45 protein-coding genes and 1 tRNA gene are annotated in these 57,671 nt (G+C 72.5%); 32 read left to right on the forward strand and 14 right to left on the reverse strand.

What is annotated here, in order from left to right:
* The coding region (locus AB0I49_RS05050) for an IS256 family transposase (protein WP_363225444.1) at nt 1–1,081 on the forward strand (1,081 nt) is incomplete at its 5' end.
* A gap of 216 nt (nt 1,082–1,297) precedes the next feature.
* On the opposite strand, the gene AB0I49_RS05055 is transcribed toward AB0I49_RS05050, so the two are convergent.
* Complete coding sequence (locus tag AB0I49_RS05055) at nt 1,298–1,480, reverse strand: hydrophobic protein (RefSeq protein ID WP_363225445.1); 183 nt, start codon at nt 1,478–1,480, stop codon at nt 1,298–1,300.
* Between the two features lie 706 nt (nt 1,481–2,186).
* Here AB0I49_RS05055 and AB0I49_RS05060 point away from each other — a divergent pair.
* The 4 genes from AB0I49_RS05060 to AB0I49_RS05075 all read left to right on the forward strand — a co-directional run bounded on the left by AB0I49_RS05060 (nt 2,187) and on the right by AB0I49_RS05075 (nt 3,699).
* A complete protein-coding gene (locus tag AB0I49_RS05060) occupies nt 2,187–2,465 on the forward strand; it encodes a hypothetical protein (RefSeq protein WP_363225446.1) in 279 nt (92 codons plus the stop codon).
* Between the two features lie 78 nt (nt 2,466–2,543).
* Nucleotides 2,544–2,903, forward strand: a complete 360-nt coding sequence (locus AB0I49_RS05065; RefSeq protein WP_363225447.1) for an ANTAR domain-containing protein — start codon at nt 2,544–2,546, stop codon at nt 2,901–2,903.
* A gap of 40 nt (nt 2,904–2,943) precedes the next feature.
* Nucleotides 2,944–3,300: a PRC-barrel domain-containing protein gene (locus tag AB0I49_RS05070; protein WP_363225448.1), complete on the forward strand. Its 357-nt coding sequence runs from the start codon at nt 2,944–2,946 to the stop codon at nt 3,298–3,300.
* A 66-nt stretch (nt 3,301–3,366) separates the two neighbouring features.
* The gene (locus AB0I49_RS05075; protein WP_363225449.1) at nt 3,367–3,699 is read left to right on the forward strand and encodes an ANTAR domain-containing protein; all 333 of its coding nucleotides are present in this window, start codon (nt 3,367–3,369) and stop codon (nt 3,697–3,699) included.
* 171 nt (nt 3,700–3,870) lie between these two features.
* Here the strand turns inward: AB0I49_RS05075 and AB0I49_RS05080 are convergent, their stop codons facing one another.
* Nucleotides 3,871–4,524, reverse strand: coding sequence for a hypothetical protein (locus tag AB0I49_RS05080; protein WP_363225450.1), 654 nt, complete (start codon nt 4,522–4,524; stop codon nt 3,871–3,873).
* Between the two features lie 139 nt (nt 4,525–4,663).
* Nucleotides 4,664–6,007 (reverse strand): diacylglycerol kinase family protein, encoded by a 1,344-nt coding sequence (locus AB0I49_RS05085; protein WP_363225451.1) that lies wholly within the window; start codon nt 6,005–6,007, stop codon nt 4,664–4,666.
* Between the two features lie 124 nt (nt 6,008–6,131).
* Here AB0I49_RS05085 and AB0I49_RS05090 point away from each other — a divergent pair, with 124 nt between their 5' ends.
* Complete coding sequence (locus AB0I49_RS05090; protein WP_363225452.1) at nt 6,132–6,965, forward strand: DUF1206 domain-containing protein; 834 nt, start codon at nt 6,132–6,134, stop codon at nt 6,963–6,965.
* A 540-nt stretch (nt 6,966–7,505) separates the two neighbouring features.
* Here AB0I49_RS05090 and AB0I49_RS05095 read toward each other — a convergent pair.
* The 4 genes from AB0I49_RS05095 to AB0I49_RS05110 all read right to left on the reverse strand — a co-directional run bounded on the left by AB0I49_RS05095 (nt 7,506) and on the right by AB0I49_RS05110 (nt 10,431).
* Nucleotides 7,506–7,991 (reverse strand): hypothetical protein, encoded by a 486-nt coding sequence (locus AB0I49_RS05095; RefSeq protein WP_363225453.1) that lies wholly within the window; start codon nt 7,989–7,991, stop codon nt 7,506–7,508.
* Nucleotides 7,988–8,542: a hypothetical protein gene (locus AB0I49_RS05100; RefSeq protein WP_363225454.1), complete on the reverse strand. Its 555-nt coding sequence runs from the start codon at nt 8,540–8,542 to the stop codon at nt 7,988–7,990. The genes AB0I49_RS05095 and AB0I49_RS05100 overlap by 4 nt, the downstream gene beginning before the upstream one ends.
* Nucleotides 8,539–9,018, reverse strand: coding sequence for a hypothetical protein (locus tag AB0I49_RS05105; RefSeq protein ID WP_363225455.1), 480 nt, complete (start codon nt 9,016–9,018; stop codon nt 8,539–8,541). The genes AB0I49_RS05100 and AB0I49_RS05105 overlap by 4 nt, the downstream gene beginning before the upstream one ends.
* 228 nt (nt 9,019–9,246) lie before the next feature.
* Nucleotides 9,247–10,431: a helix-turn-helix transcriptional regulator gene (locus AB0I49_RS05110; RefSeq protein ID WP_363225456.1), complete on the reverse strand. Its 1,185-nt coding sequence runs from the start codon at nt 10,429–10,431 to the stop codon at nt 9,247–9,249.
* A gap of 115 nt (nt 10,432–10,546) precedes the next feature.
* Between AB0I49_RS05110 and AB0I49_RS05115 the strand changes: the two genes are divergently transcribed.
* Nucleotides 10,547–11,173, forward strand: a complete 627-nt coding sequence (locus tag AB0I49_RS05115) for a flavoprotein (protein WP_363225457.1) — start codon at nt 10,547–10,549, stop codon at nt 11,171–11,173.
* A 162-nt stretch (nt 11,174–11,335) separates the two neighbouring features.
* Here AB0I49_RS05115 and AB0I49_RS05120 read toward each other — a convergent pair whose 3' ends face one another.
* Complete coding sequence (locus AB0I49_RS05120) at nt 11,336–11,839, reverse strand: hypothetical protein (RefSeq protein WP_363225458.1); 504 nt, start codon at nt 11,837–11,839, stop codon at nt 11,336–11,338.
* A gap of 171 nt (nt 11,840–12,010) precedes the next feature.
* Between AB0I49_RS05120 and AB0I49_RS05125 the strand changes: the two genes are divergently transcribed.
* The 4 genes from AB0I49_RS05125 to AB0I49_RS05140 are packed head-to-tail and all read left to right on the forward strand — an operon-like array spanning nt 12,011 to nt 15,466.
* Nucleotides 12,011–13,000, forward strand: a complete 990-nt coding sequence (locus tag AB0I49_RS05125) for an ABC transporter ATP-binding protein (protein WP_363225459.1) — start codon at nt 12,011–12,013, stop codon at nt 12,998–13,000.
* On the forward strand, nt 12,997–13,743 hold the full coding sequence (locus AB0I49_RS05130) for an ABC transporter permease (protein WP_363225460.1): 747 nt from the start codon (nt 12,997–12,999) through the stop codon (nt 13,741–13,743). The genes AB0I49_RS05125 and AB0I49_RS05130 overlap by 4 nt, the downstream gene beginning before the upstream one ends.
* Nucleotides 13,740–14,867 carry a sensor histidine kinase gene (locus tag AB0I49_RS05135; RefSeq protein ID WP_363225461.1) on the forward strand — a complete coding sequence of 376 codons (1,128 nt, stop codon included), beginning with the start codon at nt 13,740–13,742 and terminating at the stop codon, nt 14,865–14,867. Before AB0I49_RS05130 ends, AB0I49_RS05135 begins: the two co-directional genes overlap by 4 nt.
* Nucleotides 14,864–15,466 carry a response regulator transcription factor gene (locus AB0I49_RS05140; protein ID WP_363225462.1) on the forward strand — a complete coding sequence of 201 codons (603 nt, stop codon included), beginning with the start codon at nt 14,864–14,866 and terminating at the stop codon, nt 15,464–15,466. Before AB0I49_RS05135 ends, AB0I49_RS05140 begins: the two co-directional genes overlap by 4 nt.
* Nucleotides 15,467–15,532: 66 nt before the next feature.
* Here AB0I49_RS05140 and AB0I49_RS05145 read toward each other — a convergent pair whose 3' ends face one another.
* Nucleotides 15,533–17,647, reverse strand: coding sequence for a radical SAM protein (locus AB0I49_RS05145; RefSeq protein ID WP_363225463.1), 2,115 nt, complete (start codon nt 17,645–17,647; stop codon nt 15,533–15,535).
* Between the two features lie 402 nt (nt 17,648–18,049).
* Here AB0I49_RS05145 and AB0I49_RS05150 point away from each other — a divergent pair, with 402 nt between their 5' ends.
* The 14 genes from AB0I49_RS05150 to AB0I49_RS05215 all read left to right on the forward strand — a co-directional run bounded on the left by AB0I49_RS05150 (nt 18,050) and on the right by AB0I49_RS05215 (nt 38,867).
* Nucleotides 18,050–19,114 (forward strand): LLM class flavin-dependent oxidoreductase, encoded by a 1,065-nt coding sequence (locus AB0I49_RS05150; protein ID WP_363225464.1) that lies wholly within the window; start codon nt 18,050–18,052, stop codon nt 19,112–19,114.
* A gap of 21 nt (nt 19,115–19,135) precedes the next feature.
* Nucleotides 19,136–19,303: a thiomuracin/GE37468 family thiazolyl RiPP peptide gene (locus AB0I49_RS05155; protein ID WP_106980492.1), complete on the forward strand. Its 168-nt coding sequence runs from the start codon at nt 19,136–19,138 to the stop codon at nt 19,301–19,303.
* 119 nt (nt 19,304–19,422) lie between these two features.
* Complete coding sequence (locus AB0I49_RS05160) at nt 19,423–21,438, forward strand: hypothetical protein (protein ID WP_363225465.1); 2,016 nt, start codon at nt 19,423–19,425, stop codon at nt 21,436–21,438.
* The gene (locus AB0I49_RS05165) at nt 21,431–23,182 is read left to right on the forward strand and encodes a TOMM precursor leader peptide-binding protein (protein WP_363225466.1); all 1,752 of its coding nucleotides are present in this window, start codon (nt 21,431–21,433) and stop codon (nt 23,180–23,182) included. Before AB0I49_RS05160 ends, AB0I49_RS05165 begins: the two co-directional genes overlap by 8 nt.
* A complete protein-coding gene (locus AB0I49_RS05170; protein ID WP_363225467.1) occupies nt 23,179–24,753 on the forward strand; it encodes a SagB family peptide dehydrogenase in 1,575 nt (524 codons plus the stop codon). Before AB0I49_RS05165 ends, AB0I49_RS05170 begins: the two co-directional genes overlap by 4 nt.
* A complete protein-coding gene (locus AB0I49_RS05175) occupies nt 24,753–27,638 on the forward strand; it encodes a lantibiotic dehydratase (protein ID WP_363225468.1) in 2,886 nt (961 codons plus the stop codon). Before AB0I49_RS05170 ends, AB0I49_RS05175 begins: the two co-directional genes overlap by 1 nt.
* A complete protein-coding gene (locus tag AB0I49_RS05180) occupies nt 27,631–28,620 on the forward strand; it encodes a lantibiotic dehydratase C-terminal domain-containing protein (protein WP_363225469.1) in 990 nt (329 codons plus the stop codon). The genes AB0I49_RS05175 and AB0I49_RS05180 overlap by 8 nt, the downstream gene beginning before the upstream one ends.
* 3 nt (nt 28,621–28,623) lie before the next feature.
* A complete protein-coding gene (locus AB0I49_RS05185) occupies nt 28,624–30,159 on the forward strand; it encodes a nitroreductase family protein (protein ID WP_363225470.1) in 1,536 nt (511 codons plus the stop codon).
* A gap of 28 nt (nt 30,160–30,187) precedes the next feature.
* Nucleotides 30,188–32,131: a TOMM precursor leader peptide-binding protein gene (locus AB0I49_RS05190; protein ID WP_363225471.1), complete on the forward strand. Its 1,944-nt coding sequence runs from the start codon at nt 30,188–30,190 to the stop codon at nt 32,129–32,131.
* Entirely contained in the window at nt 32,128–34,641 is a 2,514-nt protein-coding gene (locus AB0I49_RS05195; protein WP_363225472.1) for a lantibiotic dehydratase, read from the forward strand. The genes AB0I49_RS05190 and AB0I49_RS05195 overlap by 4 nt, the downstream gene beginning before the upstream one ends.
* The gene (locus tag AB0I49_RS05200) at nt 34,638–35,744 is read left to right on the forward strand and encodes a thiopeptide maturation pyridine synthase (RefSeq protein ID WP_363225473.1); all 1,107 of its coding nucleotides are present in this window, start codon (nt 34,638–34,640) and stop codon (nt 35,742–35,744) included. The genes AB0I49_RS05195 and AB0I49_RS05200 overlap by 4 nt, the downstream gene beginning before the upstream one ends.
* 322 nt (nt 35,745–36,066) lie before the next feature.
* A complete protein-coding gene (locus AB0I49_RS05205; RefSeq protein ID WP_363225474.1) occupies nt 36,067–36,501 on the forward strand; it encodes a helix-turn-helix domain-containing protein in 435 nt (144 codons plus the stop codon).
* Nucleotides 36,479–36,561: transfer RNA gene (locus AB0I49_RS05210), tRNA-OTHER, on the forward strand. Before AB0I49_RS05205 ends, AB0I49_RS05210 begins: the two co-directional genes overlap by 23 nt.
* Before the next feature lie 173 nt (nt 36,562–36,734).
* The gene (locus AB0I49_RS05215; RefSeq protein WP_363225475.1) at nt 36,735–38,867 is read left to right on the forward strand and encodes a restriction endonuclease; all 2,133 of its coding nucleotides are present in this window, start codon (nt 36,735–36,737) and stop codon (nt 38,865–38,867) included.
* Nucleotides 38,868–38,898: 31 nt separating this feature from the next.
* On the opposite strand, the gene AB0I49_RS05220 is transcribed toward AB0I49_RS05215, so the two are convergent.
* Together AB0I49_RS05220 and AB0I49_RS05225 are read right to left on the reverse strand one after the other, a co-directional pair.
* Nucleotides 38,899–39,501 carry a GNAT family N-acetyltransferase gene (locus AB0I49_RS05220; protein ID WP_363225476.1) on the reverse strand — a complete coding sequence of 201 codons (603 nt, stop codon included), beginning with the start codon at nt 39,499–39,501 and terminating at the stop codon, nt 38,899–38,901.
* Nucleotides 39,502–39,624: 123 nt separating this feature from the next.
* Nucleotides 39,625–39,963 carry a hypothetical protein gene (locus tag AB0I49_RS05225; protein WP_363225477.1) on the reverse strand — a complete coding sequence of 113 codons (339 nt, stop codon included), beginning with the start codon at nt 39,961–39,963 and terminating at the stop codon, nt 39,625–39,627.
* Nucleotides 39,964–40,123: 160 nt separating this feature from the next.
* Here AB0I49_RS05225 and recQ point away from each other — a divergent pair, with 160 nt between their 5' ends.
* Nucleotides 40,124–42,220, forward strand: a complete 2,097-nt coding sequence (gene recQ / locus AB0I49_RS05230) for a DNA helicase RecQ (RefSeq protein WP_363225478.1) — start codon at nt 40,124–40,126, stop codon at nt 42,218–42,220.
* Nucleotides 42,221–42,324: 104 nt separating this feature from the next.
* Here recQ and AB0I49_RS05235 read toward each other — a convergent pair whose 3' ends face one another.
* A complete protein-coding gene (locus tag AB0I49_RS05235; RefSeq protein ID WP_363225479.1) occupies nt 42,325–43,464 on the reverse strand; it encodes a class I SAM-dependent methyltransferase in 1,140 nt (379 codons plus the stop codon).
* A 388-nt stretch (nt 43,465–43,852) separates the two neighbouring features.
* Here AB0I49_RS05235 and AB0I49_RS05240 point away from each other — a divergent pair, with 388 nt between their 5' ends.
* From AB0I49_RS05240 to AB0I49_RS05265, 6 genes are all read left to right on the forward strand, one after another.
* On the forward strand, nt 43,853–44,503 hold the full coding sequence (locus AB0I49_RS05240) for a C39 family peptidase (protein ID WP_363225480.1): 651 nt from the start codon (nt 43,853–43,855) through the stop codon (nt 44,501–44,503).
* A 92-nt stretch (nt 44,504–44,595) separates the two neighbouring features.
* Nucleotides 44,596–46,752, forward strand: a complete 2,157-nt coding sequence (locus tag AB0I49_RS05245; RefSeq protein WP_363225481.1) for a trypsin-like peptidase domain-containing protein — start codon at nt 44,596–44,598, stop codon at nt 46,750–46,752.
* Nucleotides 46,749–49,259 (forward strand): tetratricopeptide repeat protein, encoded by a 2,511-nt coding sequence (locus AB0I49_RS05250; protein ID WP_363225482.1) that lies wholly within the window; start codon nt 46,749–46,751, stop codon nt 49,257–49,259. The genes AB0I49_RS05245 and AB0I49_RS05250 overlap by 4 nt, the downstream gene beginning before the upstream one ends.
* Nucleotides 49,260–49,281: 22 nt before the next feature.
* Nucleotides 49,282–50,709 carry a VWA domain-containing protein gene (locus AB0I49_RS05255; RefSeq protein WP_363225483.1) on the forward strand — a complete coding sequence of 476 codons (1,428 nt, stop codon included), beginning with the start codon at nt 49,282–49,284 and terminating at the stop codon, nt 50,707–50,709.
* On the forward strand, nt 50,673–51,638 hold the full coding sequence (locus tag AB0I49_RS05260) for a hypothetical protein (RefSeq protein ID WP_363225484.1): 966 nt from the start codon (nt 50,673–50,675) through the stop codon (nt 51,636–51,638). Before AB0I49_RS05255 ends, AB0I49_RS05260 begins: the two co-directional genes overlap by 37 nt.
* Nucleotides 51,635–52,909 (forward strand): ABC transporter substrate-binding protein, encoded by a 1,275-nt coding sequence (locus AB0I49_RS05265; RefSeq protein ID WP_363225485.1) that lies wholly within the window; start codon nt 51,635–51,637, stop codon nt 52,907–52,909. Before AB0I49_RS05260 ends, AB0I49_RS05265 begins: the two co-directional genes overlap by 4 nt.
* Before the next feature lie 17 nt (nt 52,910–52,926).
* Here the strand turns inward: AB0I49_RS05265 and AB0I49_RS05270 are convergent, their stop codons facing one another.
* On the reverse strand, nt 52,927–54,879 hold the full coding sequence (locus AB0I49_RS05270; protein WP_363225486.1) for an MFS transporter: 1,953 nt from the start codon (nt 54,877–54,879) through the stop codon (nt 52,927–52,929).
* A 184-nt stretch (nt 54,880–55,063) separates the two neighbouring features.
* Nucleotides 55,064–57,529 carry a D-alanyl-D-alanine carboxypeptidase gene (locus AB0I49_RS05275; RefSeq protein ID WP_363225487.1) on the reverse strand — a complete coding sequence of 822 codons (2,466 nt, stop codon included), beginning with the start codon at nt 57,527–57,529 and terminating at the stop codon, nt 55,064–55,066.
* Nucleotides 57,530–57,671: the final 142 nt, after the last annotated feature.

Genomic DNA, 57,671 nt, shown 5'->3' on the forward strand with positions numbered 1-57,671 from the left:
GCGCACGACCTGGCGCAACGGGCACCGCGAGCGGGTGCTGACGTCGCAGGCCGGCGACCTGGATCTGAAGATTCCCAAGGTGCGGACCGGCTCCTTCTTTCCCTCACTGCTGGAACGCCGGCGCCGGATCGACCGGGCCCTGTTCGCCGTGGTGATGGAGGCATACGTGCACGGCGTCTCCACCCGCAGCGTGGATGACCTGGTCAAAGCGCTCGGCGCGAATTCCGGGATCTCCAAGTCCGAGGTCTCGCGGATCTGCGGCGAACTCGATGAAGAACTACTCGCGTTCAAGGAACGGCCGCTGGATCACACCGTCTTCCCCTACGTCTTCCTGGACGCGACCTACTGCAAGGCAAGGGTGAATCACCGGATCGCCTCGCAGGCCGTGGTCATCGCGACCGGTATCTCGGCCACCGGGCATCGCGAGATTCTCGGTGTGATGGTCGGCGACAGTGAGTCGAAGCCGTTCTGGACGACGTTCTTGCGCAGTCTGCGGGCCCGTGGCCTGGAGAACGTGCAGCTGGTGATCTCCGATTCGCACAGCGGTCTGGTGGCCGCGATCCGCACCGTGTTCCTCGGCTCGGCCTGGCAGAGGTGCCGGGTTCACTTTGTGCGCGGCGTCTTCTCGGTGATCGAAAAGGGGTCCGCGGAGATGGTGGCCGCGACCATCCGCACGATCTTCGCGCAGACCACCGCCGAGCAGGTCCGCACCCAGCTGGACGTCGTCGCGGACATGCTCGGACGGCAATTCCCGCAGGTCAAAGAAATGCTGCTGGAGGCTGCCGGAGACATCACGGCGTTCGCGGACTTCCCACCGGCGCACTGGAAGAAGATCTGGTCCACGAACCCGCTGGAACGGCTGAACCGGGAGATCAAACGACGGGCCGACGTCGTCCAGGTCTTTCCCAACCCCGCCGCTCTGGACCGGCTCGCCGCCGCGGACCTGGCCGAACTCCACGACGAATGGCAGGTCTTCGCCCGCCGCTACCTCTCCGAAGGCTCCATGGCCGGACTCTTCACCGACCAGCCGGCCCCACCACGAGGGCTTCCCGCACAAACGGAATCCCACGAGCTGGACTGACTACACCACTTCTCGGGACACCATCTCAGTGCCCACGGCGCGTGGCTGCGGCCGTCGGGAAAGTCCCGGTCCCTGGCCAGGTGTGACAGCAGCGCGTCGGCTTCGATGACGGCCTTCTGCGGGGATTCGAAGAACTGCTCCTGAACAGACGCCCATTGAGACACGTAGTCCCGCGGGCCTCAGGCGAAAGCGGCCCTGCCCTGCCTCCGGGGCGGGTCAGCCGTGGCTGCGTCCGAACCGGCGCCTGCCACCGCCGCCACCGCCGCCGCGTCCGCGCATCGCGAAGCCGACGATCCAGAGGATCAGAAGCGCGGCCGCGACGTACCACAGGATCTGCAGGGTAAAGCCGAACCCGAAGACCACCAGGACCAGCAGCAGGAGAAGAATCCACACCATCATCGCCGGGCCTCCAGACCGCGGGAGTATTCCTGGCTTCCGCGGGGTCCGGGCGAAACGGGAAGGAGGAATGCCACGCCCGAACGATCCGGAGCGGCATGGCCCTGCGCCGTGCTGTCAGTCAACGCCCGGTGACTTCCCCTGTCAACGCCCCTTGTCAGCGCCCCCTGAGGGCTGTCGTGCCGAGTGAGCGCGGCCGGGACCGCCGGGGCGCTCGGAGCTTCGACGGGCTCGGCCGGTGGCAGGACGTGGTCCTCCCACCAGGACAGGCCCATGACCGCGGCGAGCAGGACGAAGGGGACCGAGACCGGAACGATCAGCGCGTACATGCGTACCGCCTGTGGTCAGATGCGTGCGACGCGGCGGGCAGCAGGTCGCCGCCCGCATGGAGCGCATCAAGGCCGCGCCGGGATACCGGGCGAGGGGAGGGTGCGGGAGCGGCCACGCTCGTGACGAGGCGGGTTCCGGCAGCGATGCGCACGGTGCGCCCCAGGGGCGCGAGGGCTGTTCGACACTGCCGGGGGCTGGGGCGGCACAACGCACGCTAGCCCCTCCCGCATTTACTGGCCAGATGTCAAGTGGCCATCTACGCCGGCGGGATACACGGTGACGTCGCACGGTATCTACAACGTATAGGCAGGAATACACTGCCAAGTGAGGCCCCGGTCCCCGGCAGCGATGCACCCATTCCGCTCTGGGGAGGCCCGCCGTGTTCGTGCTCCTGTTCATCCTCCTCGCAGTCCTGATCGGGCTCGGCTTCCTCGATGCCCTGTGGTGGGTGGCCGCGGCCGTGCTGGTCTTCGCCCTCGTCCACTACGGCAGGGGCGGCACCCGGGGCTGGAGGCGTGGGAGTGATGCCGAGTACGGGGAATACCGGGACTACCGCGATCGCCAGGAACGCTGGGACCGCCGCTACCGACGCCAGCGCCGAGGGCGCTGGATGCGCCAGGAGCGCCGGGACCGCCAGGACCGCGAACACCGCGGGTGACCTGGGCAATGCCCGTCCGGATACTCCGGGCGGCGTCAGTCGGGCTGGATACGAGGAACTCTGCGAGAGGCACCTGTCATGCAGAGGACGACCACAATTCAAGAGGAACGGTGGAATCTGAGGGTCGAGGCCGCATGGGGAGGCACGCCACCGGGCCGGGACGTCACCGCTCTGCGCAGCGAGATCGACCAGCTGCGCCGCATGATGGCCGGCCGCGCGGTAGTCGACCAGGCATGCGGCATGGTGATGGCCCTGGCCCCCTGCCGCCGCGCGGCTGCGAGGGGACTGCTGGTGGACGTTGCGCGGCAGTGCGATCTCAAACTCCGGGAGGTTGCCGCGGCCCTGGTCGCCACCACGGAGGACACATCGCTGCCCGGGCGGATGGATCGGGCGTTGCGCCGTGGGCTGCGGCGGCTTCACGCGGTGGAACGGCGTTGAGCAGCGTGCTGACGGGATGGGGCCTCAGGAGGGAGACGTCATGATTCACGCGGCCGATGTCCGGGAGTGGCGCGACCTCGCCGTCCTCGACACCGAGGCGCACAAGATCGGTGTCCTCGAAGCGGTCTACGTGGACACCACCACCGACGAACCGGCCATGGCCACCGTACGGACCGGGCTGCCCACCCGGCACCGGTTACTGTTCGTCCCCCTCGACGGCGCGATCGCGGGCCCGGACTACCTCAAGGTCATCTATGCCAAAGCGCTGGTGAAGACGGCCCCCTCGATCGGCACCGACGATGTCCTGCCCGCCGAGGGCGAGGAAGCGATCTTCAAGCACTACGGGCTGCCCTACGCACCCGGCGCGGCCGGTGAGCGGCAGCTCGCCCGCCGCTGAGCGCCTGTGGCAGCTCGGGGCATGCACAGGGCATGGCTCGTTCCGTCGCGTTGTGAGGTAGGCACTATGCGTCGAGCCACCACGCCCTACGCCCCGCAGCATGTGACGGCCGCGACTTCGGCCCTCTTGGACGAGGTCGCCGAACTGCGGGCGGAGAACGAGCAGTTGACCAGGGCGCTGTCGAGCCGCGCGGTGATCGACCAGGCGCGCGGCATGCTGATGGTCCTGGCGCCCTGTACCAGTGAGAGGGCCTGGGATCTGCTGGTGGACTTGTCGCAGCATGGCAACGTCAAACTCCGGGATGTGGCAGCCGCCTTGGTCGGCACGGCCCGGGGCGAACCGCTACCGGCACAGATTCAACGCGAACTGCGCTGTGCATTGAGGCGCCTCCACGGCTGACCTTGACAGCCTGGGCGTGCTGCGGGCGACACCGGGAGCTGTGTTCTCAACTCTCCGGTGCCTTCGTCCGGGTCGACCGTCGGACGCTCCGCTCGGGTATCCCGCCGTACGGCTCCCAAACAAGGGCCCGGTATCGTCCTCCGCGCGTTCCGGGTCCGACCGCGGACACGGCTATTCGGGCCGCTGGGTCCCGGCATTGTGAGCCAGACCGTCGGGATGGTCTGTCGTGCGCTCCCCCAGCCGAAGGATCAGTACGTGTGCCGCTGCCGGGGCGGGCGGCTGCCGGTGGATCTGTCCGATCTCCTGCCATCGCCAGCCTTCGAAGGCGGCGAGCGTGGCGTGATCGGCCTGGTCGACCAGGGTGACGGCCAGTGATGCCTGGTGGTCGGAGAGCAGGCGTTCCTGCATGCGGCGGGCGAGCCCGCGGGCGTTTTCATGCGGATGGACGAGGGTTTCGGTGATCGCGAAGACGTGTCCGGAGGCGGTGAGTTGCTGGAGGTTCTTGGGCAGAGGGCCGTCGAACCCCTGCCACCAGGATCCGTCGCGCGCCACGGGGACTCCGTACGCACAGCCGGTCAGCGCTTCCGCCTCGGCGACCAGCATGTCGAAGCCGGGCTGTCGCACGTCGCGCTCCAGGCGGTGCAGGAACTCCTGGCGACCGTGGAACTCCTCGCCGGAGAGGGCTGCGGAGGATTCCACGTACAGGTCCGCGAGGTCTTCTCGCAGGTCCTCGGCCTGCCAGCGGTTCAGCCGGCGCAGGCGTACGGCGTCCATGGCGGACGGCTGTGAGCTGTCGGGTTCGTGCGGTTGCTGCGGAGTGTTCATGGGCACCTCGGTTCGGGAGACCGGAGATGTGCGGGACGGTGCCGTGCCCGGCCGACGGTGCGCAGCCGGGACCTGGGGCGCCTGTTCGGCAGCATAGCCCCGGACGGCCACTGTGTTGCCGTTCACCGATGACACGGGATCACGGTGAGGCGGGCAGGTAGACGGTGAGGGCGTGGCGCCTTTTGTCGAGGATGAGGGTGTCGGCGGCGGGGCTCACCTCACCGTCCCGGGTGCAGTCAGTTGCCTTTCCCACGCCGTCGATCCGCAGGTGAGTGGCGGTGGTTTCCTGGTAGACGCGCGAGCGAGCGAGGGTTCCGGTGAGGAAGGCCGCGACGAGGCGGGTGCGGGCGAAGGGGTGCTTGCCGTCGACGAGGCGGAGGTCGAGGAGTCCGTCGTCAAGGGTCGGGCGGTAGGAGGGGGCGAAGCCGGGCGGGGCGTAGCGGCTGTTTCCTGCGAAGAGCAGCCACAGCCGCCGGGGCTGTCCGTCGACGGTGACGTCGATGGGGGCGCCGTCGGCGAGGACGCGGAGCAGGCCGATGGCGAGGGCCGGCCATTTGCCGAGGTACGTCTCGCGCGCCTCACGGGCCCGGACGAGTTCGGGGTAGACGCCGATGCTGAAGGTGTTGAGGAAGTAGGCGCGGTTGCCGTCACCCGTGATCCGGCCGAGGTCGACGGTTCCGCCGCGGCCTGCTTCCACGGCTTCGGCGGTGTCCTTCAGGGTCGGCAGCCCGAGGTCGGCGGCGAAGTGGTTGAGGGTGCCGCCGGGGAACACCGCGAGCGGCAGACGGCCGTCGGCGGCCAGCGCGGCCGCCGCGTTGACGGTGCCGTCACCTCCGACGGCCCCGAGCGCACCGCCGCGCGCGGACACGTACGCGGCGGCCTGCCGGAGCACGGTGTGCAGGTCCTCGCCCGCTGCGCAGAGCCGCACGTCCGCTTTCGGCAGGAGAGTGCGCAGTTCGGCTTCGGCCGGGATCTCGCTGCCGGCGTCGCTGTTGACGACCACGACCAGTCCCTCGCCGGACGGCAGGGCGGGGACCGGGATCGTCGGGCGGGCGCTGTCGGCGGGTTCGTCGCGGTGCGGCGGCCACCAGTGGCAGGTGGCTGCCGCGATCCCCATGCCGAACGCGACGTCCGCCAGAACGCGGCCCGGGGCGTGAACTCCCGCCCGGAGGCGGTAGACGGCGATGCTCGCGGCGACGGGAATGAGGGCGGCCCCCAGCCGGGGTGTCTCCAAGGCGGCGGCCGTCGCGAAGGCGGCGGCGCCGGCTGTGCGGTGGGAGGACGCCGCCTCGCTCGGCGGATGCCGGAGCGGCCGGCGCTTGTCGAGCACCTTGGTGGCGGCCTGGATGGCGGCCGAGGCAAGGGCCAGCGAGCCGGTGCCGCGCAAGGCGGCCCGGCGCGTGCTTCGGCCGCCGGTCAAGCCCCTCGCCACCGAGGAGGCGCGCTTCGTGCGTTCGCCGAGACGCGGTTCAGAGGTTCGCATGCCGGCCGAGTACCCCTTCCTGTGGTGAACAGGCTGCTTCGAGAACGGCGCATCACGTCGCCTTGCGGGGGCACTCGGGGCAGCAGGGTGCGCATCGCGCGCCCATGGCCGTGGGGAGGACCCGGTGACGTCGTCTCAAGCACGGGACGCGAGTGGAGGCGCGGGCCCTGCGGCCCACGCCGCCAAGGAGGAGACGCTGACCGCCGCCGGCCGAGCGGGTTTCGTGGCGCGTGGTGTCGTGTACGTCCTCATCGGCGCCCTGGCGCTTCAGATGGCTTTGGGGAGCGGCGGAGAGTCGGCGGACCGCCAGGGCGCGCTCGACCAGATCGCGGCGCAGCCCTTGGGGAAGGTGATGCTGTGGGCGCTGGTGGCCGGCTTCGGCTGCATGGCGCTGTGGCGGGGCTCCCGCGCGGTGCTCAGCAGGGGGCCCGAGCGGAAGGCCGTCTCCCGGCTGCTCGACGGCGGCCGGGCGATCTTCTACGCGTCGGTCTGCTGGGGGACCGCGGTGTTCGCGGCCGGCGGCGGCCAGGGCTCCAGCGGCAACGCGAAGTCGAAGGACTGGACCGCGTCGGTGCTGAAGCTGTCGTACGGCCAAGTGCTGGTGGGGGCCGGGGGATGTCTCCTGGTCGGCATCGGTGTCGTGCTCGCGGTACGGGCGGCCCTGCGCAAGTTCCTGAAACAGCTGGACATGGGTGCGATGAGCCACCGCACACGGCAGATCGTGACCGGCCTGGGGGTGGGCGGCGGCGTGGTGCGCGGCACGGTGTTCGCGGCGGCCGGCGTCTTCATCCTGATCGCGGCCGTCCAGTTCGACGCGGACGAGGCCAAGGGGGTGGACGCCACGCTCCGCAGCTTCACGCAGACCCCGGTGGGCCCCTGGCTCCTGGTCGCCGTCGCGATCGGGCTGATCCTCTTCGGTGTCTTCTCCTTCGCCTCGGCCCGCTGGCGCCTCTTGTGAGCGCGATGCGCGCTTCCGCCCCCACGAGCCAGATGAATCGCAGCACCGCGGGGGAAGGCGCCGCCACGCAGAGCGACACGCGCTGCCTCGAACTGGGCCGGCCGTATTGCCGGCGGTGAAGCGTGGGGCGCAGCCGCTTGTTGTAGCCGGACTGCCTTGAGTTCTGGTAGTCGTCTCAACATCCCAGATCAGGGGATGCGATGGAGTTCGTGATCCGGGAGGACCGGGGGCACGGGGGCTGCCGATGAGAGCTCAGGGACGGTTCACCGGCGGCCCGGTCAGTGGGCGCCTACGAGCCATGCTCGGCATCGGGCTTCAGGAGCCCGCGATCGCGTGCGCAGTGGGGGTGGGCGTAGTCCGGGTATGCGCCGAGCCCGCGGCGGACGAGGATCCGCCGGCAGTCGTCCGGCCACGCGGCCCGGTCGCACACCACGCAGCAGTGGGCCGGCGGCCCGAGGTTCAAGGTCGCGACCGAGAGAGCCCAGTTGAGGCCGACGCACATTCTCGACAGCCCGTCGCCACCGGGCGGGAACCAGACGCTCACGACGTACGACGGTAGGTCACGGGGCGGGCCCGTACGGCATCGTCGACGGCCGTACGCAGGGCCTCCGCCGAGGTGAGTCTCAGCCACGGGCACGGGGACTCGGGGAGAATCCACAGCCGGTCGCCGTTGTACGTGCTGGGCGCCGGTGCGGTGATCGGGCAGCCGACGGGGAGCACCTTCACCTGCTCGACGCCGGCCAGCGTCTGGCCGGCGCCTGCCTCCACGAGCCACCAGGCCGTAGCTTCCGTGCCGCTCAGCAGGTGCGGGCCGACGTGCTGGGAACGGTAGGTGAGGTAGGTGGAGGTCAGGCCGGAGAGGGCGAGCGGCATCTCGACGGTGTCCCAGCAGCGGCCGCTGATGAGCGTGGCCATCTGGCCCTGAGCCCAGAGCGTGCGGACGTCGCGGGGCTGAGGGGAGGAAGCGGCAAGCCAGTGCGCCATCGACGGGTAGCTCGTGCCTGTGGTGTGGCGGGTGGTGTTCATGGGCGGTCCTGGGGGTGCTGGTAGGGGCGGTCCTGCGCGATGCGTACGGAGCCCGCCGAAGCCCGGAACGCGCCGCCGGCGGGTGCCGGGGCCTCGTCCGGCGTGGTGCCCGTCGCCGACGTACGTTCAGGGCCGGGGCTGGCGGATGCGGAGGCGAAGGCCGTTGCGAGGTCGGCGGGGTCGGTCAGGCGGCCGGAGCCGTCCGGCTTCTGGAGCCAGCACCGGCCGTCGCTGAGGCGGTGGGGCGCAGGGCAGAGCAGGCCCCAGCCCGGCGGCTTGACGGTCAGTTCCGGGAGTTCGGCGATAGGTTCGTGGGCGTCCAGGGAGACGAGCCACCAGACGAGGTTTTCCTCGGGGGCGGCGATGGCCGGGCCGAGCCGCCGGGCCGGGCCGAGCAGGTTCATGGCGTCGAGGGAAGGTACGAGCGGGGCCTCGACGACCGTCCACACGGTGGAGGCGATCAGCGCGAGCCGACCGGCCTCCCACGCGCGCCATACCGCCTTGGGACTGGTCGCGCAGGACGCTAGCCAGATGCTGCCCGGACTGGTCACGCTTCAGCTTCCTCGGCAGCGATGTCCGCGCCCGCCGTGATGAGGGCGCGCACTGCGGACGGGGGGCTCAGGGAGTCGGTCGGCGGGGTGATCCAGTGGGCGCGTGGTCCCTCGCAGGCGTGGGGTGCGGGCAGGCCCATGTAGTGGGCTTCGTGGTCGGTGGTGGTGACGCACTCCGCCGCCGTGTCCCACCCGGCGGCGGTCCCAGGCGGTACGAGGATGACGTAGGTCTCGCCGACGAGGGCGACGGGCCCGGTGATGCCGAGGCGGTGGAGTATGGCCCGCACTCGTCCGCCGTCGCTGCCGGCGGCGACCGCGTGCACCAGCGTTGCGGGCAACTTCACCGCGTCCCAAGCCGGTCCGACGAGGAACAGGGCGATACGGCGGCGCCACCATTCTTCCTCGGCCGCGTGCGCCGCCGCCCGGTCGGCGGTCAAGAGCCGGGCCGCTGAGTGGTCCTGTCCCAGAGCGAACATCAGGTGCCTTCCCGTAGCGGGCCAGCACGGCGCTGGTGGTGAGCGCGGTGCTCAGCGCTGTGTTGGTTTCGGTGAGTCAGCGATGGAGGGCGTGAGCCAAGGTCGGGCCCGGTCTCTCAACACGGAACTCGCCGTCCGAGCAGGCCCTGTTCACGCCATTCAGCGTGGGGCAACGGAAGGCCGAGAAGTGTCACTACTCAGTGACACTCGGTTGGTCAACGGTGACAGCTACTGGCCGATCCAGGCGGCCATGTGGGTCAGAGTGTCAGGGCTGCGGCGTTGCAGATGCACAAGGCCCCTGATCGTCTCTCGCGCTCCGGAGTGGTAGCGGGTCTGCTGGGGTGCCAGCTTCCGAGCCTCGATGAGGGACCCGAGTGCGGCGTCGGTGTGTCCCGTCTCCATCTCGCAGCGAGCTCGGTCGATGTAGAAGTGCGCCCGACGAGACAGAGCCCAACTCTTGGGGATGCTGACTTCCTTGGCCTTGTCGATGGCGGCGCCGAAGTGGCCCATCTCCACGTTGGCGGACACCTCGTGGACTGCGACGTTCGTAGGCCCGAAGGACAGCCAGTGGATCTGTCCGGCTTCTCCGGTGCGTTCAGCGAGTCCTCGTGCTTCGGAGAGGTGGGCTTCGACGGCGTCTTCGTGGTGGGCGCGGGCGGCGATGACCGTCGCACCAAGGTGCAACTGTCCACTCACGGCCAGCGCTTCGTCGCTCTCCTCTGCCTGGTCCAAGAAGGCACGTCCGGCGCCGATGAGGCGCAACCCGATGGTGTGCTCACCTTCCCGGAAATACACGAGGGCCCGCATGTACTGGCGGACTGCGGCCAGTAGGGGATCGGAGGCGCGGTAAGCGGCCCAGTCCATGCGGTCGAGAGCAATAGTCGACAGGTCATAGAAACCGAGCTTCACGGTGATGTCGTGGGCAGTGCGATAGGTGGAGGCCAGCGCCTTCCAGAGATCAGTCGACGGCGTTAGGTGCGCTGCGGTAGTGATCTCGGCGATGAGCTGCGGCAGCGTCCTGGCAGCCTGATTGAGACGGGTGGCACGGACGAGGCGGCAGAGTTCCTCGGCGGCGTCGACCAGTTGACCGGCGGGACGAGTGGCCAGGTCAGGGTCAGCCCCGAGGTCGTACAGGTCGAGTGCCTCGCGGATAGGACGGATCAGCCCGTCGAGCCGGTCTTGCTGGAGTTCGGTCACGTAGGGCTGTCCCGTCAGGGCGGTGACGTCGATTCGGAGGACCCTGGCGACGGCGGACACGAGATCAGGGCTTGCCGCCTTGTGTCCGCTCTCCACCTGATGCAACAGGCTGTAGGAGTAGGAAACCCGTGGGGCGAGTTCTCGCTGGGTGAGCCCAGCCAACTTTCGGTGGTGAGCGATGCGCGCGCCGGTGTGGTCATCGTCCAGCCTAGGCATAACAGTCCCCTGTTCCGTGCGTCCACTGGGAACCTACCCGCGCAGACTCGTGCGGGAATGCCTCCGGCCCAGAACCAGCCGGTTCGGGGGCGGAGGCATGTGGTGAGATCGGCCTATGACGACTCGCGTGCTGTACCTGCTGGGGTCTGCGGCCCCGCCCGTGCTGAATGTCGCCGACGTGATCCGTCAGGCTCAGGAGGCGGGGTGGGAAGTTTGTCTCGGCCTGACACCAACGGCCGCCCGCTGGCTAGAGGACCAGTTGCCAGACCTCGTCGCACTGACTGGGTACCCGGTGCGCTCCCAGTACAAGATGCCAGGTGAGCCGGACGTATGGCCGGCGGCGCATGTTGCGCTGGTTGCCCCGGCGACGTTCAACACGATCAATCAGTGGGCATTGGGGCTCACGAACCACTTTGTGGTCGGGTTCGTGGCGGAGGCGATCGGCAAGGGCATTCCTCTTGCGATGATGCCATGTGTGAACAGGGCATTCGCCCAGCATCCGCAGTTTGACCTGTCGGTGGACACACTGCGCGGTACTGGGGTGAGCGTGCTCTACGGCGAAAGCGGCTTCGTCCCGAACGAACCGGGCAAGGGAAGCCCTGAAGGCTTTCCGTGGGACATGGCACTGAGCGAAGCGGCGCGGCTTGCCGAAATTGTGCATGGCCCTGTCGGCGGGGGTGACAGGGCCACGCGCAGTGTGGCAGTTGGCAGAGGCCAGGTAAGACCACCAGCATGCCCCTGACGGCGACCTACCCTTACGGGGTGCCATGCCACGGCGTGGTCACTACCGCCGGATGGTGGCCGAGGCGTCGATACCACGCGCGCTCAGTACATGACACCCGTGGGGGATCACACAGGCACGACGTACGCCCGGCCGCCGTCGTCATGTCGTCGGGTGATCACGCTACGTACGATCTGGCAACACAGGCAATGAAGGGCCGCGCATCATCAGAAGGTCCGCTTTTGCTGCTTTGTGGAAGGAATTCAGGGCTTCGATCACTGCATTCCCTACGTCCTGCGGCGTGGCGTCTTCGCCGGCTGGGTCTCGGGCCAGTCGCAGGACAGCCCACGTTCGTTGGTTGACCACATTGGCGGCTTCGGTTGCGGTCGTGTCCGCCAACAGAACGAGGCCCTCGAAGAGGACTGACCGCTTGGACTCCGCCGCTTCCATCGCAGCCAGTCCAACGGTTTGGTCCTCTTGGCGTTCCTGAGCCCGGAAGACATCCCGCGCGGCCCTGAGCACCTCCTTTACGCATGAGGTGTACTCAATGAACGTATCCAGCTTGCGCTCATCCCAGCGGGTGGCCATCGTGCGTCGGAATCTGGCCCGTTCAACGAAAGTAGTCGCGAAAAACGAGGTAAGGGCACCGATGAGCACACCCACCAGGGTGAGGATCTGACCAGCCATATCGATCAAACTACCGCTGCGCGATGCCGCTTCGACGCGCTTCCTGAGCCGGGAGCCCTGTCCCCTTGGGCAGGCTGAGCTGCGCTGAGCAGCCGGGATGACAATTGTCATTCGCGGTCCGTGACGGCGGATCACTACCCGTGGTGGGCGCCGGGCGGAAGCCTGGTGGGCATGGGAACGACACAGGCGGTGGTGGCGGCCGAGGGGCTGCGGTTTCGGTATGGGGAGACCCTGGCGCTCGACGGGGTCGACTTGCGGGTTGGGGCCGGGGAGTGTGTGGCGTTGCTCGGGCCCAATGGGGCTGGGAAGTCGACGCTGGTGACGATCGCCGTCGGGCTGCGGGCGCCGCAGGAAGGGTCCGTGCGGGTGCTGGACGGGGATCCTCGGCGGGCGGCTACTCGGCGGCGGTTGGGGGTGGCTCAGCAGACGCTCGGCTTTCCCAACACCCTCACCGTGCACGAGCTCGTCACCGGGGCCGCCGTCCGCGGTGGGCTGCGGGCTGCCGCGGCCGGGCCGGTGATGGCGGAACTCGGGCTGAGCGAGTTGGCGCGGCGGCGGGTCTCCAAGCTCTCCGGCGGTCAGAAGCAGCGCGTACAGCTGGCGATGGCGCTGGTCACCGAGCCTGCGCTGCTCGTGCTCGACGAGCCCACGGCCGGGCTGGACACCTCGGCCCGGCGGCACTTCTGGCAGATTCTCGCGCGGCGCCGCGAGCAGGGCACCGCCGTGCTCGTCACCACGCACCTCATCGAGGAGTCCGCCGAGGTCGCGGACCGCGTCGTCGTACTCGACCACGGGCGGATCCTCGCGGACGCCCCGCCCGAGGAGCTCGTCGCCCGGCTGCCCGACCGTACGGTCATCCTTCGGACCCGGCTCGATCCGCGCGAGATCGAGCGGATGGACGGAGTTCTGTCCGTCGCGTCCGAGCACGAGCTCGTGAAGATCCAGACGCGCTCCCCCGAGGACCTGCTGCGCGTCCTGCTCGACCGCGACCCCGAGCTGTCGGAATTGCGGGTGCAGGACGCCGGCCTGGAGGAGGCCGTGTTCGCGTTGACGGACGGAGGCGGCGGAGGCGGCGCAAGCGGCGGGAACGACGGAAGCGGCGGGAGCGGCGGAGGCGACGGAAGCAGCGGAAGCGGCGGAGCGGAAGAGGTGGCGGCGTGAGTGCGCTGGCGGTGCGGATCTTCGGGGTCGAGTTGCGGGACGAGCTGCGGGCCATCGTCCGCGAGCCCACCTCCCTCTTCTTCAGCATCCTCATGCCCGTCGGATTCTTCGTCCTGTTCAACCTCCTGTACGGGCACGGCACCACGCAGGGGCTCTCGGCCGGCACGGCGATGGTGGCGACGTTCGGCACGTACGGGGTGATCACCGTCGCCGCCCTGCAGCCCGGTATCGGCGTCGCCCAGGACCGGGATCTCGGCTGGCTGCGCATGAAGCGGGTGTCCGCGGTGCCGGTGGGGATCAGTCTCGCCGCCAAGGCCGCGGCCGCGCTGCTCTACGGGGTCGGCGTACTGGCCCTGATGGGCGTGGCCGCCGCGGCGTTCGGCACGCTGGACGCCTCTCCCTGGGCGCTGCTGCGGGTGGCGGGCGTACTGCTGCTGGGCACCGTCCCGTTCACGCTGTTCAGCGTGGCCGTCGGGCTGCGGTTCCGTACGGGCGCGACCATCGCGATGCTCAACGCGGTGCTGTTCCCGCTCGCCGTGCTGTCCGGGCTGTGGATCCCCATCCGGTTCCTGCCCTCCGCCGTGCGGCACATCGCGGAGTTCCTGCCCACCTACCACCTCGCCGAGCTCGGGCTCGCCCAGCTCGGCACCGGCACCGCCCTCATCCACGTCCTCGCCCTCGTCGTCACCACCGTCGCCGCCGCCGCCATCGCCGCCATGTCCTATCGTCATGCTCGGATATGAGCAGCCCTGACCTCCCCGAAGCCGGGCCCGCTCCCAGGTCCGCGGCCTCCCGGCTGCTCACCTGGGAGTGGGTCTACCTCGGCTACGTACTCTTCGTCCTCGCCCAGCCCTACTTCTCCCCGCAGCGGGCCTGGTGGGAGTGGCCGCTGGCGATCTCGGTGTGCGCGGCCACCGCCCTGCTGTACGGGACGACGCTGCTCCGCGGCCCGTCCGCGCGCCATATCTGGTCCTCCATCATGCCGCTGGCCGCCGTCGGCGCGCTGGCCGCGCCGTTCAACACCAACGCGAGCGTGCTGTTCATCTACGCGGCCGCCGTCGCCGGCAAGGCGCTCCCCTGGCGCGACGCGCGGCTGTGGTTCGCGGGCCTGACCGTGCTCAACAGCGTCACGGCGCTGGTGTCGCGGGTCCCGATGCCCTACCGGCTGTGGGGCTTCTGCTCGGCGCTCGTGCTGATCTGGGTGATCGGGCTGCTCGAACTCAAGCAGCGCGACCGGCGGCAGGAGCAGGAGAACCAGCGGCTGCGCTCCGCGCAGGCCGAGCTGCTCGCGGCCATCGCGGAGCGCGAACGCATCGCCCGTGACCTGCACGATCTGCTCGGGCACTCGCTCACCGCCGTCGTGATGCGCGCCCAGCTCACCAAGGAGCTGGCGGCGGTCGATCCGGAGCGGGCGCGCACCGAGGCCGAGGAGATCGAACGCAACGCGCGCGAGGCCCTGGCCGCCGTCCGCAGCACGGTCACCGGCTGGCGGCGGACCAGCATCCGCGCGGAGCTGGAGGCGGCGCGGCGGGCGCTGGCCGGGACGGATGTGACCCTGCGGGTGGCCTACGACGACAATCTGATCCTGGTCGCGGCGGCCGAGCACGAGCTGGGGCTCGCGCTGCGGGAGGCGGTGACGAACGTGGCCCGGCACGCGCGGGCCACCATCTGCCATATCGGGCTGGACGCGGACGAGGAACGGGTGCGACTGGTGATCGCGGACGACGGCATCGGCGGTACGGCCCCGGAGGGCACCGGGCTGAACGGGCTGCGCGAGCGCATCGCGAAGCTCGGCGGCGCGGTCCAGCGCACCGGTTCGGCCGGCACGACGCTGACCATCACGGTGCCGATCGGGGCGGCCCGGTGATCCGGGTGGTGCTGGCCGAGGACCAGGGCATGGTGCTGGGCGCGTTCGCCTCCCTGCTGGACCTCCAGCCGGACATCACGGTGGTGGCGACCGCCACCAACGGCGACGACGCGCTGGCCGCGGTGCGCGAGCACCGCCCGAACGTCCTGGTCACGGACATCGAGATGCCCGGCCGCACCGGGCTCGACCTGGCCGCCGAGCTGAACAGGCTGGGCGACCCCACGCGCGTACTGATCGTGACGACCTTCGCGCGCAGCGGCTATCTGCGGCGCGCGGTCGACGCCGGCGTCGCCGGGTACGTGCTCAAGGACGCGCCCATCGGCGAGCTGGCCACGGCGCTGCGCCGGGTCCACGCGGGCGAGCGGGTCGTCGCGCCGGAACTGGCGGTGGCCGCGTGGGACGCGGCCGACCCGCTCACCGACCGGGAGCGCGAGCTCCTGCGCTCCGTCGCGGAAGGGGCGAGCAACGCCGAGATCGCCGCCCGTCTCTTCCTCGCCGAGGGGACCGTGCGCAACTACCTCTCCACCGCCATGGCCAAGCTCGGCGCGCGCAACCGCACGGACGCGGCCCGGACCGCCCACGACCGCGGCTGGCTATAGGAGCCGGCAGGCGAACGCGTCAGGCCCCCACGACCGCGGCTGACTGTAGGGCCCCGGGACGTCACGTCAGGCCGCCGTCGGCAGGCTTACCGGCAGCCTCTCCGGCAGGGCGAACAGCGCGTCGTGCAGCGGCCGGCCCGTCCCGTGCCAGATCGACAGCGCGTACACGCTGATCGGGTAGTGCACCCAGCGCGCCGGCGCCCACACCCTGCCGCGCACGGTGTTCCCCTGCCCGCCCGTGTCGAGGTTCGACGGTACGTCGCCGTCCTCGACCAGCCGCTCCCAGGCCTGCCGCGGCATGGCGAACTCCGCCTCGGCCAGCTCCCCGCGCAGGCTCGCGCGCAGGATCGTCGTCGCCGCGATGTCGAGCGTCAGCGCGCCGTCGACCAGCACGCGGTCGATCTCGAACCCGTCGGCGGCCAGCCCGTCGCACAGCGCGTCCACGGCGGCGGTGAGCAGCTCCGTCGTGGCGCGCTCGGTGGCGACGGCGCGGCACAGCAGCGCCTGGAAGTGCACTTCCTCGGGCACGACGATCTGGTCGCCGATGACCGTCCTGAGCAGCTGCATGTCGAGGGCGGCCGGTTCCCGGTGGGCGACGACGACGTTGCGGGCGACGGCGCGCAGGAACGGGTCGGCGCAGTCGTCGAGCAGGAACGACCAGACCCGCCGGCACAGTTCGACCAGCCGTACGCCCGTCGTCGCGTGGACGACGCGCAGCGCGCAGCGCAGCAGGATCTTCTGGAAGAGCGTCATGGCGACGCGGAACTCCATGCCGCTCGCCCATTCGTCGGCGGTCATGGCCTCGTGCGCGACGACGACGTCGGCGACGAGCTCGGGGTTGGTGACGTCGCCGGGCATCCGACGCGTCGTCAGTTCGTGCTCGTCCTGGAAGGATTCGCGGGAGTACTCGGTGTTGTTGAGCAGCAGCAGCGGATAGATCACCGGCGAGCCGCCTGCGGTCAGCACCTCCTCGACGCCCTTGAGGTAGGACTCGTACGTCTCGCCGGGCAGGCCCCAGATCAGGTCGGTGTACGTGGGGACGTTGAGTTCGCGGAAGCGGGACAGCAGCCGGCGGTAGTGGTCCGTGCGGATATTGGCGCGGTTGGCGATCTTCAGTACGTCCGCGTCGAAGGACTGCGCGGAGAGCGTGATCGCGCCGGTGAGGTCGGCGGCGTGCAGCATGCTCGCGATCTCCACGATGCGCTGGTTGCCGTTCTTCGCCCAGTTGGTGCTGATGATCAGCCGCTTGTCGTAGCGCTTGCTGAGTTCGACGATGTGCTCGGCGATCTGCCGGTCGCGGGCGAGGATGCCGAAGTTCGCGTCCGCGATGAACAGCGTCGCGTCCGTGGGCATCAGCCGGATCAGCCGGCCCAGTTCGGCGAAGATGCGGTCGAGGTCGAACTGGCGGACCTTGGAGTTGGTCGCGCCGCCCCAGTAGCAGAACGCGCACTTGTACGGGCAGCCGCGGTTGGTCTCGTAGACGATCATCGACGAGCCGGTGATCTCCTCGTCGGAGTAGACCGGGGTGAGGATCGGCGAGACGACCTGGTCGAGATCGGTGATGCGGTCCGCGTCCGGGTTGGTGACGACGGCGCCGTCGGCCCAGTGGCTGATGCCGGGGATGGTGGCGAGGTCGCCGTCGGCGAGCAGGCAGCGCATCAGGTCGCGGAAGCGGAGTTCGCCCTCGCCGTGCACGAGTACGTCCACCCAGGGGGCCTCGGCGAACAGCGGGTCCTGCTGGTGGCTGACGTCGTTGCCGCCGACGACGACCCGGCAGCGGGGCCAGCGCTCCTTCACCTGGCGTGCCAGTTCCAGGGATTGGGCGCGGTTCCAGAAGAAGACGGTCAGCGCGACGGCGAACGGCTCGTCCCAGGAGTCGAGCAGCTCCGCCATCGCCCGGTCCCCGCCGCTCTGTTCGCGCACGCAGATCCGGAAGTCGCAGGACGCGTCGAGGACGGGGTCGGCGACGGCGGTCGCCTTCAGATAGCCGAGGGTGACGCTGTACCGGACGCCGTGCATCGCCGTGAACTCGACGAGCTGTACGGACTTCCTGCCGGTGCGCGCCGGTGTCGGGGCGCCCTCGGGCGCCGGCGCCGGCTGCCCGCCGGCGGGGGCGGCTCGCGCGACGTGTGCTGCGGGCTCGGTATGCGGGGCGTGCGGCGTATCCAGCGTGGAGGTCATGGCCAACATCCATCGAGCGGCTTTTCGGTGGCGGCGCGGAGCATTCCCGCATCGGCGCGCATCGGTGCGCTTAATGCACATCGTATACAAACGCGTGCCGTATGCATCTGACGCATGCAGGCGTATGGAGACGTATGCATCGAACGCCACGCTTGCAGTATTGGGCGGACGTGTCAATAACACGCGCTTCGTAGTGTAGGTATCATCGAGGATACCGAGCGAACCTTAAAGAACTTTCAGGTTCGGACCATCGCGGCGAAAGATATTGACGCTCTGGGGGGCCAGATGTAGCGTCAGCCGCGAATCGGTGGCGCCGAGGGGCCCCGAACCGTGCGGGCATAAATCCGGATGGCTATCCGGGTGTCCTTCCGGTTAATACACGGTTGCTAGGGAGTGGTATCGGTGCGCTTCGGGCTTTCCTTTCTTCCCGACTGCACTCCGGAGACGAAATCTCCGCAGACCTATTACAGCGATGCGCTGGAGTTGTCGGTCCAGGGGGAACTGGGCGGCCTGAACTCGGTCAAGATGACCGAGCACTACCTCCACCACTACGGCGGCTACTGCCCGAGCCCCTTCGGCTTCCTGTCCGCCGTGGCCGCCCGCACCCGGTCGGTGCGGCTGATGACCGGCTGCGTGCTGCCCGTATTCCACCACCCGATCCAATTGGCCGCGGAAGCCGCACAGGTCGACGCGATCAGCGGCGGCCGGCTCGACGTGGGATTCGCGCGGGCCTATCTGCCCGACGAGTTCGACGCGCTGGGCCTGGATATGGACGAGAGCGTCGACCGATTCCGCGAGACCATCCGCGCGGTGCTGCGCATATGGACCGAGGAGAAAGTCAGCGAGGATACGCCGTTCTTCTCCTACAGCGACGTGACCGGGCTTCCGCGGCCCACCCAGCGGCCGCACCCGCCGGTCTGGGGCGCCGCCGTGCGCACCCCCGAGAGCTTCAGCTGGCTCGGCGCCGAGGGGCTGGGGCTGCTGATCACCCCGATGATCTCGCCGCACGAGTTCCGCGGCCACCTCGACCTCTACCGCGACGCGTTCCAGGCCGCGCACGGCGCGTCCGGACTCCGCCCCCGCGTCGCGGCCAGCCTGCCGCTGGTGGTCGCGGACACCGACGAGCAAGCTGAGCAGATCGCCGAGACCTACCTCCGCCGCTACCTGGACGTCTGGGCGGAGGCCGTGAACCCCTGGGACCGGCGCGAGTCCTCGGCCTATCGCGGCTATTCCGGCTTCGGCTGGATGCTGCGCGGCCTCCAGCCCAGGAAGCTCTTCACCGAGGGCGGGGTGATCGCCGGTTCGCCGGCCACCGTCATCGACCGTATCCGCGCCTTCAACGACGATATCGGCGGCGTCGACGAAATCCTCTGGCAAATCGATTTCGGAGCGATGCCGCTCGCCGAGGCTGGGCAGACCCTGGAGCTTTTCTGCACCAAGGTGCTGCCCGAAGTGAAAACACTCTGAAAAAGAAAAGAGGTGAAAGACATGGAGGGATTCGACGACCTGGTGCTGGATGACAGCGCCTTCGAGTTGGTGGACCTGGGCGAGGTGGTGCCCGAGTCGGTGACGGCCGGCTACGGCCTGACCGAGCTGTCCGCTTCCGGCGGTGCGAGCAGCTGTTGCTGCTGCTGCCCGTGCTGCTCCTGCACCTGATCCGGGTGCTGATGTTCCGGGCACATGTGCTCTAGCCGGTGCGCGTTGTGAACGGGGACCGGGTGGCTCTCGGTCCTCCTCCTGACCAGACATCGAGAATGCGTGAAGAAGCGGTGTTCATGGAAGCCAATGTCGAGCGAATACGGCCGCGACTGCGTGGCGACGTATACGTCATGCGCGTGCCGGAAGGCGCTTACATCCGCAGCAATCTGGGCGGGTCGATACTCAAAGGAGCGTCGACCTACGAGTGGATCCAGCGGATCGCGCCGATGCTGGACGGCACCAGGACGCTCGGCGAACTCTGCGCTTCCGTACCGGAGTCCAGCCGCTCCGGGCTGGCCAAGCTGACGATGCTGCTGCTCGGCAAGGGGTACGTGAAGAACGTACTGGACGACCGTCCGCACACGCTGCCCGCCGACGTGGCCAAGACCTACGCCGCCAATATCGCTTTCATCGAGTACTTCGTCGAGTCGCCGGAACTCCGCTTCGAGGAATACCGCGCCGGCCGCCTCGTACTGGCCGGGTCCGGCCCGCTGCTCCAGGCGCTCGCCAATTCGCAATTGCGCTCCGGGGTGCGCGCCCTGACGCTCGCGCCGTTCGGCGAGTCGCCGTTCGACCGTGAGCGCGTCGCCGAGCACCTCGCCGCGGCGCGCGCGCAGGACCCCGCGCAGCGGATCGACTACATCGACTACATCGACTACGCGGTCACCGACGGCACGGACCTCGACCGGGTCGCGGCCGGCGCCGCCATGGTGCTGCACGTGGCCGACCGGCCCATGATCGAGCGGGCCCGGCTGCTGCCCCGCGCCGCCGCCGCGGCGGGCGCCGCCTCCGCGCAGGCGGTCGTGGCCGGCGACGACGCCTGGATCGGCCCCGTGACCGGCGAGGACGGCGACGCCACCGCCTGGGAATCCGCCTGGCGGCGGCTGCGCGCGCTCGCGCCGGACATCGCCGGAGGAGACCTGGGCGACCACCCGGAGGCCGCGGTGAGCGAGTTCCTGCGCGGCCCCACGGTCGCGCTGGTCGCCAACCAGCTGTGCTTCGCCGCGTTCCGGCACCTCACCGGCATCGACCGGGGCGCGGGAGCCGACGCCGACGCCGAAGCCGGTCACCTGGTCCGCTTCGACCTGGAGTCGCTGGAGACCGCCAAACACCCCTTCCTGCCGCACCCGCTCGCGCAGTCCCCCGTTCCCGACGACCCGGCGCGGCTGTCCGCGCTGTCCACGGCGGAGCCCGTCGACGACGAGGAGCTGGCCCGGCGCGCGGTGGACTGCGTGGACCCGCGGACCGGCGTGTTCGCCGAGATCACCGAGCGCGACTACGAGCAACTGCCGCTGTTCGTCAGCGAGGTCGTGGTCTCCGACCCGGCCGGCCTGGCCGACGGCCCGTTCCCCGTGCACGGCTGCGGCGAGAACGTCGTCGAGTCGCGGCAGCGCGCCGTCCGCCGTGCGTTCGAGCGGTACGCGGCCGTCATGCACGATCCCCGCAAGGGCGACCGGCTGTACGGCCTGGACGTGCTGACCGGCGAGCCGGTCGCCGTCGACGCCGCGGAGGTCTTCCCCGCGCGGACGGCGGCGTCCGGGAGCGACTGGCCCGAAGCCGTGCGCGCCGCGGTGGTCGCGGCAGCGGATGACAGCGTTGTCGCGGCGCTTTCGGTCGCGACCGCGGCCACGACCGGGCCGCTGCCCCGGCTGGACCTCGCCGCCGCGGAGCTGACGCCGCGCGCCGCTCGCTACGTGAAGCTGCTGGAGATCGTCGGCCAGTCCGTCGAGGTCCACGACCTGACCGCGCTGCTCGGGCTGCCCGCCTTCGCCTTCTCCACCCCGGACGCCACCGTCGCCTACGTCTGCGACCTGGACGTCGACGCCGCGCTGGAGAAGGGGCTGGAGCGCGCGCTCCTCGCCTACCAGTCGCGCGCCGCCGACCAGCCCGGCTACGCGCCGGCGCCCGTACCGGACCTCCCCGCCGGTCTACGCGGGGAGACCGGCGCGCGGCCGGAGTCCGTGACGCTCGAAGCGGCCGTGGCGAGCCTGACGCGCGAGGGCGGCCGCGTGGTCGCGGTACCGCTCGACCACGACCCGCACGTCGCCCGGATGTGTCCGTTCGTGGCGCGAGCCGTGGTCGTCCATGGCTGATCAGCCCGAAGCTCCGCACGAACCGCGCCACACGCCCCAAGTCCTCGAAGAACCGCACCAGTTGATCGTCGGACCATGGGCGCCGGGCTGCCCGGAATGCCTGCGCACCCGGCGCACCGCGGCGGCGTCGGCCTCGGCCGAACGCACCGCGGAACTGGCCGCCGAGGCGCGCGGCGGCGCCCTGCCGAGTTTCCTGGCGGACACGGTGGCCGCGCTGGCGGCGACCGGAGGCTCGTACGGGCCGGGCACCGGACACCCCGGACCCGTACCCGAAACCGGAATCGCACCCGAAACCGCCCCCCAGCGTTTCTGGATCGTGGACGCCGCCACCCTGGCCATGTCCCCGCACAGCTTCCTGCCCGACCCCCGCTGCCCGAGCTGTTCCGCACCGCCCCTCGACACCGAGCGGGGCGCGCGGATCACGCGTACGGCGCGGCCGAAGCTGTCGCCCGGGTCGAGCCGGGTGCGGCGGCTGGACGGAGACGCGCTCGACGCGGCCTACGTGGACGCGCGGAGCGGGCTGATCCCCTCCGTCACGTCGTACACGCGGCACGCGTTCCCGTTCACGGAGGCCGTCATGGCGGTGCCCGGGGTCTCCGTGGAGGCTGCCGGGTACGGGCGTACGCGGGACTTCGCGTCCGCGCGGGCCATCGCGGTGGCGGAGTCGCTGGAGCGGCTGGCGGCGTACGCGACGAGCAAGCGGACGAGCGTCAGGGCCGGGTACGCGGAGGTGGCCGACGACGCGGTCGATCCGCGGTCGCTCGGGCTGTATCCCCCCGAGCGGTACCGCACCCCCGGCTTCCCCTACCGGGAGTTCACCGAGGACGCGGTGGCCGACTGGGTGTGGGGCTGGTCGTTCGGCCGGGGCCGGCCCGTGCTGGTGCCGGAGGACTTCGTCTACTACCGGCTGCGCAAGCCCGGCGGGGAGCCCGCGTTCGCGTGCGAGATCTCCAGCGGCTGCGCGCTCGGCGGCTGCTACGAGGAGGCGGTGCTGCACGGCATCCTCGAAGTGGCGGAGCGCGACGCGTTCCTGATGGCCTGGTACGGGCGGACGCCGCTGCCCGAGATCGACCCGGCCGCCGTGCCCGACCGCCGTATCCCGCTCGTGGCCGAGCGCATCGCGCGGCTGGGCTACCGGGTGCGGATCTTCGACAGCACGCGGGAGCACGGCATCCCGTCCTTCTGGACGTTCGCCGAGGACGCCGCCGGAACGGGGCTTCGGCCCAGGGCCGTGTCCACCGGCGGCAGCGGGCTGAACCCTCCCGAGGCGATCCTGGCCGCGCTGCACGAACTCAGCCAGACCGTCGAGTACGTGGGCCTCCTCGCGCTCGACCCGGACTGGCACGACCGCGCCCAGCACCTGGCCGGCCACCCGGACGAGGTCCGCTCCATGGCCGACCACCTGCTCTGCGCCGCCGGCCCGGCGGCGTCCGACCGGTACTCCTTCCTGCTCGACGCCCCGCCGGAATCGACCTGGCAGCAAGGGCTCGACCGCTGGCACTGGCCGGACAACACGGACATCGGCGCGGATCTCGACGAGGCCGTACGGCGGTTCGCCGCGGCCGGCATGGACGTCATAGCCGTCGACACCACCTCTACGGAACAGGCCGCAGGAGGCTTCACATGCGTCAAGGTGATAGCGCCGGGGTCGGTGCCGATGACCTTCGGACACACGGCCCGGCGGGTGACGGGACTGCCCCGGCTGCCGGTGGTGCGCAACCCGCACCCGCACCCGTTCCCATGACCGGGCCCGACGGGCACGGAGGCGGGGGCGCCGGCCGGGAGTTCTGGCGCGTCACCCTGGAGGACCTCGCCGAGGCGATGGAGGCGCGGCAGTCGGAGTACGGCAACCCGGACGAGCCGCTGAAGTTCAAGCTCTACCGCGGCTTGCCCCGCCGCCCGCTCACGACCAGGCTGCCCGCGGAACTGACGCGGGCCGGGGCGTTCGACGAGCGGGCGCTCTCGACGCTGCTGCGCTACGGATACGGCATCTCCCGGCAGGAGTTCGACACCAACGGCACCTGGCCCTACCACCGGATGGTCGCGTCCGCACGCTGCCTCTTCGGCATCCAGCTGTACGTGTGCCTGGCCGACGGCGTCTACCACTACGACGCGCCGCACCACGCGCTCGTACGGCTGCGGGACGGCGACCACCGCCGGCTGCTGACCAGGGCGACCGGCACGGACGGCACGGCGCCGGAGGCCGTGTTCGTGCTCTCCGCGCTGTTCAACAAGGTCGCGTACATCTACCGCGAGTACGCCTACCGGCTGTGCACCCAGGAGGCCGGGCTGCTCGCCGGGAACCTCGACCTGGTCGCCCGGTCCATGGGGCTGCGGACCCACGTGCACCACCAGTTCCTCGACGAGCCGGTGCACAAGCTGCTCGGGCTCGACGGCGACGAGGAGCCGGCCACGCTGGTCCTGCCGCTGCACGGCGCCGCCGCGGACGTACGGCGCGAGCCGGTCGAGGAGACCGCGGCGGCGCTGGCCGCCGCCGTCGAACCGATCGATCCGCCCGTGGTGCGCGACGGGCTGGAGGTCGCGCGGGCCTGCCCGACGATGACGGAGGTCAACCGCGCGTCCCGGCGCACGGACACCGCCGCCTTCACCACGGCCGTACCGCTCACGCCCGCCGGGTCCGGGGCCGCGCCGCTGCCCCTGCCCGAGGCCGAGGTCCCGGAGGCGAACCTCGCGGCCGTGCTGCGGGCCCGCGACTCCGGCCCCGGCATCTTCCGGCCCCTCGCCTCACGGGTCGACGGCGTCGAGCTGTGGACGCGGCTCGCCCGCATCCGTACCGGGATCACCAGCGACGTCGTCCCGGCCGGGGCGCACGCCCCCCTGGAGGTCTATCTGACGGTCGGCGACCTCGTCGGGATCCCGCCGGGCGCCTACCGGCTCGACCCGGACACCGGCGCGCTCCACCCGGTGGCCCGGAAGGACGCGGGAGCCCGTACGGGAGAAGGCGCCGACGCCATCACCGCCATCGAGCGCGTCACCATCCCCGGCCCCGTCTTCCGGGACATGAACGCCGTCGTCCACCTCGTCGGCGACCGCGACTGGGCGTTCGACGCCTTCGGCGACCGCGGCTACCGCGTGCTGAACCAGGAGGCGGGGCTCCTCGCGCACCGCGTGTGCGTCGCGGCGGCGGCGCTGGGCCTGTCCGGCCGGATCGTCAACGCGTACCACGCCGACGGGGTACGGGCCGCCCTCGGCCTCACCGAGCAGCGCCACACCCCCGTCTTCCAGATCCTGCTGGCCCGGACCGGGCCCGGCGGACGGGTGATCGTTCCTGTCGAACCCGAGGCGGTGAACTGATGGACAGCCTGAAAGAAGCCCGCTCCGACACAGCCCGTTCCGACACAGCCCGCTCCGACACAGCCCGCTCCGACACCGCGCGCTACCGGCTCGGGCCCGCCGCCGTGGTGCGCCTCGCCGGGAGCCCGGTCGCCGCGCTGGACGGCCTGCGCTGCGCGCGGAGCTGGGAGACGGCACGGAAACTGGTGCGGCTGCGCGCCGAGATCGACGGCGCGAAGGGCGAGCTGTCGGACCTGCTGCACGCGGCGATCGGCGCCGCGGGCGACGGGGAGCGCAAGGCGCGGCTCGTCGCGGTGCGCAGGGCCGTGCACCGCGGCCGCCGCGTCGACCCCGCGCGCCTGGCCGACCTGCCCGACGGCCTCGTGCCCCCGGTGCGGGAATGGCTGGCGCGGCTCTCCGAACGCGACGGCCTGCTCGCCGCCTTGGAGGAGCGGCTCAAGGAGGACCAGGCCGCGAGCTACGAGTCGCTGCGCGCCGCGGCGGCCCTGCCCGCGTTCCAACTGGGCCTCGTGCACGCCAACCCGGACATGTTCCTGGCCCTGCGCAAGTGGTCCGACACCGGGCGCGCGCCGCAGCGCCAGAGCGTGCTGCGGCTCGCGCAGTACCTCGCCCGCTCCGCGGCGAAGACCAGCCCGTACTCCACGTTCACCAGCAGCGGCCTGGCCGCCTGGAGCCGGTCCGACGACGTCGTGGAGGCGCCGGCGCGGCCGGGGTTCGCCGCGGCGACCGCCACCGAGATCAGCATCGGTTCGCTGCACCGGATCGCGCGCGCCGTCTACGAACGCCCGGAGATCGTCGGCGCCTGCCGCATCCGGATCAACCCCAGCGCCACGGTCGCCGACGACGTGCTGGTGTTCCTGGGCCGCCGGCCGGTCGAGCACGTGCACAGCCTCGCCCTCACCCCGACCCTGCGCCGGGTGCTGGAACTGGTCACGCACGGCGGCACGCTTGGCGAACTGCGGGACAGGCTGCTGGCGCAGGCGGCCGACGGGCGGCGGGTGGACGCGTTCCTGCGCCGCCTGGTGACGCTGGGCGTGCTGGAGCTCGTACCGCCGCTCGCCGACCAGGCCCCGGACCCGGTGGCCGATCTGCGCGCCTGGCTGCGCCGGCTCGGGCAGCCCGGCCTGGCGCGACTGGACCGGACCCTGCACGGGGTGCACGAGGCGCTGGCGAGCTATCCGACGATCGCCGCGCCCGGCGACCGGGTCGCCGTGCGGGACGCCGTGATCCGCGGTCTGGACGCCGCGCTGCGCGAGGTCGGCGACCACGCGCACCTGGACAGCCCGAAGCTGACGCAGGAGTTCGGCCGGTACAGCTTCTACGAGAACGCGGTGCACCCCGGCACGGCGGCCGTCCTGGACCGCGCGCGCTGGCAGCCGCTGCTGGACGACCTCGACGCGGTACGGACGCTGCTCGGCCTGATCGGGCCCGATCTGCCGTTCAAGCTCGCGCTCGGCTCGCTGTTCCGCGACCGGTACGCGGCCGGGGCGGAGGTACCGCTGGTGGTGTTCTACCGGGACGTGCTGGCCGAGCAGTCCGCGGCGGCGGCGTCGGGCCCGGCCGCGGACGGGTCGCCTCCGGCGCTCAGCCGGTTCGCCGCCGCGGGCAGCCCGGTCGAGTCCGTACGGGAGCTGCACCGGCTGCGCGCGGCGGGCAAGCGGCTGCTGGGCGGGCGGGCCCCCGACGCCGACGGCGTGGTGCGCGTCGGCCCCGAGGAGGTACGGGCGCTGGCGGCGGACTGGCCGGCCTGGGTCCGTACGCCGACGTCCGTGGCCGTCTACTGCCAGCTCGCCGACGCCGCGCGAGGTGGCGACGAGCCAGGCGGCGACAAGCGAGGTGAGGACGAGCGGGGCGACGAGCCAGGTGAGGACGAGCGCGGTGACGCTGCACGCGCTGGTGACGCGCGCGGTTGCGACGAGCACGGTGGCGACGAGCACGGTCACGCTGCACGCATCAGCGCCGAGTGCGGCGGCGGCCCGGAGCTGGTGGTCAACAACATCAGCTGCGGCTTCGGCCGCGGCCGCAACCGGGTCCGGCAGATCCTCGACGGGCTCGATCTGCACGTCGGCGCGCCGGACGAACCGGGGCTGGCCGCGGGCCGCGACGACGTGCTGTTCGCCGAGTTCGAGGCCGTGGCCCGGTCCGCGGTCAACGTCCGCAAGCCCGGCGTCCGGCTGGCCGTCGACTACCCCGGCGTGCGCAGCGTGCGCGAGAGCGACGACCTGCTGCCGGTCAACGACCTGTACGTGCGGTGCGGCGAGGACGGCCTCCCGGCCCTGGTGTCGCGGCGGCTCGGCAAGCAGATCTGCCCGGTGCACCCGGGCCTCGGCGACCGGCTGCTGCCGCCCGCCGCGCGGTTCATGGTCGAGGCGTTCGGCGAGTCCAACACCTGGTTCGGTGCGCACACCGAGCTCAGGATGGACTCGGACCCGCGCGCGGACAGCGGCGTCCGCCAGCTGCCCCGGCTGATGGTCGGCAAGGTCGTGCTGCGCCGCGCGATGTGGCTGACCCGCGCGGACCGGCTGCCCCGGCGCGCGGACGCCGCGACCGACGCGGCCTGGCTGCTGAAGATCGCCGGCTGGCTGGCCGAACACCGCATCCCCGAACGGTGCTTCGTCACCGTCCTCGACCCGGCGACGCTGGGCCGGGGCGAGAGCGGTCCGGGTGACAGCGGCCAGAACGGCCGGGGGCCGAACAACGGCGTCAAGCCCAACTACGTGGATTTCGCGAGCATGCTGCTGCTGCTCGGACTGGAACGTCGGCTCACCGAGCCGAACGCGATTGTGCAGATCAGCGAGATGGTGCCGGATCCCGGCCAGGTCCGCGGCGAGCGCGTCGCCGAGTACATCGTGGAACTCAACGAGCCTGGAGTCAGATATGTCTGAGCGCCGCTGGGTCAGCGCCCACCTCTTCTACCACGGCGATCAGGACGCCCTGACCGTCGGAGCCGTCAAGCCCGCCGTCGAGCGGCTGCGCTCGGCCGGGCAAACCGGCGGCTTCTTCTTCCTCCGCTACTGGGAGGGCGGCCCGCACATCCGGCTGCGCGTGCTCACCGAGCCCGAGCACGCCGAGGAGGTCCGTACGGCCGTCGAGGAGACGGCGGCCGAGTTCTTCCGCGCGTCGCCGTCCCGGTCCTCGATGACCGGACGGGACTACGCCGAGTCCGCTCCCGCGCTCGCCGCCGTGGAGCGCATGACGGACTACGACACCATGCTGCACCCGGACAACTCCGTCGAGTTCATCGACTACGTGCCGGAGACCGCGGTGTTCGGCACGGGCCGGGCGCTGGAGGCGGTCGAGAAGCAGCTCATGGCGGCCAGCGCGGTGGCCCTCGAACTGATCGTCCGCGGCCGGACGCCGGGGCAGCGCGCCATGGACGCGTACGCCATGCTGTGCGGCAACCGCACGCTGTTCACCGGCATCCTGCCCGAACTCGCCTACCAGACGCGGTTCATGGTGGAGAGCGGCAGCACGGCGGCGAAACTGCTGGGGGATGCGGAGTTCGAACGGCACTTCGAGGCCAACAAGGCGCAGTTGCGCGCCGGTCTGGAGTCGGTGTGGGCGTCGACGCGGGGCGTGGCGCTGCCGGAGGCGTCCGTGGCGAGCCGCTGGCTCACGACCGTACGGGACCTCAACGACACCCTCGTCGAACTGGAGCTGCTGGGCCGCCTCGACGCCCGACTCGACTCCTATCCCGTCTTCGACGCCCCGGCCGATGTGCTGGAGCACATCAACCACCTGGTGCCGCAGCTGATCGTGGAGCGGTGCGCGCACCTGATGTGCAACCGGCTCGGGATCGGCCTGGCCCAGGAGACCCACCTGCGGCTGCTGCTGACCAGGACCGCGTTCGACCTGTGCGCAGTGTGACCCGTGAACGATGAGGCGACGCGCTACCAGGACGAAGTCCACACCCCGACCGAGGTGGCCAACCCGGAGGCGTACCCGCCCCGGCTGGTCAAGAGCTACCCCGGCGCGCCCCGGCACCCGCTCCCCTGGCCCCCGGAGAAGTCCGGGCACCGGCTCGGCCGGCTCCTCGCCGACCTCGGCGGCATCACCCGGTCGCAGTGGCTGACCCCGCTGGACATGCTGCCGTTCACCGACAGTTTCGAGGCCATCCCCGACGACGATCCGCTCCAGTGGCTGGTGACCCGGCGGCCGACGCCGTCCGGGGGCGCCCGGTACAGCGCCGAGTGGTACGTGATCGCCGGGCCCGACTCCGAAGTGCCCACCGGCGTCCACTACTACGATCCGGCCCGGCACGACCTGGTGCGGCTGCGCGCCGGCGACTACCGGAGCTGGGTCGCGTCCCGGCCGGCCGCGACGGTCCTCGTGCAGACCAGTGTCTTCTGGCGGCTGGCCGCCAAGTACGGCGAGATGTACTACCGCCTCGCCTGCCTGGAGTCCGGCATCCAGGTGGCGCAGGCGCTGGCGGTCGCCGACGGCCAGCACGCCACGGCCCGCATGTGCTTCCCCGACGCCGACGTCACCGAGCTGCTGGGGCTCGACCCGCGCGAGGAGGGGGTGCACGCGCTCGTCGAGCTGCTGCCGCCGGTCCCCGCCGCCTTCGGCGGCCCGTCGCTGGCCGCCTTCCCGCGCGCGGCCGGCGCGCACGCGGCCGTCCTCGCGCAGAGCCGTCCGGAGGCGGAGCCGCTGCGGCCTGTGGAGGTAGCCCTACCGGAGGCCGCGTCGGACGCGGAGTCGGATACGGAACCGGATACGGAATCGGACTCGGGGCCGGAGTCGGAAGCCGCGTCGCCACCTGTGGAAACGGAAGCAGAAGCGGTAGAAGCGGAACCCGTACGGATTCGGCTGCCGCACGCCGTGCCGGACCTGCGGGCCGGTACCCGGACGCGGCACGCGGCCATGCGCGGCTTCAGCGGCGACCCGATGTCGGCGAGCGCGCTGGCCGCGATCCTCACCGCCTACGGTCAGCGGGAGCGCTGGGACCTGCCGGCGAACCTGGTCGAGTTCTACTGCGTGATCGCCGACGTGACGGGCGTACCGTCCGGCGCCTACCGCTACCTTCCCGACGAACACCGGCTGGAGCTGGTGAGCGAGGGAGACCCCCGGCAGCGGCTGCGCGAGGCGGCGCTGGCCGCGCTGACCCAGCAGGGCGCGCGCACGGGGAACCTGTGGCTGCTGCCGGTGGGCGACGCGGCGGCGGCCGAGGAGCGGTTCGGCGCCCGCTGGTACCGCGTGCAGCAGGCCGCCGCCGGCGCCGCGCTGCACCGCGCCTGCCTCGCCGCCGCGGCGGTGGACGTGGCGAGCCGGATCCAGAACGACGTGCTCACGCACCTGCTGGACGGCTGGTTCGGCCTGGAGGGGCGCAAGCGGAGCCTGCTCATGGCCCAGTTGGGCACGGAGCACCCGGCTGGGCCGCGCCCCGAGTTCCGGCTGACCTGGTGAGGGCGGGCCTGGTGAAGGAGAACCACGCGTGAGCGAGACGGTACTGGGCGACAGCCTGACGGTATGGGGCGACGGACTGCTCGCCGGCGCCATCGCCCTGCGCCCGCCGTCGGTGCTGGTGGTGGCGCGCGACGGCTGGGACACCGGCGGCTGGGACACCGCGCACGACCGCGGCGGGCCCTGGCTGCCGGTGTGGACCGAACTCGACCGGGTCGTGATCGGCCCCCTCGTCCGCCCCGGCGAGCCCGGCTGCGCCCGGTGCGTACAGACCTGGCGGGCCGGCGCGCCCCAACGCGACCAGCGGACGGCGGAGTTGCGGAAGGACGACCGGATCGCGTCCCGGCCCTCCGACTGGCTGTCGGGGTTCGCCGCCGACGCCGTGCGCGAACTGCTGCGCTCGGGCGCCGCCAGGGACTGCTGCTGGTACCTCGGTCTGCGGGACCTGTCCCTGACGCGGCACGCGTTCCTCCCGGACCCGCTGTGCCAGGTCTGCGGCGCGCTGCCCGAGGACACGGCCGTACGGGCCTCGATCACGCCGCGGTCGCGGCCCAAGCCGCGGGCGGGCGCGTCCCGTGTCCGCGAGCTGTCCGAGTCGCGGTTGACCGACCTGTACGTGGACGCCGAGACCGGCGTGGTCGCCCCGCCGAGCGGTCTGCGCGACGCCCTGTTCCCGCTGGCCGAGGCGGTCCTGACCGAGTACGGCTACCGGGGCGAGGCGGGGTTCGGGCGCGCCCGCGACTTCGCCTCCTGCCGGACCACCGCCGTCGCGGAGGCGCTGGAACGGCTCGGCGGCCAGTGGCCCTGGGGCAAGCGGACCACCGTACGGGGCAGCTACGCCGAACTCGCCGGGGACGCCCTCGATCCGCGGTCGCTCGGGCTGTTCCCCCCGGCCCGCTATCAGGAGCCGGACTGCGCCTACCGGCCGTTCACCGAGGACGCGGTGGCCGACTGGGTGTGGGGGTACTCCTTCCGCGAGGCCCGGCCCGTGCTCGTACCGGAGAACTACGCGTACTACCGGACGGCGCTGCGGCCCGGCGCGGTCCGGCCGGACAAGCCGTTCACCTTCGAGATCTCCAACGGCTGCGCGCTCGGCGGCTGCCTGGAGGAGGCGGTCCTGCACGGCATCCTGGAGGTCGTCGAGCGCGACGCGTTCCTGATGACGTGGTACGCGCGGCTGCCCGTGCCCGAGGTGGACCTCGCCCGCGCGCCCGACCCGCGCATCAGGCTCGTCGTGGAGCGCCTGGAGCGCACCGGGTACCGGGTGCGGGTCTTCGACATGACCCTGGCCGAAGGCATCCCCGCGTTCTGGGTGCTGGCCGAGGACACCGTCGGCGGCGAGTCGCGGCCGAGGGTCGTCTGCACCAGCGGCTCGGCGCTGGACCCGGTCGCCGCCGTGCTCACCTCGCTCGGGGAACTGGCGCCCATCGTCGAACAGGAGCTGGTCAGATACCGCGCCGAGGCGGACCGGGCGCGGCGGATGGCCGCCGATTCCGACCTGGTGCGCGTGATGCCCGATCACGCGCTGTGCGGCGCGACGCCGGAGGCGTACGAACGCTTCTCGTTCCTGCTCGACGGCGACCGCGTGACGGGCTGGGACCGGGTCGGGCGCGGGGGCGGGGGCGGCGTCGAGGGCGGGGCCGGGAACGGGAATGGGGTCGGTAAGGACCAGTTCCGCCACGGGCCCTGGCCGGTCCACACCGACCTGCGGGACGACCTCGCCGAGGCCGTCGGGCGGATGCTCGCGGGCGGCATGGACGTGGTGGTCGTCGACCAGACGTCGCCGCTGCACGAGGCCGCCGATCTGCACTGCGTGAAGGTGATCGCGCCCGGCGCGCTGCCGATGACCTTCGGCCACCGCAACCGGCGGATCACCGGACTGCCCCGGCTGCGGGAGGTCCCCCACCGCCTCGGGTACGCGCCGCGCCCGCTGACAGACGCCGACATCAACCCCTACCCCCACCCCTTCCCGTGACCGACCACGTTCCTTCGACCGACCACGCTCCCTCGACCGACCACGTTCCCTCGATCGATTACGCCGCCACGTTCGGGGTGCGCGTCGCGGGGCTGCCCGCGACCGTGCTCGACCAGCTCACCGACCGGCGGCTGCGGCACGCGCTGCTGGCCACGGTACGTACGGCGGCCGAGCTGACGGACCGCGCGGCGCGGCTGTCCGACCGCTGCCACGACGTGATCGGGGCGCTGTCCGATCCGGCCGCCAAGCCGAAGCTGGTCGCGCTGCGACGGGCCGTGCACCAATGGCGCGACCCGGCGCGGCTGCTGTCGGAGCCCCTGGTCGCCGCCGCGCTGGACGCTGAACTCGCCACCGCCATTGCGGAGTTCGCGACGGACGTGTCCCGGTACCGCTCCGACCGGGACGAGCTGCCGACCGTACTGGCCGAGGCGGAGCGCTCCGTCACGGCCGGTCTGCGCGAGACCGGCGCCGATCCCCGCTTCGGCCAGGGCCTCGCGCACGCCAGCCCCACCCTGTACGAGGCGCTGCGGCGCGGTCCGGGCCGGAAGGAGCTGACCCGGCTGGCCGTCTACGCCGCACGTGCGGCCGTCAAGACCAGCCCGTTCAGCACGTTCACCGCCAGCGGCCTCGGCCGGTACGTGCCGGAGGGGCCGGCGCTGCGCTGGACCGCGACCGGGCGGGCCCGGTCGGTCGTGGAGCTCGACCTGTCGGCCCTCGCGCCGCCGGCCGCCGCGCTGACGGAGGTGCGGGTGCGGATCAATCCGAGCGCGCGCGTCGTGGCCGACGCCGTGCGGTTCATCGGCCCGGCGCCGGCCGAGGAACTGCTCAGCCTGCCGCTGACCCCGGCGCTGCGGCACTGCCTGCGCGCGGCCGCCGCTCCCGACCGGCCGCCGACGCTCGCCGAGCTGACGGCGAGCCTCCCCGCGCCGCCGGAGAAGGCGGCCGGCTATCTGCGTTCGCTCGCGGCGGCCGGACTGCTCCTGATACGGCCCGACTTCGACGAGCACGGAGTCGATCCGCTGGGTCGGCTGGCGGACCGGGCCCCCGCCCTCGCCCCTCTCCACGCCGCCCTGCGCGCGTACGGGAGCGCGAGCGGCGCGGACCGGGTCGCGCTCGGACCGGTGCTGCGAGAACAGCTCCAGGACCTCGGCGTCACCGGCAGGCTCCGGGACGTCGTGACCGAGCAGTCCGTCATCCCCGGCGTCGTGGTCGAAGCGGGGCTGCCGGAGTGGCGGGAGATCCTGGACGATCTGGCCGCCGCCTGCCGGGTGCTCGCGGTCTTCGACCACACGCTGCCCTTCAAGCTGGCGGTCGCCGCGTTTCTGCGGGAGCGGTTCGGGACGGGGGCTCCGGTGCCGTTCGACCGGTTCTACGCGGAGCTGGTCCGAGACGGGCACGAGGTCATGCGGCTGCATCCGGCCGCCGTCGCCTTCGACATGACCGGGCTCACGGGCACGCTGTCGGCCAGCCCGATTCCGGAGGTGCGCCGCCTGGTCGGCCTGATCGCCGACGTCCGGGGCGCGCTGCCGGACCGGGGTCGGCTGGCGCGGGTGCTCGACGCGCTGCCGGCCTGGGTGCGCCCGGTGGGATCGGTAGCGGTATACGCCCAATACGCATCAGGTGACGGAGAGTTGGTGGTCAATTCGGTGAACTCGGGTTTCGGCAGAGGCCGTTCCCAGGTACGCAGGCTGCTGCGCTACGTATCAGACGACGAGCCGCTCCCGGTCGAGGCGAAGCACCCGGGCGAGCCGACGTACGCGGAGTTCGAGCAGACCCTGGCCACCTCGCTCAACCAGCGCGAACTCACCCTGCCGGACCGGCTCGACTACCCGCCGCCCGCCCGGCTGACGGTCGGCGTGGGCGACGACGGGCTGCCGGTCCTGTTCGACGGCGGGTCGGCGGTCCGGCCCGTACATGGCGGGCTCTCGTACGAGCGGCAGTTCCCGCCGGTCATGGCCCTGCTGGTCGAGGCGTTCGGCGAGAGCCCCATCCTGCTGCGGCCCGATCAGCCGCTCCAGCACGACGCGAGCGCCGGGCGCGGACAGGGCCGCGTCCTGCACGCGCCCCGGCTCACCATCGGCCGCGTGGTGCTCCGCCGGGCCGCCTGGGTCGCCCAGCCGGGAACCCTGCCGCGCCGCGCGCCCGGCCAGTCCGACGCGGACTTCCTGATCACGGTCACGGCCTGGCTGACCGGGCACGGCATCCCGCCCCGCTTCTTCGTGTCCGTGCTGCGGATGGACGCCGTCGCGGCGGGTTCGGCGGCGAACGACCGCGCCCGCAAGCCGCTGTACGTGGACGTCGGCTCGCCTCCGCTGATGCTGGCCTTCGAGCGCCTGGCCAGGGACCCGGGCAGCGCGGCGGTGTTCTACGAGGTCGCGCCGGAGCCGGAGGCGGCGATGGCCGACCACGAGGGCGTACCGAGGGTGACCGAGTACGTCATAGAGCTGAACTGCCGCGACCGCCAAGACCGCCGAGACCACCGAGACCGCCGAGAAGGAAGTGGGACATGACGGAGTCCTCGTGGCGCAGCGTGAACGTCTTCCACCACGACAGCGACCGGACCGATCTGCTGCTGGACGCGGTGCGCCCGTTCATCGCGGCGGTGGCCCCGTCCGTGGACCGGGTCTACTACCAGCCGCACTGGCGGCGCGGTCCGCACGTGCGCATCCCGATCCGGGCGAGCGCCGAGACCTTCGACGCCGTCGTCGCCCCGGCGGTCGCCGACACGCTCCAGGAGTACGTACGGACGCATCCGTCCACCGTGGCCCTGGACGAGCAGGCAGCGCGTGACCAGCACATCCGTCTGGCCCAACAGGAGCGGGAGGACGGCCCGTTGTTCCCGTGGGCGGCCAACAACACGATCGAGACCGGGCCCTACGACCAGCGCCTGGGGGTGCTGGGCGGGCAGGGCGCGGCGGATCTGCTGGCCGACTACTACGTCGACACCAATGAGATCGTCTTCGGCATCCTCGACCGGGTGCGCGGCGGCGGCTCGAAGATGGCGCTGGCGGTGGATCTGTTCATCGCGGCGGCGCACCGCTTCCTCCCGCCGGTGACCTACGGCTATCTGTCCTTCCGGGGTCACGCCGACGCCTATCTGGCGAAGATGCCCGACGCGTTGCGCGAGCGGTTCGACCGGGTCTACGACGCCAACGCGGAGCACTTCCGGCGGCGGGTCAGGGAGATCACGGCGGCGGCCGACTACCACGAGACGCTGCCGTACCCGGCTCTCCTGGACGTCCTGCTCGCCTACCGGAACCGTGCCAACAAGCTCATTGAGGCGGGCGAGTTGGCGCTGAACAGGGACGAGAACGGTGCTCCGGAGGCGTGGGGTTCGACGTGGAGCGCCTGGTCCGAGCGCAGCGCGTTCCACCGGACGCTGGGCGGTCACCGGGGGGCGGCCGATCAGTTGGGCGGCTGGAACACCTTCCAGCAGTACCGGGTGGTGCTCAACTGGCTGTACCTCAACATGTACCGGCTGGGCATCGGCGAGCGGGAGCGCAACCTGATCTGCCATGTCGTCTCCCGCGCCGTCGAGGACGTGCACGGGGTGACCGCGCTGGACCGCATCCAGGATCTGATCGGCTTCGTCGACAATGGTGGCCGCCTGTAGCGAGCACCCCTACGCCAAGACCTCCGCCCGGCCCCCTGCCCCCACATGCCCCACATGCCCCACCCACCCCACACCAAGACCACGCAAAATCGCTTACATGAATGCCCCTCGCGGCATCCTCCGCATCGTGCGTCGCGCGCGTCCGCCGTACGGTCGAAGGCCGGGCGGCGACGGTGCGGGCGGCCGCGGTCCGGCGGGTCAGGAGTTTCGGAGCGGCGGCTCCGAGAAAGATCATGCGTATGTCCCGGCGGGGCAACTCGCCATGAACACACCAACAAAGCCAGGCGCGTTCAGCATCGTCAAGCTCGCGAAGGGTACGGACATGACCACTCTGGAGACCAGCAAAACCCTCGACCTCGTCCACCGCTCCGATGGCCCCAGCCGCCCGATCCTCGACCAGATCGCCGACAAGTGGTCGATGACAGTACTGGCGGTCCTCGACGAACCCAGACGCTTCAACGAGATAAAGCGCCACCTCGAAGGCGTCACCCAACGCGTCCTCACCCAGACCCTCCGCCGCCTGGAACGCAACGGCATGATCAGGCGCCGCGTCCTGCCGACCTCCCCCGTCGGCGTCGAGTACTCCCTCACCCCGCTCGGCGCGTCCATCTGGGAGGTCTACGGCCAGGTCTACGCCTGGGTCGGCGCGAACGCCGACGAGATCCTGGCCCACCAGGCCGAATACGACCGCCGCCACAGCTGTACCAACGCAAACCCGAGACCGGACTCCGACTCCCCCGTGTCGCTGGCTTCCTAGGGCGGGGATTCGGTTCCGCCCCCGGAGCGGAGGTCGCAGGTTCGAATCCTGCCGGGGGCGCAGAGAAGAGGGCCGGCCGCGAGGAGGGTTGCCTCCCGGGCCGGTCCTCAGCCGTTCCAGGGGCCGCGTCATACTCGTGCAAGCCGTGCAACTGCCGCGTCACCGCAGGTTGTGGCAGCGGGGACGGCGGGCGGAAACTAGGGGTCTTAGGTCTAGGGGAGGGCCTGTAGAGGATGAGTCGACGGTCCAGCGGGTTGGTCGGGATATGGGCTGAGGCGCAGCGTGTGCAGCAGCAGCGGGTGGAGGCGCAGGCCCGGTTCGAGCGGGAGCAGGAGCGGCGGGAGCGAGCCCGGCAGCGGGAGGCGGCGCGCGGGTACCGCGAGCAGCGGGTGGCCTACCGGCAGCAGCGGGAGGCCGAGGCGTGGCGGCGGACCGGGGAACTGGAGGCGCGGGTCGCCGCGTTGCAGGGGCTGTTGGCCGCCGGATGCCGGGCTCCGGCGTTCAGCGCCCGGCTGCTGACCCGCCCCGAGCACGTCGAGCCCTTCTCCCCCGGCGCGCTCGCCCAGCCCGTACCGATGCCGGACCCCGCCCATTATCCGTCGTCCGGCGGATGGACCGCCGCCCGGCGGGCCCAGGCCGAGGCGGAGGCGCGGGCCCGGTACGAGCACGACCTGCGGGCCGCGCAGGACGCCGAGGCCCTGCGGCAGCGGCAGTTGGCCGCCTACCGGACGCAGTACGAGACGCGTGCCCGCGCCCAGTCGGAGGAGGTGCGCCGGCACAACGCCGACATAGCCGAGATGATCGCCGCCCTCCGCGACGGCGATTCCGAGGCCGCGGTGGAGTATTTCTCCGCCGCTCTGTACGCCTCGACGGGGTGGCCCGAGGAATTACCGCGTCAGGTGACCGCCGCCTACGACTCGAACGCCCGGCAATTGGTGCTCAATTGGGAGCTGCCCGCATTCGACGTCGTCCCGGCCGTGAAGTCGGTTCGCTACATGATCAATGCCGATCAGGACAAGGAAGTGGCCCGGTCGGCGACCCAGCGGCGCGCGCTGTATCGGGATGTGCTCGCGCAGTGCATGCTGCTGGTGCTGCGCGACCTTTTCGCGGCGGACGAGGCGGAGGGGTTCGGCGCGCTGGAATCGGTCGCGCTGAACGGCTTCGTGGACGACCACGACCCCGCTACGGGCCGGCAGGCGCGGATATTCCTCGCGACGGTCATGGTGTCGCGCTCCACCTTCGCCGCGCTGCGGCTGGAGCAGGTGCAGGCCGTCGACTGCCTGGTGGACGGGCTCCGGGGGCAGCTGTCGGCGCGCCCCGACCAGGCGGCGGGGGTACGGCCCGGCCGGGTGCCCGAGGGCGTCGGCGACGGCGTCGTCACCCACGGCGGCGGCGAGGAACCCGACCTGTATGAAATGGACCCCGTCGCCTTCGAGTCCCTGGTCGCGGATCTCTTCCGGGCCATGGGGATGCAGGCGGTGACGACGCAGCGCTCCAACGACGGCGGCGTGGACGTCGACGCGCTGGACCCGGCCCCTATTCGCGGCGGGAAGATCGTCGTCCAGGTCAAGCGCTACCGCAATACGGTGCCCCCGACCGCCGTCCGCGATCTCTACGGCACCGTCCAGGACGCCGGTGCCAACAAGGGCGTGCTGGTGACGACTTCCGGTTTCGGGCCCGGCTCGCACACCTTCGCCAATGGAAAGCCGCTGGAATTGGTGTCGGGCGCCGAATTGGTCGACCTGCTGCACCGCCACGGGCTGCGCGGGCGGCTGGGCGGGGGCGATCCGCGCTCGGTGCCCGCCCAGCGGTCGGCGCCCGCGCCCGAGGCGGAGGACGGGCCCGATGAGGGCCGGCCGGACGGGAACGGGGCCGCCGAGGACGAGCACAACATCCTGGGCATGTACTGGTCGGGCGGCGTCGCCCTGGACGTATGCGCCCTCGTGTGCCGCGGTGACCGCGTCCTGGACGACGACCATTTCGTCTTCTTCAACAACCCCCGCACCCCCGATGGTTCGGTCCGCGCGCTGACGCCCGTAGCGCCGGACAAGGCCGCCGTCCGCGTCGCCTTCGACGGCCTGCCCGCGCGGGCCGACCGCCTCGTCATCGTCGCCGCGGTCGATCCCGTGGCCAACCCCGCCGCCGACCTGTCCGGCTTCACCGCGGCCGGCATCCGGCTGCTGGACTCCGCCGGGGCCCCGCTGGATCAGCTGGAAGTCTCCGACGGCCGGCCCGGCGAGACCGCCCTCGTCCTGGGCTCCTTCCGCCGCCGCGCCGGCGGCGACTGGGACTTCGTCATCGGCGGCAAGGGGTACAAGGGCGGCCTGGAGGAGCTGGTCCAGGAGTACGGCATCGAGGTGGCGTAGGACGTGCCGCGGCCGGGCCGCGGCCCCGCCCCTACCCCCGTGCCTCCCGCCGCATGCACCACGTGCGCGGGCCCCCGTCGGGCAGCGGCACTTCTGCCGTGACCGTGAAGCCGAGCCGTTCGTAGAACCGCACGTTCCGTTCGCTCGCGGTCTCCAGGAAGGCGGGGTGACCGGCCTCCTCGGCGGCCCGGAGGCCGGGGCGGAGCACCGCGCTGCCCAGGCCGCGGCCCTGCGCGTCGGGGTCCACGCCCACCGTGGCGAGGAACCACACGGGCTCGGTGGGGCGGTGCGGGGCGAGCGCGGCCTCGGCCGCCTCATAGGCCGCCGCGCGGTCGCCCGCCAGCTCGGCGATCCGCGGGCCGATCTCCGCGAAGCCCGGGCTCGGGTCCTGCTCCGGCGTGGTCCACGCCGCCACGGCGCGGCACTCGTCGGCCACCCAGACGCGGCCGTACGCCAGGCCGATGCGGGACAGGAACAGCTCGTCGATGCGCCCCACCCGGCTCTCGTGGTCGTCGGCCGCGACCACGTGGCGGGTATAGACGTAGTCGGCGAACGCGCGGGTCAGCGTCCGTACGGCGGCGGGCACGTCCTCGCCCGTCGCGGGGCGTACGCGCACATCCTCGGTGAGGGACATAGGGGCGGGCCTTCCACTCGACTCGGTCCGGCTTCTCGGCGAACGCGTCGGCCCGGTCGGTTTCCCGGCCCGTCCGCCCGCCGACCGGACAACGATCAAGGCCGCCGCCCCGTGCCCGCCGCCTCAGGCCCTCTTCGAATCCGTTCCCGAATCCGTTCCCGAGTCCGTTCGCGAATCCGGAGCCGTTCCCACAGCCGGCACCACCGCGCCGCCCCCCGCCCGTACCGCCTCCACCGCCGCCTGGTGCAGCGCGCGGCTGGACTTCTCATCGGGTACGTGCGCGGGGCTGCCGGTCATCGTGTACCAGTCCAGCGCCGAGCTGTGCTGCACGGCCAGGTACGCCACGCCGTCGCGCCAGGTCGTGTGCACCGTGATGTCCCCGGTCAGCGTGCCCGCCTCGTCCGTCGAGACGCCGCCGGGGCCCGCGATGACGCTCGTCGTGGTCCACGTCGTCCAGTCCATCGCCCACACCTTCCAGACATAACACTGCATAGCAGCACCAACAGCGCCTATCACCCATTTTCCAGCATTGGCGAGCAAAGCGCCGCCGACGCCGTACCGTCCTGCCCCGGCATCCCGCTCGGCCACCTGAGTGTCAGTGGTCTCTCCTACGATGGCCTGCATGACGGCCCTGGAAATCGGCACCGACGCGCCCGGCTCCCCCGACGCGTCCGAGAACGGCGAAGCCCTGGGGGTGCTGCACCGCGTCTTCGGCTATGACGCGTTCCGGGGCAGTCAGCAGGAGATCATCGAGCATGTGGCCGGCGGCGGCGACGCGCTCGTGCTCATGCCGACCGGCGGCGGGAAGTCGCTCTGCTACCAGATCCCCGCGCTCGTGCGGAAGGGCGTCGGCATCGTCATCTCGCCGCTCATCGCGCTCATGCAGGACCAGGTCGACGCGTTGCGCGCGCTCGGCGTCCGGGCCGGGTTCCTGAACTCCACGCAGGACCTCGACGAGCGGCGACTCGTCGAGGCCGAGTTCCTGGCCGGGGAGATCGACCTGCTCTACCTCGCGCCCGAGCGGCTGCGCGTCGAGTCGACGCTCCGGCTCCTCGACCGGGGCACGATCTCGCTCTTCGCCATCGACGAGGCGCACTGCGTCGCCCAGTGGGGCCACGACTTCCGCCCCGACTACCTGGCCCTCTCCGCGCTGCACGAGCGCTGGCCCGAGGTGCCGCGCATCGCGCTGACCGCCACCGCCACCGAGGCCACCCACCGCGAGATCGCCTCCCGGCTGAAGCTGGAGGACGCCCGCCACTTCGTGGCCAGCTTCGACCGCCCCAACATCCAGTACCGCGTCGCGCCGAAGAACGCCCCCAAGCGCCAGCTGCTCGACCTGCTGCGCACCGAGCACCCCGGCGACGCGGGCATCGTCTACTGCCTGTCGCGGTCCTCGGTGGAGAAGACCGCCGCCTTCCTCGCCGAGGAGGGCATCCAGGCCCTGCCGTACCACGCGGGGCTCGACGCCCGCGTCCGCGCCGAGAACCAGGCCCGCTTCCTGCGCGAGGACGGCGTGGTCATGGTCGCCACGATCGCCTTCGGCATGGGCATCGACAAGCCGGACGTACGGTTCGTCGCCCACCTCGACCTGCCCAAATCCGTCGAGGGGTACTACCAGGAGACCGGCCGCGCCGGGCGCGACGGCCTGCCCTCCACCGCCTGGCTCGCGTACGGGCTCCAGGACGTCGTGCAGCAGCGCCGCATGATCGACACCTCCGAGGGCGACCAGGCCCACCGGCGCCGGCTCGCCACCCACCTCGACGCCATGCTCGCGCTCTGCGAGACGGTCGAGTGCCGCCGCGTGCAGCTGCTGGCCTACTTCGGGCAGCAGAGCACCGCCTGCGGCAACTGCGACACCTGCCTGTCGCCCCCCGAGTCCTGGGACGGCACGGTGCCCGCCCAGAAGGTGCTCTCCGCGGTGGTCAGGCTGGACCGCGAGCGCCGCCAGAAGTTCGGCGCGGGCCACATCGTGGACATCCTGACCGGCAAGAAGACCGCGAAGATCATCCAGCACGACCACGACGGGCTGTCGGTCTTCGGCATCGGCTCGGAGCTCAGCGGGCCCGAGTGGCACAGCGTGGTGCGCCAGCTGCTGGCGCAGGGGCTGCTGACCGTCGAAGGCGACTACGGCACCCTCGTGCTCACCGCCGACAGCGCCGACGTCCTCGGCGGCCGGCGCCAGGTGATGCTGCGCCGCGAGCCCAAGCCCGCCGCGCGGCCCGGCAAGGCCGCGAAGGGCTCGGGGTCCTCCGCCAAGCGCGCCCCCGTCGACCTGCCGGAAGCCGCCGTGCCGGTCTTCGAGGCGCTACGGGCCTGGCGCGGCGCCACCGCGAAGGAACAGGGCGTCCCCGCGTACGTGATCTTCCACGACGCCACGCTCCGCGAGATCGCGACCGCCGCCCCGACGTCGCTGGCCGGGCTCGGCACGGTGAACGGCGTCGGCGAGAACAAGCTCGCCAAGTACGGGCAGCAGATCCTGGACCTGCTGGCAGGGACGGATACGGACGGGACGCAGGGGGCTGGGGGAGCGGATGGGGCCGAGGAGGCAGCCGCCTCGGCTGCGCCGTCGGCCGGCGCCGCGCCCAGCACGCCCGCCCGGCCGCGTACCGCCGCCGCCCGCCCCGCGCCCGCCGCACAGCCCGCCCGGTCCACCGATGCGAGCTGGCCCACCGACGCCGACGAACCCGACTTCGACGAGCCCGACGACCCCGGCTTCTGACCGCCGGGCCGCTGCCCGTCCCGACCGGCCGGGACGGGCATCCAGCCCTCCCCGCTCCGGCCGGGCCCAGGCTCGGCCTTCGGCTACCCCGCCCAGGGCCGTCCTCAGCCCTCCCGCGCCGCCAGTCGCCACAGGGACGTGACCTCCGCCGCGCGCGCCTCGTGCAGCGGGTCGTCGGGGTCGGTCGCGCGGCCGTGGCGGGGCCTTACGCCCGTACGGTCGACCACGCGCAGGCCCGCGCCCTCGATGGCCGTCAGCAGCTCCGCACGGGTCCGCAGCCCGAGGTGTTCGGCCAGGTCGGAGAGGATCAGCCAGCCCTCGCCGCCCGGCGAGAGATGGGCGGCGAGGCCGTCGAGGAAGCCCCGGAGCATGCGGCTGTCCGGGTCGTACACGGCGTGCTCCACGGGCGAGGTGGGGCGGGCCGGGACCCACGGCGGGTTGCAGACGATCAGCTGGGCCGGGCCCGGCGGGAACAGGTCGGCGCGGAGCACCTCGACGCGGTCGGCGACCCGCAGCCGCTCCGCGTTCTCGCGCGCGCAGGCCAGCGCGCGCGGGTCGAGGTCGGTCGCCACCACCCGCCGCACGCCCCGGCGGGCCAGCAGCGCGGCGAGCACGCCCGTACCCGTGCCGACGTCGTACGCGAGGGCGGTGCCCGCGGGCAGCTCGGCGTCGGCGACCAGGTCCACGTACTCGCCCCTGACCGGCGAGAACACCCCGTAGTGCGGGTGGACGCGGTCCCCGCCCAGCGCCGGTACGGGCACGCCGCCGCGCCGCCACTCGTACGCGCCGATCAGCCCCAGCACCTCCCGCAGCGAGGCCACGCTCGGGCCGTCGGGCGGCCCGTACGCCTGCGCGCACGCCTCCCGTACGTCCGGCGCGCGCCGGAGCCCGATGGTGTGGTCGGCTCCGATCGGCACGAGCAGCATGCCGAGGACGCGGGCGCGCCGGTGCTGCGCCTGGCGGTGCCGGTGGAACGCCTCGGCGGGCGAGGCGGCGGGCGGGCGCGCCGAGCGCTTGCGGCGCGGGCCGCGGTCGATGCGCCGGGCCATCGCGCCCAGCAGTTGCCGGGCCCCCTGGAAGTCGCCGTTCCACAGCAGCGCGGTGCCTTCGCAGGCGAGCCGGTACGCCTCGTCGGCCGTCATACGGTCGTCCGCGAGCCGTATCCGGGCGGGCGGCGGCGCGGCGCTCTCGGAGCGCCAGCGGGCCGAGCGCCGCGCCTCGTCCCCGTCGGTCCAGCGAATCATCTGATGCGTGCTCAGCGGAGGGCCTCTCTGGGTGCGCCGCGCTCCCGGGAACGGCCCCGAACCCCCAGGCCGACCGCGGCACCGGGCGCCGCCGAGGCCGCGCGTACGTCGGCGTCGGCGGGGCAGGCCGAAGCGGCCGGCCGGGCCGGGACCGCGCGTCGGAGTCCGGCAGAGCACTACATTCTGGCCGATCGCGGAAGGTGTGGCGACCACTTTTCCGCGGGGCGGGCGTCCCGCGGGCGTCCGCCACGCAGGCACGGGAAGCGGGCGTCCCGCGGTCGCCCCCCGCCATCCCCTGCGCAGGCGCGGCGGATCGCCGGTCCGGCAGGCGGTACGCCGCTGCCGCTCCGCCCGTCGGCCGGCGCCCGCGTCGGCGAGACTGGAGGCCATGACCGCAGTCGACGCGCCCCGCGCCATCCGCCACCCCGTCCCCTACTACGCCCAGTGGGAGTCCCGCGACCTCGTTCCCGCGATCGTCGCGGGCGACCTGCGCGCCGCCGACGACCCGCTGTGGCAGAAGTCCGGCGCGGCCACGGCCGAGGAGTACGGCTTCTGGTCCTGGCGGATGTGCGGCATGGCCTGCCTGCGGATGGCGCTCGACCACTGGCGCGGCGGCGCTCCGCCGTCCGTCACGCTCGCGGAGGAGTGCCGGGAGGCCGGTGCGTACGTGCGTCACGCGGACCGCGTGGACGGGCTGATCTACGCGCCGTTCGCCGCGTACGCGCGGCGGCGCTGGGGCCTGTTCGCCGAGTCGCGCCCGGAGTTGACCGCGGCGGCGGTCCGCGACGAGCTGGCGGCGGGGCGGCTCGTCATGCTGTCCGTACACCCCTCGATCCGGACGCCGGGGGCGCGGCCGGCGGCACGCGGCGGGCATCTGGTGCTCGCGGTCGGTGCGGACGACGAGCATCTGGTCCTGCACAATCCGTCCGGATTCCCGGACGGTACACAGGAGTTCGCCCACCTCCCGTGGGTCGAGCTCGAACACTTCTACGCCGGTCGCGGGGTCGTGCTCGGCCCGCACGCCCGCCCCCTGCCCTGACCTCGCGCGGGCCGCCCCTCCGGCGGCCCTGTCAAGCGCCTCATGAGTCGGACCGCGCCACTCGGACACGGGCGCGCGTATGCTGTCGTCACATGGGGGCGGACTTGGGACACCCCGCCAACCAGCCTCCGCACAGCGGGCTTTGGCGGGTACGCATCCGTGGCCGGGCATCGCGCGCCATCATGGGCGCGGGGATTCTTCTGGACACCGACACCGTGCTGACCTGCGCGCACGTCATCACCGACGAGCACGGGCGGCCCGATCCGAACGCCGAAGTGCTGGTCGACCTGGCGGCGGTGCGCGACGCGCGGCCGGTGCCGGCGCGGGTGGCCGAGGACGGCTGGAAGCCGCAGCAGGACGATCACTGCGCCGATGTGGCGCTGCTCAAGCTCAGCGTCCCGCAGCCGCCCGAGTACGCCACGTCGCTGCACCGGCTGCCGCCGACCGGGCGGCGGCCCGTCAACATGTACGGCTTCCCCGGCACCAACGAGCACGGAATGCTGTTCCGGGCCACGCTCGACGGGCGGGCGGGGCCGCGGTCCGAGTGGGTGCAGATGACGCCCGACACCCCGGCGGACACGGTGCGGCGGGGGTTCAGCGGCTCGGCGGTGGAGGTGAGCGACACCGGGCACGTCATCGGCATGGTCGTGAGCCGCTACGACGACCCGGCCGACGCGGTCCCCACCGGACAGCGCCGGTCCCTTTCGTACATGATCCCCACCGAAACGATCCTCTATCATCTCCCGGTCGTCGCCCAGTGGGTGCACGGCAGGCAGGGCATAGACCGCCGACTGGTCTCCAAGCTGACGGACGGCGCGCAGGACGTGGAGGCCGCCCGCCGCCTCACCCGCTGGCTGCGGCGCGGGAGCATCGGCCTGCCGGGCGGTGACGCGCCCGCAGGCGGCGGAGCGGACACGCCCGTACGGAACGGCGGCGAGGGCCTGGGCGGCCTGGGTCTCGGGCTCGGCCTCGGTCTCGGTCTGCAAGACGTCGAGACCCTCGTCATCACCGACGAGGAGAACGACAAGTACGAGGCGCTCCGCCGCGCCGTGACGCTCGCCAGCCGCGAGCTGTCCGGGGGCCATTCGCTGCCGCGCGTGACCCGCGGCCCGCGCGGCACGGTGCCGCCGGTCGGCAGCGTCGACCTGGCCATCGTCGCGCGGGACTGGACCGCGCCCGACCTCGCGCGGCTGGTCGCCGACCGCATGGGGCTCAGAACGCACGACGGCGCCTCGCCCGCCGACCTCATCCGTACGGGCACGGTCCCCCTCACCATCGTGGCCGTCGGCGTCGACCGGGCGCCCGACCCGGACGGGCTGCTGCGCCTCCTCGCCCTCCTCGCGTCCCGCGGCGGCAAACTGCTGATCGTCTTCCGCGACCCCCGCGCCCCCGGACTGGCCCTCGCCGAGGAGCTGTTCCGGCCCGATCCGGAGCGCGTGGACGCCTGGCTGGCGCGGCTGGGCGAGGAGGTCGAGGGGATGCGGTCGGCCGGTGAGGAGGCCCGGAGTCACGTGGGCGATCTGCACATCGCCCGGAGCCTGCTGCGCGCCGACCCCGATCTGCGCAGCTACCGCGTGCTGCCGAAGCTCGCCGCCTTCGAGCACGCCGTGGCGTCGGTGCGCGCGAAGGCCGAGGCGGGGCGGCGGGCGGAGGCGGAGCGGGCGCGGGCCGCGGAGGAGCTGGAGCGCGCGCGGAAGGATCTGGACGGGCTGCTCACCGCCGCCGTCGCGAAGCTGGGGGCGCTGGGGGCGGCGGAGCGCGAGGACATGGTGCGGCTGCGCCGTGCGGCCCAACGGGCGCTCGACGCCCGGCCGTTCGGGCCGGACGCCGCCGAAGAGGCCGTGTACGCGTTCGCCCGCGCCGTGACCCGCGCCGAACACGGCGGACCGCCGGAGCCGGACCATCCCGCCGGGCACGACGGACCGCCGGAACCGAAGCCCCCCGCCGGGCACGGCGGACCGCCGGAACCGAAGCCCCCCGCCGAGCGCGGCGGTTCACCGCGGCCGGGCCGCCCCGCCGACCACAACGCACCACCGAAACCCGACGCCCGCGCCGAACACGGTGGCCCGCCGGAGCCGGATGTCCCCGCCATGCGCGACAGACCACCGCGAACGGACGGCCCGCCCGCGCACGACAGGTCGCCGGAACCGGGCGACCCGCCCGACGCCCCCGCCCCAGCAGCCCCAGCTGCCCCAGCTGCCCCAGCGGCCCCAGCGGCCCCAGCGGCCCCCCGCGAAGGCATCTCATGACGGCCGCCCCCTCCGCCGCCCGCCCCGCGCCACCCTGCGACCGTCCCCCCTGCCCCGGCCGTATCAAGCCCAACGGCTTCTGCTCCGACTGCGGACGCCAGCCCCTCAGTCCCCCCACCGCCCCGCTGATCCCCTCGCAGCCGCCGCCCGCCGACCCGACAGGGCCGGCAGACCCGACAGGGCCGGCAGACCCGGCGGGACCGGCGGCGGCCCCGGCGCCCCCCACCGCCGATCTCATCGAGACCGCCACCACCCGTACGGCCGCCCGCGCCCGGCAGCGTACGGCGCGGCTCTTCGCGGTCAGGGACGCGGGCGGGAGCCTGCTGGAGCTGCCGTACGTCGATCTCCTCTCCCGCGAGAGCCTCGTCCTGGAAGATCCCCGGCCGCCCGCCCGGGGCCAGGAGTGCGCCAACGAGGGCTGCGGCTTCATGGTCGGCGCGCCGTACGCCGGGCAGCCGGCGCTGACCTCGGGGTACTGCCGCAACTGCCGCCACCCCTTCGACTTCACGCCGCAGCTCGGCGCCGGCGATCTGCTGGGCGACCAGTACCGCGTGGTCGGCTGCATCGCGTTCGGCGGCATGGGCTGGGTCTATCTCGCCGAGGACACCAAGCTCGACGACCAGCCCGTGGCGATCAAGGGGCTGATCAACACGGAGGACCGGGCGTCGCTGGACATGGCGCTGGACGAGCGGCGCTATCTGACGATGCTCGACCACCCCAACATCGTCCGCATCATCAACTACGTCACGCACCCCGCCCGCAACAGCCACCGGGTGACGGGCTACATCGTCATGGAGTTCGTGGGCGGCACCACGCTCGCCCAGATCAAGGAGTTCATCGCGCACGCCGACGCCCCGTACGACGGGCCCCGGCTCTACGAGCACATCCTCACCTACGGCTGCCTCATCCTCGACGCCCTCGCGTATCTGCACGGCGAGCGGCTCGTGTACTGCGACATGAAGCCCGGCAACGTCATGCACCACGAGGGAAAGATCAAGATCATCGATCTGGGGGCGGTGCACCGGCTCGGCCAGGCCGAGAAGACCGGCCGCCCCGTCATCACCCCCTACTACGCGCCGCCCGAAGTCATCCGGCACGGCTTCGCGGGCCTCAGCGAGCGCTCCGACCTCTACAGCGTCGGCCGGACCCTCCAGGACCTCTCGCTGCGGGCCGAGCGGCCCGAGCAGCAGCCGCCCGGCCTCGCCGCCACCTCCTACGAGCACGCCATCGCCCGCGCCACCGCCCACGACCCGCGGCAGCGCTTCGCCTCCGCCCGCGAGATGGCGGAGCAGCTGCGCGGCATCCTGCGGGAGACCCGCTCGCTGCGCCTGGAGGAGGAGCACCCCGAGCCGTCCACCCTGTTCGCCCCCACCGCGGCGCTCCTCGACGCCTCGCTGGGCCGCATCCCGCCGCTGGAGCACTGGCTGGAGGGCGGCGCGTCCGGGCCCCGGCCGCTGGGGCACGGGCTGCCCGGCCCCGACCGGGTGCCGCTCGGCCTGCCCGTGCCGTTCCCCGACCCGCAGGACCCCGGCACCCCGCTGCTGATCACCCCGACCGACGCCGGGCCGCGCCGCCTCATCGAGCAGCTGAACGCCTCCCGTTACGAGCCCGAGTCCCCCGAGATCCAGTTCCGCCAGTGCCGTGCGCACCTGGAGCTCGGCCGGCTGCCCCTGGCGGCCCGGCGGCTGGCGAAGGCGCGCCGCGTCATCGGCGACGACCGCGCCCCGTACGACTGGCGGCTGAGCTGGCACCGTGCGCTGATGCTGCTGGCGCGCGGTCAAGTGGACGTCGCGGCGCGGCAGTTCGGGCGGGTCTACCGGATGCTGCCGGGCGAGTACGCGCCGAAACTCGCGCTCGGCTACTGCTCCGAGCAACTGGGCGACCTGGCCTCCGCCGAGTGGTTCTATCAGGCCGTGTGGCAGCGCAACCGCTCGCAGGGCAGCGCCGCCTTCGGCCTGGCCCGGCTGCGGCTGGCGGCCGGCGACCGGGACGCGGCCGTCCAGGTGCTGGACGGGGTGCCGATGGTCTCGCGCCACTACGACGCCGCGCAGATCGCGGCGGTGCGCATCCGCGCCGGGCGGCTCGGCCCGGCCCCGTTCCGGCTGCCGTCCGTCGCCGACTTCAAGGACGCGGTGCGCCGGCTGCCGCGCCTCGACCTCGACGACGGGCAGCTCTCCGGCGAGGCCCGCGACCGGCTCAACGCCGAAGTGCTCCAGGTCGCCCTCGACTGGGCCCGTACGCACTCCGCCGACGAGGTGCGGGCCGCCGCCCGCGGCTTCGCCGCGCCGCTGTTCGCCGCCCCGCACTTCGCGCCGCCGGGCCCCGGGCGGGGGACGCGCCGCGGCCGGCGCCGCGCGGCGGACGCCCGGCCCGACCCCGAGGCGGCGCTCCGCCTCCTCCTCGAAGCCTCGCTGCGGCGCATCGCCCGGCGCCAGGCCCGTACCGCCGACGAGCACGGGTCCCTCGTGGACCGCGCCAACTCCATCCGCCCGCAGACGCGGGCCTGACCGCACACCACACGGGGACCAGATGAGCGAGATCACGGTGCGCGTGCACCAGAACAAGTACCTGCCGGCCGCCGCGGGGCGGGGCGAGATGCACGCCATCGTGACGGTCGCCGCCCGCGGGCTCGGGCCCGCCGCGGCGCACACCGACGCCAGCGAGGTCATCGTCATCGACTGCTCCTCCTCGATGAGCTGGCCGCCGACGAAGATCGCCGCTGCCCGGCGGGCCACCGCCGCCGCCGTCCAACTGCTCCGCGACGGCACCCGCTTCGCCATCGTGGAGGGCACCGAGCAAGCCCGCGTCGCCTTCCCCGCCGGCGGCGAACTCGCCGTCGCCGGGCCCGACTCGAAGGAGCAGGCGGTCCGCGCCGCGTACCGGCTCGACGCCATCGGCGGCACCGCGATCGCCAGCTGGCTGGAGCGCGCGGGCGAGCTGCACGCCGCGCACCGCGTCCCGATCCGGCACACCCTGCTGCTGACCGACGGCAAGAACGAGCACGACCCGCCCGGCCGGCTGGAGCAGGTGCTGACCGACTGCGCCGAGCGGTTCATCTGCGACGCGCGCGGCATCGGCGAGGACTGGGACCAGGCCGAGCTGCGGCGGATCGCCGCCGATCTGCACGGCCGGGCCGACGCGGTGCTCGACGACTCCGACCTGGAGGCGGAGTTCCGCACACTGGTGCGCAGCGCGATGGCCAAGTCCCTCGCGGAGGTGCGGCTGATCATCAAGCACCGGGCGGGCAGCGAGCTGCGGTTCGTCAGACAGGTCCACCCCACCCGCGCCGACCTCACCGGGCAGGGCGCGCGCGCCGATGGGCGGACCTGGTCGTACCGCGCCGCCGCCTGGGGCGACGAGGTCCGCGAGTACCACGTGTGCCTGGCGGCCGACCCGGACGGCGACCCGGTCGACCAGGACGTCGAACTCGCCTCCGTGGAGCTGGAGTTGACGGGCGACGCCGCGCCCCCGGCGCCCGAGGCCGCCTCCGTCCTGGTGCGCTGGACCAAGGACCCGCCGCCCTACCTCTCCGCCGACCCGAGCCTCGCACACTACGACGCCCAGGCCGAGCTGGCCGAGGCGGTCGCCGAGGGGTGCGCGGCCTACGACCGGGGCGACCGCGAAAGCGCCCGGCGGCACTGGGGCCGGGCCGCCGAACTCGCCCACGCCACCGGCGACCGCAGGGTGCTGACGCGCCTGACCCGGCTCGTACGGATCACCGACGCCGCCGCCGGCGTGGTGGAGGTCCGCGACGACTTCCAGGCCATCGACATCAACTCCATCCTCGTCATCAACGACGAGAGCCTCCGCGCGCCCGACCCGGACGAGCCGCCCCGGGACCTGCCGGCGGCGCCCCCGCCCGACATCGCCTGCGCCGTGTGCGGGCGCGTCAACCCCGGCGACGCCGCGTACTGCGAGGAGTGCAACAGCCCGCTGAGCGCCGGGCCCCCGTCATGAGCGGCACCCGTACGTTCCTGGTCCGCCGCCTCACCGCCCTGCTGACGCTCACCGCGCTCTCCTTCGCCGCGCTGCTCGCCGCGTACTACGGCGTCAGCCGCAACTCCGGGGCCGTCACCGGCGGCACGGCCCCCGCCATCGTGCAGATCTCGTCCGTACGGGACGCCCTCGCCCGGTCCTACGACAGCGCCCGGCAGGGGCTCGGCCGGGACACCGCCGACATCGAGGGGCCCGGCGAGAACTACCGCAGCGCGCTGTCCACCGCCAACCAGAACCTCGCCCAGGCCATCAAGGGCACCGTCGCCGGCGACTCCGGCCGGCAGAGCCTGCGCACCGTCACCGGCCTGGTCGCCTCCTATGCCGACCTCGTCCAGCAGGCGTACGTGAACCGCGACAACCCCGTCCTGCGCGACGCCTACCTCGGCTACGCCCGCGACATGCTGCGGTCGGGCGGCAGCAGCGGCATCCTCGACCGCCTCCAGGGCCTCCAGCGGCAACAGCTGGGCGTACTGGAGCGGCAGGCGTCCTTCGGCTGGGTGCTGTGGCTGACCTGGATCGTGGCCTGCGCGCTGTTCGCCGCCCTCGGCTGGCTGCTCGTGGACACCCAGCGCTTCCTGCGCCGCCGCTTCCGGCGGCTGGTCAACCCCTTCCTCGCCGCCGCGACCGCGCTGCTGGCCGTCCTGCTGCCGCTGGCCCTCTTCACCGGTCAGACGCAGGACCGGCTGGCGTCGGCCCGTACCCTCCTGGCCGCCCGGACCTCCAGCTCCACGACGCCCCAAGTCCTCCCGGAGGTACTCGACACCATGCAGGACACCCACTGGCGCGCGGGCGTCGTCGGTCTGATCCCGCTGGGCGGCACGGTGCTGGCGGCCCTGGTCCTCGCCGGGCTCCAGCCCCGCATCGACGAGTACCGGTTCCAGCCCCGATGACCGCGGCGACCCGGCCCCGCAACGTCACCGCCGCCCTCCTCGTCCTGTGGCTGCTGATCGTGTGCGCCGTCGGCGCGGGCGACGCGCGCTCCCGCGCCGCGGGCAGCGTCACCGTCCTCGCCACCTGGACCGGCGACGAGAGGAGGGCGTTCGAGAAGGTGCTGGCCGACTTCACCGCCGAGACCGGCGTCAGCGTCGACTACCAGGGCACCACCGCCCTGCGCGAGGTGCTGCTCTCCGAGGTCGACGCGGGCACGTCGCCGGACATCGCGATCCTGCCCAGCCCCGGCGAGGTCGCCGACTACGCCGTGCGGAAGGAGGCCCTCAAGAGCCTCGACGGCGTCCTGGACCGCGCGCAGTGGGACTCCTTCGACCCGCTGTGGATCCCGAGGTTCGGCGGCCACGTCTACGCCTTCCCGGTGAAGGCCGACCTCAAGAGCGTCGTCTGGTACGACGCCGAGCGCCACCGGCCGGGCGACCTGGCCGCCCTCGCCGCCGACGGCCGCCAGTGGTGCGCGGGCATGGGCGACGGCGCGGCCTCCGGCTGGCCCGGCACCGACTGGATCGAGGACATCCTGCTCCAGCAGCGCGGCCGGGGCGTGTACGAGGAGTGGGCGGCCGGCGAGCTGCCGTGGACCTCGCCCGAAGTGGCCGGCGCCTGGAAGACGTTCCGCTCCGTCTTCCGGGCCGGATCCGCGAAGAAGGCGCTGGGGCACGGCTTCGGCGGCGCGGGAGCGGGCATGGCCGCGTCGCCGCCGCGGTGCGCCATGGAACACCAGGGGACCTTCATCCGCGGCGCCTACCCCGGCGGCTTCGGGGAGGACTTCGCCGACTCCGCCCGCGTCCTGCCGGGCGCGGACCGCGACTCGACCGCGCACGAGGTCTCCGCCGACTTCGCCGCGATGTTCCACGCCACCCCGCAGGCCGAGCGGCTGATGCGCTACCTCGCGTCCGACCGGGCCCGTACGACCTGGACGACGGACCCGCCGGAGGGCGCCTACCCGCCGTTCTTCGTCAACAAGACGCTGCCGGACTCCGTGCACTACCCCGACGCGGTCTCCCGGCGCGCCGCCGCCCAACTGGGCACCCCCGGCGCCCGCTGCCTGGACGCCTCCGACTCCATGCCGCCGCCGCTGCGCACCGCCTTCCAGCGGGCGGTCCTCAAGTTCCTCAGCGACCCCGGGCAGGACCTGAACGCCCTGCTGCGCGAGCTCGACCGGGTGCGGGAGCGGGAGCGCGGCGCGCCCTGGCTGCCGCACGTCTGCGGGTAGACCCCTGGGGAAGAGGGCTACGGGAGCGCCGTGCCCTCCGGGCACATCGTGCCGCGCGGGAACTTGTACGGGGCGGCGATGCGGTACGTACCGGCGTGCGGCGCGTGCAGCACCGTCCAGGCGTCCTTCGGCTCCCGCTCGTCCTTGGGGATCTGCACCTGCTTCGTCAGGCAGCCGTCGACGTTGACGGGCGGCTCGTGGTTCTTGCCCTCCTTCGGCGGCTCGACCGCCTTGCCGTCCTTGTCGACGAGGCCCAGCCACGGCGAGTACGGGATGCGGATGCGCACCGGCCCCGCGGTCTTCACCGTGACCGTCAGCTCGCCCGCGTCCGCGCGCCGCACGACGGCCGGCGGGTCGGCGAGCGGCGTCGGCGCGCTCACCTCGTACAGCTTCCAGTTGGCGTCCGACCACACCTCGTGCAGATACGGCTGGCCGGCGGCGACGAGCTTCGCCTCGGCCTCGGCCGCGTTGTCCGGCTCGCCGGTCGGCAGCACCACGTAGTGCACCGCCCAGCGGCCCAGCCACTCGTGGTAGCTGGCGGAGGTCAGCATGCCCTCCTCGTAGAAGAGGGGGTTCCGCTCCCGGTCCGCCTGCCGGTTCCAGCCGCGCGCCAGGTTCACGTACGGGGCCAGCGCGGACGCCTCCCGGTGGCTGCGGGCGGGCACGACCTCGACCCGGCCGCGCTCGGCGTCGACCTTCTGCAACCGGTCCACCAGCGGCGCCAGCTCCCGCGCCCAGGACGCGGCGGGCGTCGTGTTCACGGCGTCGCCGATCGAGTTGGCCAGCTGCCAGGAGGTCACCGTGATCAGCGCCAGGATCATCGCGATCCACTTGCGGCCCCGGCCCGTCCGCAGCAGCTCGCGGCCCGGCGGGCGCTCGGTCCCGGTCCACACGGCGACCAGCAGCACCCCGCTGAAGATCATCCCGAGCCGGGAGATGTTGGTGCCGATCTGCGAAGGGATCAGCCAGACCAGCAGCACCCCGAGGACGTACAGCGCCGAGGTCGTACGGACCGTGCGCCACCGCTTCGGCGCGAAGACGTACCCGAAGACGCCGCTGAGCAGCGGCAGGATCGCCGACGGGAACGACATCGGCTGCTGGCCGGAGAACGGGAACAGCCACGCGGACAGCGCGACCACCGCCACCGGGGGCAGCCCCAGCGCGTACGCGGCCGGGCGGCGCTTGCCGAGCCACAGCGCGGCCGCCACGAACCCGACGTACAGCCCGGCCACCGGGCTCGACGCCGTGGCCAGCGCCGCCAGCAGCCCCGCGAGCGCGGCCCGCGCCCACTTGTGCTCCCACTGCTCGGAGCGCCACCGCACCGGCCACGCGAAGATCACCGCGACCGCCGCCAGCCCGAACATCACACCGAGCCCGTACGTCACCCGGCCCGAGATCGCGTTGCAGATCAGCGCGAACGCCCCGTACAGGGCAGGCCACAGCGGGCGGCGCACCGCGCGGCTGCGCACCAGCAGCAGCGCCATCAGCCCGGCCGAGAGCGTGCCCGCGATCATCATCGTGGTGCGCACGCCGAGCATGTGCATGAGGTACGGCGAGATCACGCTGTACGAGACGGGGTGCATCCCGCCGTACCAGGCGAGGTTGTACGCGGAGGCCGGGTGCCGGCCGACGAACTCGGCCCAGGCGTCCTGCGCCGCGAGGTCGCCGCCGCTGTTCGCGAAGAGCCACACCCAGAGCAGGTGCAGCACGGCGGCGGCCAGCAGGGCGGCGGGGACGGGGCGCGCGAGGAACCGGCCCACGGCGGCCAGGCGGCCCGCCTCGGGCCGCGCGGCGGCCCGGCGGTCGTCCCCGGCCGGCTCCGACGGCCCGGCCTCGCCGGACCGCTCCGGCTCCTCCGCCCGCTCCGGCTCCTCCGCCCGGTCCGGCTCCTCCGCCGGGCCCGGCCGCCCCTGCGGGTCGTCTTCCGGATCGCCGGTGCTGTCAGGCCGCGTCGGCCCCACGGTGGTCACTGCGGCTCTCCCCGTCTCCCCCGAGGTCTCCCCCATCTTCACGCCGTCCCGCTTCCCAGCGGTAGTAGGCGGCACGGCGAGTCGGGCCGTACAGCCGACGCGACGCTACAGGACAGCGGCCCCGCTCCCAGGAGCAGGGCCGCCGCCACGCCGCGTCGGTGAACCCGACCGGTCACCGGACCGATCAGGAGAACCGCGTCAGCTTCGCGCCGAACGACGGCTCCGCGAGCTCCTTCTGGAGTGCCACCGGCACCTTCTGCCGATCGGGGCCCGAACCGACCGTCAGCTCGCCGACGACCGTCCCGGCCTTCGCCGAGTGCGGCACCGCCTTGCCGCCGTCGCCGATCGCGAGCTCGGCGTCGAGGCCGGGCCAGCCGACACCCCTCAGGTCCTTGGTGGCGACGACGGGCGTCTTGCCGCCGAGGCCGTCGTCCACGTAGCCGACGACATCGCCCTTCTTGACCATGACGGCGGAGGTCATCGCGTCCGCGACCGCTTTGACCATCCGCTTGCTGTTGTTCTGGACGAGCTGGAGGCTGTTGTCGAGGATCCCCTTCGCGTGCTGGTCCATCGTGGCCCCGACGATCAGCCGCTCCTTGTGGTCGATCGTCCGCTTGGCCGACCACATCAGCGTGCCGCCGGCCGGGGTGCTGGAGCCGGTCTTGATGCCGTTCATCCCGTAGTAGCCCAGCGTGTGGTTGGTGCTGTACAGCTTGTCCGGCAGCTTGGGGTCGTCCAGGACGTTGGGCATGGCGACGATCTCACGGAAGACCGGGTCCTTCATCGCCTCCTCGGCCAGCTTCGTCTGGTCGACCGCGGTGCTCTTGGTCGCCGTGTCGAGGCCGCTCGGGTCGGTGTACGTCGTGTTCGTCATGCCGAGGCGCTTGGCCTCCTCGTTCATCTTCTTGACGAACGCCTCCTCCGACTGCGCGTCCCAGCGGGCGAGCCTGTGGGCGAGGTTGTTGGCGGACGGGAGCAGCAGCATTTCGAGCATCTGGTACTCGGTGTACTGCTCGCCCTCCTTCACCGGCACCTTGGACTCGTCCTGGGACGTGCCGCCCTTCTCCGTCTGCGCGTCGATGGTGATCTTCGGGCCCTTGGCGCCCTTCTTGAGGGGGTGCTCCCGGAGGATCAGGTGGGCCGTCATGGCCTTGGCGACGCTCGCGGTCGGCACCGGCTTCTGCGGGCCGAACGAGCCGATGTCGCCCACGCCCACCACCTTCGCGGCGGCCTGCCCCTGGTCGGGCCACGGCATCTGGAACTTCTCGCCGCCGAACGTGAACGCCTTCTTCTCGCCCAGGCCCAGGGTCGCGTCCGGCACCGGCCGGACCTCCTGGACCACGCAGAAGACGATCAGCAGCAGGATGACCAGCGGGGTCCAGATCTTGAACCGCCGCACGACGGTGCGCACCGGGGTCTCCGGCGGGGGCGGCGTGTTCGTCAGCTGCGCCAGCAGGTCCAGCGGCATCTGCTGACCGCCGCCCGGGGCCTCGCCGGGAGGCAGCGGCTGCTGCGTCGTCCGCTCGGACTGCGGCATCGCCTGCCCCGCGCCGGCCTGCGGCTGGGCCTGGGCCTGGGCCTGCGTCTGGTTCTGGGCGTCCGGGGCCGCGGCGGGCTGCGGCGGTACGGGCTTGGCCTGCGGCTTCGCGGCCGGGGCGTCCGTGGACCTCAGCGGTACGAACTGGCTCGTACGCTCCGCGTCGGACTCGGCACCGGCTCCTGCACCGGCTCCGGGCTTGGCGCTGTCCTTGTCCTTGCCCTTGTCCTTATTGTCTTTGGGGCTGTCGCCGGCGTCGGCGTCGCCGCCCTTGTCGCCGTCCTCGCCATCGCCCTTGCCGACCGTGGGTCCGAGCGTCCTGAGCGTGGTCGTCGTCCGGTCGACGGGCCGCCTGAGCGTCGTCGTCTGCCGGTCCTTGGGCGACTCGTCGGACGATTCGTCCGAGTCGTCGGCTCCCTCGGAACCACTGGACTTCTCGGGCTTCTCGGGTTCTTCCGGCTTCTCCGTCTCCTTGGAGCGCAGGGTGTTGAAGACGGCCGTGGGCCGGTCGAAGCCCTCGGCCTTCGTCTCGGACTTCGCCTCGGCCTTCGCCTCGGAAGCGGCGGAACCTTCCTCTGTCCCCTCGGGGGCTTCGCCCTCGGCGTCCGCGCTGGCGACCCAGGCCGCGACGGCGGCGCGCAGCCGCGCGTCGCGCGGAGGAGCGCCCGCGCCGGATTCCGCTTCGGACGACTCGTCCGACGCCTTGTCCCGCGACTCGCCCTCAGCCGCGGACTTTGCATCCGTAACGCTCTTGGCCTGCTCGGCGTCCGGCTCGCCGCCGTCGCCCGAGCCCGAGCTCGCGCCCGCGCCCGTGTTGGCAGCCCCGTCGCCCCGCTTGGTCGCCGGGCGCGCCTCGCCCGGTTCCTCGGGAGCCGTCTCGTGCTCCTCGTCCGCGCCCTCGTCGCCCGGGTCCTGGGCGGGCACGCCCGCGCGCCGGGCCGCGGCGCCGGCGGACCCCTCGGATTCCGCCTTCGACCCCGCCCCGGAATCCGGCCCGGAACCCGACTCGGAGTCCGTCGCCCGGAAGACCGCGACCCTCGGGTCGCGTTCGCCCCGTTCGGTCTCCCCCGACGACTTCCGCTGCTCCGACCTGTCGGGGGACTCGCCCGCCACCGATGCCTCCTCGAAATACCTCGCGACAAGCCTCGCGGGACGAACGACGCCCGATCGCGTCCACGTCCCGCGGGCCAACCGTGTTGAATGTCTACCAGTGTCCTGTGTCGCCGCCGCGACTTCGCGCAGCCGCACCGCCAGG

Source organism: Streptomyces sp. NPDC050617, assembly GCF_040654795.1.
GTDB lineage: Bacteria > Actinomycetota > Actinomycetes > Streptomycetales > Streptomycetaceae > Streptomyces.

What these genes read in the sequence shown, in the direction of transcription:
- AB0I49_RS05055 (WP_363225445.1), bottom strand. Translation starts at nt 1,480, where the DNA reads ATGATGGTGTGGATTCTTCTCCTGCTGCTGGTCCTGGTGGTCTTCGGG.
- AB0I49_RS05065 (WP_363225447.1), top strand. Translation starts at nt 2,544, where the DNA reads ATGCAGAGGACGACCACAATTCAAGAGGAACGGTGGAATCTGAGGGTC.
- AB0I49_RS05070 (WP_363225448.1), top strand. Translation starts at nt 2,944, where the DNA reads ATGATTCACGCGGCCGATGTCCGGGAGTGGCGCGACCTCGCCGTCCTC.
- AB0I49_RS05075 (WP_363225449.1), top strand. Translation starts at nt 3,367, where the DNA reads ATGCGTCGAGCCACCACGCCCTACGCCCCGCAGCATGTGACGGCCGCG.
- AB0I49_RS05080 (WP_363225450.1), bottom strand. Translation starts at nt 4,524, where the DNA reads ATGAACACTCCGCAGCAACCGCACGAACCCGACAGCTCACAGCCGTCC.
- AB0I49_RS05085 (WP_363225451.1), bottom strand. Translation starts at nt 6,007, where the DNA reads ATGCGAACCTCTGAACCGCGTCTCGGCGAACGCACGAAGCGCGCCTCC.
- AB0I49_RS05095 (WP_363225453.1), bottom strand. Translation starts at nt 7,991, where the DNA reads ATGAACACCACCCGCCACACCACAGGCACGAGCTACCCGTCGATGGCG.
- AB0I49_RS05105 (WP_363225455.1), bottom strand. Translation starts at nt 9,018, where the DNA reads ATGTTCGCTCTGGGACAGGACCACTCAGCGGCCCGGCTCTTGACCGCC.
- AB0I49_RS05110 (WP_363225456.1), bottom strand. Translation starts at nt 10,431, where the DNA reads ATGCCTAGGCTGGACGATGACCACACCGGCGCGCGCATCGCTCACCAC.
- AB0I49_RS05115 (WP_363225457.1), top strand. Translation starts at nt 10,547, where the DNA reads ATGACGACTCGCGTGCTGTACCTGCTGGGGTCTGCGGCCCCGCCCGTG.
- AB0I49_RS05120 (WP_363225458.1), bottom strand. Translation starts at nt 11,839, where the DNA reads ATGGCTGGTCAGATCCTCACCCTGGTGGGTGTGCTCATCGGTGCCCTT.
- AB0I49_RS05125 (WP_363225459.1), top strand. Translation starts at nt 12,011, where the DNA reads ATGGGAACGACACAGGCGGTGGTGGCGGCCGAGGGGCTGCGGTTTCGG.
- AB0I49_RS05135 (WP_363225461.1), top strand. Translation starts at nt 13,740, where the DNA reads ATGAGCAGCCCTGACCTCCCCGAAGCCGGGCCCGCTCCCAGGTCCGCG.
- AB0I49_RS05145 (WP_363225463.1), bottom strand. Translation starts at nt 17,647, where the DNA reads ATGACCTCCACGCTGGATACGCCGCACGCCCCGCATACCGAGCCCGCA.
- AB0I49_RS05155 (WP_106980492.1), top strand. Translation starts at nt 19,136, where the DNA reads ATGGAGGGATTCGACGACCTGGTGCTGGATGACAGCGCCTTCGAGTTG.
- AB0I49_RS05160 (WP_363225465.1), top strand. Translation starts at nt 19,423, where the DNA reads ATGGAAGCCAATGTCGAGCGAATACGGCCGCGACTGCGTGGCGACGTA.
- AB0I49_RS05165 (WP_363225466.1), top strand. Translation starts at nt 21,431, where the DNA reads ATGGCTGATCAGCCCGAAGCTCCGCACGAACCGCGCCACACGCCCCAA.
- AB0I49_RS05170 (WP_363225467.1), top strand. Translation starts at nt 23,179, where the DNA reads ATGACCGGGCCCGACGGGCACGGAGGCGGGGGCGCCGGCCGGGAGTTC.
- AB0I49_RS05175 (WP_363225468.1), top strand. Translation starts at nt 24,753, where the DNA reads ATGGACAGCCTGAAAGAAGCCCGCTCCGACACAGCCCGTTCCGACACA.
- AB0I49_RS05180 (WP_363225469.1), top strand. Translation starts at nt 27,631, where the DNA reads ATGTCTGAGCGCCGCTGGGTCAGCGCCCACCTCTTCTACCACGGCGAT.
- AB0I49_RS05200 (WP_363225473.1), top strand. Translation starts at nt 34,638, where the DNA reads ATGACGGAGTCCTCGTGGCGCAGCGTGAACGTCTTCCACCACGACAGC.
- AB0I49_RS05205 (WP_363225474.1), top strand. Translation starts at nt 36,067, where the DNA reads ATGACCACTCTGGAGACCAGCAAAACCCTCGACCTCGTCCACCGCTCC.
- AB0I49_RS05215 (WP_363225475.1), top strand. Translation starts at nt 36,735, where the DNA reads ATGAGTCGACGGTCCAGCGGGTTGGTCGGGATATGGGCTGAGGCGCAG.
- AB0I49_RS05220 (WP_363225476.1), bottom strand. Translation starts at nt 39,501, where the DNA reads ATGTCCCTCACCGAGGATGTGCGCGTACGCCCCGCGACGGGCGAGGAC.
- AB0I49_RS05225 (WP_363225477.1), bottom strand. Translation starts at nt 39,963, where the DNA reads ATGGACTGGACGACGTGGACCACGACGAGCGTCATCGCGGGCCCCGGC.
- recQ (WP_363225478.1), top strand. Translation starts at nt 40,124, where the DNA reads ATGACGGCCCTGGAAATCGGCACCGACGCGCCCGGCTCCCCCGACGCG.
- AB0I49_RS05235 (WP_363225479.1), bottom strand. Translation starts at nt 43,464, where the DNA reads ATGATTCGCTGGACCGACGGGGACGAGGCGCGGCGCTCGGCCCGCTGG.
- AB0I49_RS05240 (WP_363225480.1), top strand. Translation starts at nt 43,853, where the DNA reads ATGACCGCAGTCGACGCGCCCCGCGCCATCCGCCACCCCGTCCCCTAC.
- AB0I49_RS05245 (WP_363225481.1), top strand. Translation starts at nt 44,596, where the DNA reads ATGGGGGCGGACTTGGGACACCCCGCCAACCAGCCTCCGCACAGCGGG.
- AB0I49_RS05250 (WP_363225482.1), top strand. Translation starts at nt 46,749, where the DNA reads ATGACGGCCGCCCCCTCCGCCGCCCGCCCCGCGCCACCCTGCGACCGT.
- AB0I49_RS05255 (WP_363225483.1), top strand. Translation starts at nt 49,282, where the DNA reads ATGAGCGAGATCACGGTGCGCGTGCACCAGAACAAGTACCTGCCGGCC.
- AB0I49_RS05265 (WP_363225485.1), top strand. Translation starts at nt 51,635, where the DNA reads ATGACCGCGGCGACCCGGCCCCGCAACGTCACCGCCGCCCTCCTCGTC.